This is a genomic window from Ancylobacter sonchi (assembly GCF_018390695.1).
Lineage (GTDB): Bacteria > Pseudomonadota > Alphaproteobacteria > Rhizobiales > Xanthobacteraceae > Ancylobacter > Ancylobacter sonchi.
Genome location: NZ_JAHBGF010000046.1, coordinates 504,340 through 559,372 on the forward strand (window position 1 = coordinate 504,340; position 55,033 = coordinate 559,372).

At 70.7% G+C, this 55,033-nt stretch carries 55 protein-coding genes (2 of these 55 running past the window's edge); 39 read left to right on the forward strand and 16 right to left on the reverse strand.

All coding sequences use genetic code 11. The annotated features are described in order from the left end of the window. A protein-coding gene (locus KHC28_RS26535) for an L-lactate permease (protein WP_214011365.1) crosses the window boundary here: on the reverse strand, nucleotides 1–558 show its 5' portion. Its footprint begins 1,125 nt before the window's first position; the window shows 558 of its 1,683 coding nt (coding positions 1–558); its start codon is at nucleotides 556–558; its stop codon lies beyond the left edge, outside the window. Nucleotides 559–793: 235 nt separating this feature from the next. Between KHC28_RS26535 and KHC28_RS26540 the strand changes: the two genes are divergently transcribed. Both KHC28_RS26540 and KHC28_RS26545 read left to right on the forward strand, forming a co-directional pair. Next, a complete protein-coding gene (locus tag KHC28_RS26540; RefSeq protein ID WP_214011366.1) occupies nucleotides 794–1,561 on the forward strand; it encodes a FadR/GntR family transcriptional regulator in 768 nt (255 codons plus the stop codon). Between the two features lie 126 nt (nucleotides 1,562–1,687). Next, nucleotides 1,688–2,434 carry a hypothetical protein gene (locus tag KHC28_RS26545; RefSeq protein WP_214011367.1) on the forward strand — a complete coding sequence of 249 codons (747 nt, stop codon included), beginning with the start codon at nucleotides 1,688–1,690 and terminating at the stop codon, nucleotides 2,432–2,434. A gap of 141 nt (nucleotides 2,435–2,575) precedes the next feature. Here the strand turns inward: KHC28_RS26545 and dcd are convergent, their stop codons facing one another. Next, nucleotides 2,576–3,133: a dCTP deaminase gene (dcd, locus tag KHC28_RS26550; protein WP_214011368.1), complete on the reverse strand. Its 558-nt coding sequence runs from the start codon at nucleotides 3,131–3,133 to the stop codon at nucleotides 2,576–2,578. Nucleotides 3,134–3,312: 179 nt separating this feature from the next. Here dcd and KHC28_RS26555 point away from each other — a divergent pair, with 179 nt between their 5' ends. Both KHC28_RS26555 and KHC28_RS26560 read left to right on the forward strand, forming a co-directional pair. After that, nucleotides 3,313–3,885 (forward strand): NADPH-dependent FMN reductase, encoded by a 573-nt coding sequence (locus KHC28_RS26555; RefSeq protein WP_214011369.1) that lies wholly within the window; start codon nucleotides 3,313–3,315, stop codon nucleotides 3,883–3,885. 37 nt (nucleotides 3,886–3,922) lie between these two features. Then, nucleotides 3,923–4,585 (forward strand): TetR/AcrR family transcriptional regulator, encoded by a 663-nt coding sequence (locus KHC28_RS26560; RefSeq protein WP_214011370.1) that lies wholly within the window; start codon nucleotides 3,923–3,925, stop codon nucleotides 4,583–4,585. 271 nt (nucleotides 4,586–4,856) lie between these two features. On the opposite strand, the gene KHC28_RS26565 is transcribed toward KHC28_RS26560, so the two are convergent. The 4 genes from KHC28_RS26565 to KHC28_RS26580 all read right to left on the reverse strand — a co-directional run bounded on the left by KHC28_RS26565 (nucleotide 4,857) and on the right by KHC28_RS26580 (nucleotide 7,028). Then, entirely contained in the window at nucleotides 4,857–5,561 is a 705-nt protein-coding gene (locus KHC28_RS26565; RefSeq protein WP_214011371.1) for an isochorismatase family protein, read from the reverse strand. A 186-nt stretch (nucleotides 5,562–5,747) separates the two neighbouring features. Continuing rightward, nucleotides 5,748–6,254, reverse strand: a complete 507-nt coding sequence (locus tag KHC28_RS26570) for an SAM-dependent methyltransferase (protein ID WP_214011372.1) — start codon at nucleotides 6,252–6,254, stop codon at nucleotides 5,748–5,750. 25 nt (nucleotides 6,255–6,279) lie between these two features. After that, nucleotides 6,280–6,489, reverse strand: a complete 210-nt coding sequence (locus KHC28_RS26575) for a TOBE domain-containing protein (protein WP_214011373.1) — start codon at nucleotides 6,487–6,489, stop codon at nucleotides 6,280–6,282. After that, nucleotides 6,486–7,028, reverse strand: a complete 543-nt coding sequence (locus KHC28_RS26580; RefSeq protein ID WP_214011374.1) for a molybdopterin-dependent oxidoreductase — start codon at nucleotides 7,026–7,028, stop codon at nucleotides 6,486–6,488. The genes KHC28_RS26575 and KHC28_RS26580 overlap by 4 nt, the downstream gene beginning before the upstream one ends. Nucleotides 7,029–7,280: 252 nt before the next feature. On the opposite strand from KHC28_RS26580, the gene KHC28_RS26585 reads away from it, so the two are divergent. The 7 genes from KHC28_RS26585 (at nucleotide 7,281) to KHC28_RS26615 (ending at nucleotide 12,918) form a co-directional block, all read left to right on the forward strand. After that, a complete protein-coding gene (locus KHC28_RS26585) occupies nucleotides 7,281–7,829 on the forward strand; it encodes a hypothetical protein (RefSeq protein WP_214011375.1) in 549 nt (182 codons plus the stop codon). Further along, nucleotides 7,762–9,117, forward strand: a complete 1,356-nt coding sequence (locus KHC28_RS26590; RefSeq protein WP_214011376.1) for a DNA-packaging protein — start codon at nucleotides 7,762–7,764, stop codon at nucleotides 9,115–9,117. Before KHC28_RS26585 ends, KHC28_RS26590 begins: the two co-directional genes overlap by 68 nt. A gap of 162 nt (nucleotides 9,118–9,279) precedes the next feature. Then, nucleotides 9,280–10,443: a phage portal protein gene (locus KHC28_RS26595; RefSeq protein WP_214011377.1), complete on the forward strand. Its 1,164-nt coding sequence runs from the start codon at nucleotides 9,280–9,282 to the stop codon at nucleotides 10,441–10,443. Between the two features lie 173 nt (nucleotides 10,444–10,616). Beyond that, nucleotides 10,617–10,817, forward strand: coding sequence for a hypothetical protein (locus tag KHC28_RS26600; protein WP_214011378.1), 201 nt, complete (start codon nucleotides 10,617–10,619; stop codon nucleotides 10,815–10,817). Further along, entirely contained in the window at nucleotides 10,814–11,002 is a 189-nt protein-coding gene (locus tag KHC28_RS26605; protein WP_214011379.1) for a hypothetical protein, read from the forward strand. Before KHC28_RS26600 ends, KHC28_RS26605 begins: the two co-directional genes overlap by 4 nt. Next, entirely contained in the window at nucleotides 11,002–11,634 is a 633-nt protein-coding gene (locus KHC28_RS26610) for an HK97 family phage prohead protease (RefSeq protein WP_214011380.1), read from the forward strand. Before KHC28_RS26605 ends, KHC28_RS26610 begins: the two co-directional genes overlap by 1 nt. 6 nt (nucleotides 11,635–11,640) lie before the next feature. After that, nucleotides 11,641–12,918 carry a phage major capsid protein gene (locus KHC28_RS26615; RefSeq protein WP_376772803.1) on the forward strand — a complete coding sequence of 426 codons (1,278 nt, stop codon included), beginning with the start codon at nucleotides 11,641–11,643 and terminating at the stop codon, nucleotides 12,916–12,918. Nucleotides 12,919–12,930: 12 nt separating this feature from the next. On the opposite strand, the gene KHC28_RS26620 is transcribed toward KHC28_RS26615, so the two are convergent. After that, nucleotides 12,931–13,671: a S1 family peptidase gene (locus KHC28_RS26620; RefSeq protein WP_214011381.1), complete on the reverse strand. Its 741-nt coding sequence runs from the start codon at nucleotides 13,669–13,671 to the stop codon at nucleotides 12,931–12,933. Between the two features lie 108 nt (nucleotides 13,672–13,779). On the opposite strand from KHC28_RS26620, the gene KHC28_RS26625 reads away from it, so the two are divergent. From KHC28_RS26625 to KHC28_RS26745, 25 genes are all read left to right on the forward strand, one after another. Then, nucleotides 13,780–14,346 (forward strand): head-tail connector protein, encoded by a 567-nt coding sequence (locus tag KHC28_RS26625; RefSeq protein WP_214011382.1) that lies wholly within the window; start codon nucleotides 13,780–13,782, stop codon nucleotides 14,344–14,346. Continuing rightward, nucleotides 14,343–14,663 carry a head-tail adaptor protein gene (locus KHC28_RS26630; protein WP_214011383.1) on the forward strand — a complete coding sequence of 107 codons (321 nt, stop codon included), beginning with the start codon at nucleotides 14,343–14,345 and terminating at the stop codon, nucleotides 14,661–14,663. Before KHC28_RS26625 ends, KHC28_RS26630 begins: the two co-directional genes overlap by 4 nt. A 115-nt stretch (nucleotides 14,664–14,778) precedes the next feature. Next, on the forward strand, nucleotides 14,779–15,183 hold the full coding sequence (locus tag KHC28_RS26635) for a DUF3168 domain-containing protein (protein ID WP_214011384.1): 405 nt from the start codon (nucleotides 14,779–14,781) through the stop codon (nucleotides 15,181–15,183). 217 nt (nucleotides 15,184–15,400) lie between these two features. Then, nucleotides 15,401–15,808 carry a phage major tail protein, TP901-1 family gene (locus tag KHC28_RS26640; RefSeq protein ID WP_214011385.1) on the forward strand — a complete coding sequence of 136 codons (408 nt, stop codon included), beginning with the start codon at nucleotides 15,401–15,403 and terminating at the stop codon, nucleotides 15,806–15,808. 11 nt (nucleotides 15,809–15,819) lie between these two features. Then, nucleotides 15,820–16,233, forward strand: coding sequence for a gene transfer agent family protein (locus KHC28_RS26645; protein WP_214011386.1), 414 nt, complete (start codon nucleotides 15,820–15,822; stop codon nucleotides 16,231–16,233). Then, nucleotides 16,230–16,448, forward strand: a complete 219-nt coding sequence (locus KHC28_RS26650) for a rcc01693 family protein (protein ID WP_281419190.1) — start codon at nucleotides 16,230–16,232, stop codon at nucleotides 16,446–16,448. Before KHC28_RS26645 ends, KHC28_RS26650 begins: the two co-directional genes overlap by 4 nt. A 30-nt stretch (nucleotides 16,449–16,478) precedes the next feature. Next, on the forward strand, nucleotides 16,479–17,075 hold the full coding sequence (locus tag KHC28_RS26655) for a phage tail tape measure protein (RefSeq protein WP_214011388.1): 597 nt from the start codon (nucleotides 16,479–16,481) through the stop codon (nucleotides 17,073–17,075). Nucleotides 17,076–17,139: 64 nt separating this feature from the next. Next, nucleotides 17,140–17,781, forward strand: coding sequence for a DUF2460 domain-containing protein (locus KHC28_RS26660; protein ID WP_214011389.1), 642 nt, complete (start codon nucleotides 17,140–17,142; stop codon nucleotides 17,779–17,781). Continuing rightward, the gene (locus KHC28_RS26665; RefSeq protein ID WP_214011390.1) at nucleotides 17,778–18,644 is read left to right on the forward strand and encodes a phage/gene transfer agent baseplate hub protein; all 867 of its coding nucleotides are present in this window, start codon (nucleotides 17,778–17,780) and stop codon (nucleotides 18,642–18,644) included. The genes KHC28_RS26660 and KHC28_RS26665 overlap by 4 nt, the downstream gene beginning before the upstream one ends. A gap of 1 nt (nucleotide 18,645) precedes the next feature. Beyond that, on the forward strand, nucleotides 18,646–19,083 hold the full coding sequence (locus tag KHC28_RS26670) for an NlpC/P60 family protein (RefSeq protein WP_214011391.1): 438 nt from the start codon (nucleotides 18,646–18,648) through the stop codon (nucleotides 19,081–19,083). A gap of 36 nt (nucleotides 19,084–19,119) precedes the next feature. Beyond that, nucleotides 19,120–23,034: a baseplate multidomain protein megatron gene (locus tag KHC28_RS26675; RefSeq protein WP_214011392.1), complete on the forward strand. Its 3,915-nt coding sequence runs from the start codon at nucleotides 19,120–19,122 to the stop codon at nucleotides 23,032–23,034. A 39-nt stretch (nucleotides 23,035–23,073) separates the two neighbouring features. Next, nucleotides 23,074–23,898 (forward strand): DUF2793 domain-containing protein, encoded by an 825-nt coding sequence (locus tag KHC28_RS26680; RefSeq protein ID WP_214011393.1) that lies wholly within the window; start codon nucleotides 23,074–23,076, stop codon nucleotides 23,896–23,898. Continuing rightward, nucleotides 23,898–25,316, forward strand: coding sequence for an SGNH/GDSL hydrolase family protein (locus KHC28_RS26685; protein WP_214011394.1), 1,419 nt, complete (start codon nucleotides 23,898–23,900; stop codon nucleotides 25,314–25,316). Before KHC28_RS26680 ends, KHC28_RS26685 begins: the two co-directional genes overlap by 1 nt. Before the next feature lie 71 nt (nucleotides 25,317–25,387). Then, nucleotides 25,388–26,089, forward strand: coding sequence for a lysozyme (locus tag KHC28_RS26690; protein ID WP_214011395.1), 702 nt, complete (start codon nucleotides 25,388–25,390; stop codon nucleotides 26,087–26,089). 103 nt (nucleotides 26,090–26,192) lie between these two features. Beyond that, entirely contained in the window at nucleotides 26,193–26,864 is a 672-nt protein-coding gene (locus tag KHC28_RS26695) for a response regulator transcription factor (protein ID WP_214011396.1), read from the forward strand. Then, nucleotides 26,864–28,249 (forward strand): ATP-binding protein, encoded by a 1,386-nt coding sequence (locus KHC28_RS26700; protein WP_214011397.1) that lies wholly within the window; start codon nucleotides 26,864–26,866, stop codon nucleotides 28,247–28,249. Before KHC28_RS26695 ends, KHC28_RS26700 begins: the two co-directional genes overlap by 1 nt. An 84-nt stretch (nucleotides 28,250–28,333) precedes the next feature. Next, nucleotides 28,334–28,801, forward strand: a complete 468-nt coding sequence (locus KHC28_RS26705) for an RT0821/Lpp0805 family surface protein (RefSeq protein ID WP_214011398.1) — start codon at nucleotides 28,334–28,336, stop codon at nucleotides 28,799–28,801. Between the two features lie 208 nt (nucleotides 28,802–29,009). Next, nucleotides 29,010–30,119 (forward strand): c-type cytochrome biogenesis protein CcmI, encoded by a 1,110-nt coding sequence (gene ccmI, locus KHC28_RS26710; RefSeq protein ID WP_214011399.1) that lies wholly within the window; start codon nucleotides 29,010–29,012, stop codon nucleotides 30,117–30,119. Nucleotides 30,120–30,123: 4 nt separating this feature from the next. Continuing rightward, nucleotides 30,124–30,603, forward strand: a complete 480-nt coding sequence (gene ccmE / locus KHC28_RS26715; protein WP_214011400.1) for a cytochrome c maturation protein CcmE — start codon at nucleotides 30,124–30,126, stop codon at nucleotides 30,601–30,603. Continuing rightward, entirely contained in the window at nucleotides 30,600–32,591 is a 1,992-nt protein-coding gene (locus KHC28_RS26720) for a heme lyase CcmF/NrfE family subunit (RefSeq protein ID WP_214011401.1), read from the forward strand. Before ccmE ends, KHC28_RS26720 begins: the two co-directional genes overlap by 4 nt. Then, on the forward strand, nucleotides 32,588–33,079 hold the full coding sequence (locus KHC28_RS26725) for a cytochrome c-type biogenesis protein (protein WP_214011402.1): 492 nt from the start codon (nucleotides 32,588–32,590) through the stop codon (nucleotides 33,077–33,079). The genes KHC28_RS26720 and KHC28_RS26725 overlap by 4 nt, the downstream gene beginning before the upstream one ends. 94 nt (nucleotides 33,080–33,173) lie before the next feature. Next, a complete protein-coding gene (locus tag KHC28_RS26730) occupies nucleotides 33,174–34,727 on the forward strand; it encodes a Do family serine endopeptidase (RefSeq protein WP_214011403.1) in 1,554 nt (517 codons plus the stop codon). Nucleotides 34,728–35,020: 293 nt separating this feature from the next. After that, nucleotides 35,021–35,701: a response regulator transcription factor gene (locus tag KHC28_RS26735; RefSeq protein ID WP_214011518.1), complete on the forward strand. Its 681-nt coding sequence runs from the start codon at nucleotides 35,021–35,023 to the stop codon at nucleotides 35,699–35,701. Further along, complete coding sequence (locus tag KHC28_RS26740) at nucleotides 35,685–37,118, forward strand: sensor histidine kinase (RefSeq protein ID WP_214011404.1); 1,434 nt, start codon at nucleotides 35,685–35,687, stop codon at nucleotides 37,116–37,118. The genes KHC28_RS26735 and KHC28_RS26740 overlap by 17 nt, the downstream gene beginning before the upstream one ends. A gap of 49 nt (nucleotides 37,119–37,167) precedes the next feature. Next, a complete protein-coding gene (locus KHC28_RS26745; protein WP_214011405.1) occupies nucleotides 37,168–40,146 on the forward strand; it encodes a bifunctional [glutamine synthetase] adenylyltransferase/[glutamine synthetase]-adenylyl-L-tyrosine phosphorylase in 2,979 nt (992 codons plus the stop codon). Nucleotides 40,147–40,149: 3 nt separating this feature from the next. Here the strand turns inward: KHC28_RS26745 and KHC28_RS26750 are convergent, their stop codons facing one another. Together KHC28_RS26750 and KHC28_RS26755 are read right to left on the reverse strand one after the other, a co-directional pair. After that, nucleotides 40,150–41,277 (reverse strand): NAD(P)/FAD-dependent oxidoreductase, encoded by a 1,128-nt coding sequence (locus KHC28_RS26750; protein WP_214011406.1) that lies wholly within the window; start codon nucleotides 41,275–41,277, stop codon nucleotides 40,150–40,152. A gap of 60 nt (nucleotides 41,278–41,337) precedes the next feature. Then, nucleotides 41,338–43,686 (reverse strand): PAS domain-containing sensor histidine kinase, encoded by a 2,349-nt coding sequence (locus KHC28_RS26755; RefSeq protein ID WP_214011407.1) that lies wholly within the window; start codon nucleotides 43,684–43,686, stop codon nucleotides 41,338–41,340. A 271-nt stretch (nucleotides 43,687–43,957) separates the two neighbouring features. On the opposite strand from KHC28_RS26755, the gene KHC28_RS26760 reads away from it, so the two are divergent. After that, nucleotides 43,958–44,497: a formaldehyde-activating enzyme gene (locus KHC28_RS26760; protein ID WP_214011408.1), complete on the forward strand. Its 540-nt coding sequence runs from the start codon at nucleotides 43,958–43,960 to the stop codon at nucleotides 44,495–44,497. A gap of 21 nt (nucleotides 44,498–44,518) precedes the next feature. Here the strand turns inward: KHC28_RS26760 and KHC28_RS26765 are convergent, their stop codons facing one another. Both KHC28_RS26765 and pepN read right to left on the reverse strand, forming a co-directional pair. Continuing rightward, nucleotides 44,519–45,922, reverse strand: a complete 1,404-nt coding sequence (locus KHC28_RS26765; protein ID WP_214011409.1) for a sensor domain-containing diguanylate cyclase — start codon at nucleotides 45,920–45,922, stop codon at nucleotides 44,519–44,521. Nucleotides 45,923–46,026: 104 nt separating this feature from the next. After that, nucleotides 46,027–48,675 (reverse strand): aminopeptidase N, encoded by a 2,649-nt coding sequence (pepN, locus tag KHC28_RS26770; protein ID WP_214011410.1) that lies wholly within the window; start codon nucleotides 48,673–48,675, stop codon nucleotides 46,027–46,029. Nucleotides 48,676–48,881: 206 nt separating this feature from the next. Here pepN and KHC28_RS26775 point away from each other — a divergent pair, with 206 nt between their 5' ends. After that, a complete protein-coding gene (locus KHC28_RS26775) occupies nucleotides 48,882–50,108 on the forward strand; it encodes an acyltransferase family protein (protein ID WP_281419191.1) in 1,227 nt (408 codons plus the stop codon). Nucleotides 50,109–50,113: 5 nt separating this feature from the next. Here KHC28_RS26775 and folB read toward each other — a convergent pair whose 3' ends face one another. The 3 genes from folB to KHC28_RS26790 are packed head-to-tail and all read right to left on the reverse strand — an operon-like array spanning nucleotide 50,114 to nucleotide 52,508. Then, the gene (folB, locus tag KHC28_RS26780) at nucleotides 50,114–50,479 is read right to left on the reverse strand and encodes a dihydroneopterin aldolase (RefSeq protein WP_214011412.1); all 366 of its coding nucleotides are present in this window, start codon (nucleotides 50,477–50,479) and stop codon (nucleotides 50,114–50,116) included. Nucleotides 50,480–50,505: 26 nt separating this feature from the next. After that, on the reverse strand, nucleotides 50,506–51,549 hold the full coding sequence (locus KHC28_RS26785; RefSeq protein WP_214011413.1) for a hydantoinase/oxoprolinase family protein: 1,044 nt from the start codon (nucleotides 51,547–51,549) through the stop codon (nucleotides 50,506–50,508). Continuing rightward, on the reverse strand, nucleotides 51,546–52,508 hold the full coding sequence (locus KHC28_RS26790; RefSeq protein ID WP_214011414.1) for an ATP-grasp domain-containing protein: 963 nt from the start codon (nucleotides 52,506–52,508) through the stop codon (nucleotides 51,546–51,548). Before KHC28_RS26790 ends, KHC28_RS26785 begins: the two co-directional genes overlap by 4 nt. A gap of 28 nt (nucleotides 52,509–52,536) precedes the next feature. On the opposite strand from KHC28_RS26790, the gene KHC28_RS26795 reads away from it, so the two are divergent. Continuing rightward, nucleotides 52,537–53,208: a HisA/HisF-related TIM barrel protein gene (locus KHC28_RS26795; protein ID WP_214011415.1), complete on the forward strand. Its 672-nt coding sequence runs from the start codon at nucleotides 52,537–52,539 to the stop codon at nucleotides 53,206–53,208. On the opposite strand, the gene KHC28_RS26800 is transcribed toward KHC28_RS26795, so the two are convergent. Both KHC28_RS26800 and KHC28_RS26805 read right to left on the reverse strand, forming a co-directional pair. Next, nucleotides 53,198–54,019: a triphosphoribosyl-dephospho-CoA synthase gene (locus KHC28_RS26800; RefSeq protein WP_214011416.1), complete on the reverse strand. Its 822-nt coding sequence runs from the start codon at nucleotides 54,017–54,019 to the stop codon at nucleotides 53,198–53,200. The two genes, KHC28_RS26795 and KHC28_RS26800, sit on opposite strands and share 11 nt — an antisense overlap. Beyond that, nucleotides 54,016–55,033: the 3' portion of an ATP-grasp domain-containing protein gene (locus KHC28_RS26805; RefSeq protein ID WP_214011417.1), read on the reverse strand. It continues 107 nt past the right edge of the window; the window shows 1,018 of its 1,125 coding nt (coding positions 108–1,125); its start codon lies off the right edge, out of view; it ends in the stop codon at nucleotides 54,016–54,018. Before KHC28_RS26805 ends, KHC28_RS26800 begins: the two co-directional genes overlap by 4 nt.

Genomic DNA, 55,033 nt, shown 5'->3' on the forward strand with positions numbered 1-55,033 from the left:
ATCGAGGCCGGTGACGGCGGCGAGCGCGATCACCGGCGTGCCGAGCGCGCCATAGGCGACCGGGGCGGTGTTGGCGATCAGCGACAGGCCGGAGGCGGCGAGCGGCGAGAAGCCGAGGCCGATCAGCAGCGCCGCCGTGACGGCGACCGGGGTGCCGAAGCCGGCCGCGCCTTCGAAGAAGGCGCCGAACGAGAAGGCGATGAGCAGGAGCTGGAGCCGGCGGTCGCCGGTGATGCCGGCGATGGAACGCTGCAGGGTGGTGAACGAGCCGTTCGCCTCGGTCATCTGGTGCAGGAAGATGATGTTGAGCACGATCCAGCCGATCGGCATCAGCCCGTACATGGCACCGTAGCCGGCGGCGATGCCGGCCTTCTCCGACGGCATGCCGAACACGAACACCGCGATCACGAAGGCGGCGACGAGGCCGGCGAACGCCGCGACATGCGCCTTCATGTGCAGGAAGCCGAGGCCGACGAGCATTACCACCACGGGTACGGCCGCGAACAGCGTCGACAGCGCAAGGCTGCCGAACGGGTCGTAAATCTGGTTCCAGGTCAAGTCCGTTTCCTCCAAGTGAACAGCGGACTTGGCGTCCGTTTTTGCGCGTTCGCGATTGGGTGCCGGCCGGCGGCACCTTATCCCCGACCCGTTAGGGAAGGTGGTAACAGGAGTCTCGTTTGGTAAAATTGTCTTACCAAGGGAGTCAACTGGTTAGCCGCTTAGCTCTTGGTTGTAGACGCGCGGGCCGGAAAGTGAAAAAAGCAGCGGGAAATCAGTTCGGAGCTCGAAGCAGATGACCGCGCGCCTGCGCACGCCCAAACTGGCCGAGGCGATCGCCGAACATATCGAGCGGCTGATCCTCGAAGGCGTGCTGCGCCCCGGCGAGCGGCTGGCGAGCGAGCGCGACCTCTCCGAGCAGCTGGAGGTCTCGCGCCCCTCGCTGCGCGACGCGTTGCAGATCCTCGAAGAACGCGGGCTGCTGGCGATCGGCCGCGACGGCACGCGGGTGACGCAGTTCCTCGCCCCGCTCACCGAGCCGCTGGCGGGGCTGCTGCATTCCAACGAGCAGGTGACGGCCGACTATTTCGAGTATCGCGAGGCGGTGGAGCGCAAGGCGACCGGCCTCGCCGCCGTGCGGGCCAGCGACCCGGAGCGGCAGGCGATCCGCGAGTGCCTCGGCGAGATGCAGGCGGCCTACGACGCCAACGAGCCCGACCGCGAGGCGGAGGCGGACATCGTGCTGCACCGGCTGATCTACGGCGCCTCGCACAACCTCGTCATCCTGCACGTCATGCGCGCCTTCAGCGAGATGCTGCGGCGGGACATCTTCTTCAACCGCACGCAGCTGTTCGCCATCGACGAATTCCGAGAGGAATTGCTAAGCCAGCACAAGGCGATAGGCGAGGCGGTGGTGGCTGGTGACGCCGAGGTGGCGGAGGCGGCGGCGCTGCGCCACCTGATCTATACCGGCCAGAGCGTCGAGCGTTTCCGCCGCGACGAGGCGCGCACCAGCCTCGCTCTGCGGCGGCTCAACCGCTCCACGCTGATCGCCGGCAGCTAGGCCCGGTTTACCGGAGCCCAGTTTACCGGGGCCTAGTTTGCCGGGGCCGGGTTTCCGGCGGAGAATGCCGTCGTTGCAGGGTATCCAAGGCGGTTTCCGTTGGCCGCCGGCCCTCGGGAGGCGCGCGTGACCAGCAGTCCCAAGGACATCAGCGAAGTCGTCAAGAACGTCATCTCCTCCATCGCCGTTGTCGTTTCGGGATTCTGGATTTTATATCAATGGGATACTATCTTTCCCAAGACGCAGGCCGACGTTCATTTGGCGGCAGCCACCGTGCGGACGGATGTCTCGGGGACCTTAACCGTCACTATCGGCATGGAAGGCAGCGAGATTAGCTTCGTTGATCCGCGGGCATCCGACGAGCCGCGCGGCGTGCAGGACTATTGCACCGAGAATTCCTCGCAGGTTCTGCTCTACCGGACGCCGATCTCCGGCCAGATCACCCTCAAGAGCGCCAGCGCCATTCCGGTGCGGGCGCGCATCGAGCGTATTCGGATCTTGGTCGCACCGATTTCCGAAGAACGGATGGCGGTGGAGGCGTCCCCGTCCCCGCGCATGACGCCGCTGAAAATGGAGGAAGTCGGGGACCTCAGTGACGACCAGATATTTCTCGGCGGCTTGCGTGAAAACCGGGTGGAGCGCGGTCAGGAAATAAAGGCGTCGTTCCTTTTCGACGCGCAGGTTCCCGTGCGCTGCGACCAGCTGGAACGCCTGATGCTGTTCCAGACGGATATTCGGCTGGTGGCGATCAATCCCACCACTGGGCTCGAATTCGGCGAGGCGGTGCCGAAGGTTCTGGTCACCGCGTGCCAGCTAAATCCCAGGGGAGGGCCGGCCTGCAATGTCGAAGGGATCGCCGGCTATGGTCAGTGAGCCCTGATCGATGGTCGATGAAGGTCAAACGGAAGCTTGCCACGCGCCGGAGCTTGCCGGCCGGGGCCGGATCTACCGTCGTCAGCCCTGGTATCTTGCCGGAAATACCGCGAGGCCGCACCGAATGCGGTGGCCTGACGACTATCCGGCGGCGCGCTGGCCGGCGAACTGGCCGCGATAGCCGACCTCGGGGATTCCCAGCGTCTGCTCGAGGATCAGCTGGCACACCTTCATGCCGGTCCGCAGGCGGATGGGGCGCGGACCCAGATTGATGATCTCCAGCTGGATGCGCCCGGTCGAGCCGGCATGGATGGTCGGCGCGGTGAGGTGGACGATGAGGCCGATGCGGGCCAGCGAGCTCTTGCCCTCCACCCGCGCGGCGAGGCGGGCGCCGGGCATCAGGTCGACCTTCTCGCAGGTCCAGCCCAGCACCAGCCGGCCGGGATCGAGCACGAAGCCGTCCTCGCCGATCTCGATGTCGCCGGCCATGGCGAGGATCGCCTCGCGGAAGCTGTAGCCGGGGCCGGCCGGGTCGATGACCGGGTCCTCGCCTTCCGCCGGCGGGCGATAGAGGGTGAGCCGCGCGTCGAGCCGCAGGTCGACGCCGTTCGGCGCGTAGAACTCGGCCGGCGGCGGCGGATCGATGCGGAGCAGGCCGGCGGCCAGCGAGTCGCGAATGTCGCGATCGGTCAGGATCAAGGGCAGGCACCCCGTTTACGCGAGACAAGCCCATGATCGGTAACATGAATGCTGGGGCGGCGCGAGAGCTGCGTTGCAGCGGAACCATGTTGCAATCGCGAGACGGCCCTTGCGCGGGCAATATTACATATGAAATGATACCAGCCAGTATCATTCATACCCAGGAGACGTTCTTCCCCATGTCCGCTCGTTTGAAGCTTCTCGGCATTTCCGGCAGCCTGCGCGCTGCCTCCTATTCTACCGCCGTCCTCGAGGCCATCAAGGCGGCGGTCGCCGACAAGGCGGACCTCACCGTGTATCGCCTGAACGATGTGCCGCTCTACAATCAGGACGAGGACACCGTGACCCCGCCGGCCGGGGCGGCGGCGCTGCGCGCGGCCATCGCCGAGGCGGACGGCGTGATCTTCGCGTCGCCGGAATATAATTTCGGTACCTCCGGCGCGATGAAGAACGCCATCGACTGGGGTTCGCGTCCCTATTCCAAGGGTGCGCTGCTCGGCAAGCCGGTGCTGGTCGTCACCTCCTCGCCCGGCTCGACCGGCGGCATCCGCGCCCAGGCGCAGCTGCGTGAATCGCTGACCGCCGCCGGTGCCCGCGTGGCGGTGGTGCCGCATGTGGCGGTGCCCAGCGTCGGCGAGAAGGTGAAGGACGGCGCGTTCACCGACGACAAGACCAAGAACTTCGTGGTCAGCGGCGTCGACGCGCTCATCACCGAGATCCGCTTCGTCGAGCATGTGAAGAAGGGGGCCTGACACGGGCGCGGACGACCATAGCGGCGCCGGACTGCCGGTGCCGCCGGTCGCGCCGGAGGGGGCGGCGCGGTCCACCGCCCGTCGCCCCTCCGACCGCCGCACCGGCCGGGGGCAGGCGACCTGCGAGCGGCTGCGCCGCGTCGCCGCCTGCCTGTTCGTCGCCCGTGGCTATGACGGCGTGAGCCTCGACGAGATCGTGCAGGCCGCCGGCGGCTCCAAGACCAACATCTACGCGTTCTATGGCGGCAAGGAAGGCCTGTTCGTCGCTGCCATAGAGGATGCCCTCGGTGAGGTGCTGCGCCCGCTCACCGGCGCCGATACGCGCGGGCTCGCGCTGGAGGAGGGGCTGACCCGGCTCGGGCGAGCCCTGCTCGACGCGCTGCTGACCCCCGAGGCGCTCGCCCTGCACCGCATGTTGATCGGCGAGACCGGGCGCTTCCCCCGGCTCGGCGCTGCCTGGTACGCGGCCGGGCCGGCGACATCGCAGGCCGCCTTCGCCGGCTTCCTTGCCCGCGCGCTGGCCGGACGGCCGGAGGCGGCGGAGATCGGGCTGCTGGCGCGGCTGTTCCACGACATGGTGGCCGGCGACCTGCAGCACCGGGCGCTGTTCGAGCCCGTGCCGGCCGGCGAAGCCGAGCGGGCGGCGTCGGTGGCGGCCGCGGTGCGCGCGGTGAAGGCGCTGACGGCGCGGGGCGGGTAGGGGCGACAGCCCCGCAGGCGCCCCTTCGGAGAGATGAGGCGGCTTCGCCAGAGCCTCCCCTGGGGCCCGGATCGCCGCTGTGCGGTGTGCGGCTGGTCCGGGGAGCCGAGCGGTGCGGAACGACATGCGCGGCGGCGGAACCACCGGGCGCCGCGCTCCCGGTGTCCTGCCGGAATTGCAGGTTGCGGCCGGAGTACCGAGTTTCCGAGCTTCCAAGCTCCCGTCGATCGGCGGATCGCCCGATCGAAGGAGACCGGTTCGGGGGTCGCCTTCAGGTTCCGGCCGGGGAGGCCGGTTCCGGTTGCAGAAGGCCGGTGACGTCGTCGGTGGTGACCACGTCGGCGAAGGTCAGCATCATGTTGTTGAGCGTGATGTTGTGCTCGTAATCGGTGTGCGTCGCGGTTCCATCGGAAACGAACAGCACCTTGTAGTTGAGCATCATCGCGTCGCGGGCGGTCGATTCACAGCAGATATTGGTCGCGCAGCCGGTGATGATGACGGTGTCGATGCCGAGAGCCTGCAGGCGCCCGTGAAGATCCGACGACCCGTCGACGAAGGTGCCGAACCGGAACTTGTTGATGTGCATGTCGCCCTCCTCGACCTTGATGTCGGGGTGGAGCGCATGGCCGGGCTTCCCGACCATGAAGGTGGCGTACATGCCCTCCCGCTTGTCGGGCGTCCAGAATGAGCCGAACCAGTTGGACCAGCTGTGCTTGCTCTCCTCGCTGATCGAGTTCTGCACGAACACGTTGAGGGCGCCGGCCTCGCGGCAGGCCGCGCTGATGCGGTTGATGTTGGGAATGATGGTGGCGGCCGGCGCGATCTCCGCCGGCGCGCCCGGCGTCATGAAGCCGACCTGCATGTCGATCACCAGATGCGCCGTCCGCTTCGGATCGATGGCCTCGAACAGGCGCAGGCGGCCGCGCCTCTGCAGCGCGATCTGCACGATATCGTCTTCGAGCTTTACCAAGTGCATGGGCGTCTCCCGCAGCATTGGCGGCTGTCCGCCCGGCTTCCTAGCAGGTTTGTCGCGGGTCTGGCTTTGCCGCCCGCCAAAAAGGCGCCCCCCGGAACAGCGACTTGATGAGCCGGCGAAGAAGACGGTCGCATTGGCCGTGCCCGGAACGCGATCCTGCCCGGAGCACCGCCCTGCCGGAAGCACTCAGCCGGTCTGACGGTCGCCAGTCTGACGGTCGCCTGGCTGCTCGGGCGCGATGGGGGTGAACAGGCCGCGGTCGGGCTTGAGGTCGAGCAGCGGCGTGCCGTCGATGCAGTCAAGCCCGCGCACGATCAGCCGGTCCGGTTCGACCCGCACCAGCGTCGCGATGGTGGTGCCGATGGGATTGGGTCGCGCCGGCGAGCGCAGCGCGAAGGTGCCGTACCCCCGGCCGTCATTGGCCGGGCTCTGGATGACGAGGTCGCGCCGCGACAGGTGCATCCAGAACAGCACCTCGATGCGCGCATAGGCCTCGATGCCGGCGAGCGCCGGGCGCCACGGCTCGAAGATCTCGATGATGCATTCCGGCCCGTCCGGCCGGCCGAGGCGCGGGGTTTCCAGCCGCGACACCCAGGGCGTGCGGATGCGGCCGATGAAGGCGAGGCCGGCATCCTTGCCGGCCGGCGGTGTCGCGAGGACCTCGCCGGCCCGGATTTCGTCGAGGCGGACCATCGTCGCCTTTCCGCGGGCGGGCCGCTCAGTCGACGGCGACCAGCACGTCGGAGGCCTTGATCACCGCATAGGCCGGCCCGCCGACGGTGAGGCCGAGCTCGTCCACCGCCTCGTTGGTGATGGAGGAGGTGAGCACCTGGCCGCCAGCGATCTCGATGCGGACATGGGCGGTGGTGGCGCCCTTCTGGATGGCCACGACCTTGCCGGGGATAACGTTGCGGGCGCTGAGCTTCATTTCCGGGACTCCGGTTTGAGAATGTCGACACGGTCGACGGAGAACACCGCCCGCGAACCGCGCCGGTCGCCCGGTATCACGAGACGGGGCAGCTTGTCGTCGGGAAGGGCGGCGCCGTCGCGCTCATAGGCGATCAGCACCTGCTTTCCCTCCAGCTCCGGCGCGATCTCGCCGAGGCCGAGCACGGCGGCATAGCCGTCGCGGGCGGTGACCAGCACCGCGCTGCGGGCGATGCCGTGATGATCCTTGGGGTCGACGAGGCCCGCGGCGGCGAGCACGTCCCACAGGAGGGCGCCGGTGAAGCGCCCGGTCTCCTCGCCGCGCGAGGTGAGGAAGCTGACCTCGACGGTGGTCGCCGGCAGCTTGCGCAACGCCTCGGGCGCCAAGGCCTGCGCCGGGATGCCCGGGGCGGTGAGGGCGAGGTCGCGCGCCTGCGCCGGTATCGCCGCCGCGCCCGCCGCGAGCAGGACCGCCGGCGGCAGGGCGAGCGCCGCCAAGAGGCAGCCGGCGCGGGCGAGACGGTGGGGAAGCGGGGACATGCGGCACCTCGAAGCTATGTGCAGGTGAATATAGCAGAGCCCTGCCACCGGCAATGCAGGCGGTGGTTGCAATAAAATCCAGGCGTGTAGGAATAAATGCCTTGACAGCGTGACGCTGCTCCGGTAGGTTCTTGCCATGCTCCACAATTGCGTCCGGGGCCGGCGAGGCCGGTCGGGCGTCGTGATCGTCAGCCGGCCGTCAAGGCCGGCTTTTTTATTGGCGCGGGGGAGATTTCAAGGGAACCACGGACCATGACGATACCCAAGCGCGACGTTCCGCCCGAGGCCATCGAGGAGGCGCGCCGCCTTTACGAACATACCAGCGTGCCGAACCAGCACATTGCCGACCTGCTCGGCATCAGCCGCTCGACGCTGACCGTGCGTGTCCGCCACTGGGGCTGGAAGCCGCGCAAGGATCGGCTCGCGGCGGCCATGCCGGATCCGGCGACGGCGCCTGTGGCCGTTGCCCCTGATGCCGGAACGGAGGCGGACGGGCCGGTGTCGCGCCGGCTGCTCGTCGCCCGGCTGGTGGCGCGGGTGGAGAGCGAGATCGCCGCCGTCGAGCGGCTGGTGGCGCGCGCCGGGCTGAACGCCAACCGCAGCGGCGCCGACGCCGAGCGGGCGGCGCGCACGCTCGCCGTGCTGGTGCGTTCGCTGCGCGAGCTCGCCGCCATCGCCCGCGACGAGGACCAGCAAGCCGGGGACGACCGCGCCGATGACGACATGTTCCGCGATGCCGACGCCTACCGACGCGAGCTTGCGGCAACTCTTGAGCGCGTGCTGGCGGAACGGGCGGCTTGACGAGGCGGTCGCCGGGCTCTCGCCCGGCGGCGCGCACTGGCTGCTGCATTGCTGGAGCCTGCTCGCCCGGCCGGCGCAGATGCCGCCGGAGCGGGCGCAGGGCGGCGGCGACTGGATCACCTGGCTGGTGATGGGCGGACGCGGCGCCGGCAAGACCCGCGCCGGCGCCGAATGGGTGCGCGGGCTGGCGCTGGGGACGCCGGGATTTGCCGGCCGGCCGGCCGGGCGCATCGCGCTGGTGGCCGAGACGTTCAGCGATGTGCGCGAGGTGATGGTGGAAGGGGTTTCCGGCCTGTTGGCGGTGCATCCGCGCCATGAGCGCCCGCGCTGGGAGCCGACGCGGCGGCGCCTCGAATGGCCGAACGGCGCCATCGCGCAGGGCTTTTCCGCCGATGACCCCGAGAGCCTGCGCGGTCCGCAATTCGACGCCGCCTGGTGCGACGAGCTCGCCAAATGGCGCTATGCCGAGGCGGCCTTCGACATGCTGCAATTCGGCCTGCGCCTCGGCGAGCGGCCGCGCCAGATGGTGACGACGACGCCGCGCGCGACCCAGCTGATGCGGCGCCTCATCGCCGACCCGACGACGGCGATCACCCGGATGGGCACGGCGGAGAATGCCGCGCATCTGGCGCCGACCTTCCTGGAGACGGTGGTCTCCCGCTATGCCGGCACCCGGCTCGGCCGGCAGGAGCTGGAGGGCGAACTGATCGAGGACCGCGCCGACGCGCTGTGGAGCCGGTGCGGGATCGAGGCGGCGCGCGAGGAGGCGGCGCCGGCGCTCGCCCGCATCGTGGTCGCGGTCGACCCGCCGGCCTCCTCGCGCAAGGGGGCGGATGCCTGCGGCATCGTCGCCGCCGGGCTCGACGGCGAGGGGATCGCGCATGTGCTGGCCGACGAGAGCGGCCACGGCCTGACGCCGGCCGCCTGGGGGGCGCGCGTGGTGGCGCTGTTCCACAAGCTCGCCGCCGACCGGGTGGTGGTGGAGGTGAACCAGGGCGGCGAGATGGTGCGTACCATTCTCGCCGGCATCGATCCGGGGCTTCCCGTGGCCGAAGTACGGGCGACGCGCGGCAAATGGCTGCGCGCCGAGCCGGTGGCGGCACTCTATGAGCGCGGCCGGGTGCGCCATGCCGGCGCCTTCCCGGCGCTGGAGGACGAGCTCTGCGATTTCGGCCCGGACGGGCTGTCCGGTGGGCGCTCGCCCGACCGGCTCGACGCGCTGGTCTGGGCGATCACCGCGCTGGCGCTCGGGCCGAAGGAGACCGCGCCGCGAGTGCGGCGCGTCTAGCGGCGTCTCGGCGCCAGGCAAGGGCGTGCTGCATGGGCACCACGTGTCAGCGCCACGTGTGGGCGCGGCGCGCCTATCCGCAAATTTCAGATGGCCCGTCGACGTCGCGGGAGGGTTCCCGCGGCGCGCGCGGTGCCGACGGCTCACGACAGGATCGGTTCCATGAAGCTGCCCTTCTTCTTCCGTTCTTCGGCGCCGCCGGAGGCGAAGGCGTCCCGCGCGGCGCCGCTGGTCGCGCTGCTCGCCGGCGGGCGGCCGCGCTGGACGCCGCGCGACTATGCGGCGCTGGCCGGTGAGGGCTATCTGCGCAACGCGGTGGCGCATCGCTGCGTGCGGATGATCGCCGAGGGCGCGGCGCAGGTGCGCTTCAGCCTGATGGAGGGCGCGCAGGAACATGCCGAGCATCCCCTCCTCGACCTGCTGGTCCGCCCCAATGCGCGGCTGGCGGGCAGCGGACTTATCGAGGCGGTGGCCGGGCATCTGCTGCTCGCCGGCAATGCCTATGTCGAGGCGGTGAGCCTCGACGGAAGGGTGCGCGAGCTGCACGTGCTGCGGCCCGACCGCATGAAGGTGGTGCCCGGCGCCGATGGCTGGGCGGAGGCCTATGACTACACGGTGGGCGGGCGCACGCTGCGCTTCCTGCAGGACGGGCACGGCGAGGCTTTTGTGCCGCCGATCCTGCATCTCGCTCTGTTCAACCCGCTCGACGACCATTACGGCACCCCGCCCTTGGAGGCGGCGCAGACCGCGCTCGACCTGCACAATGCCGCCGGCGCCTGGAACAAGGCGCTGTTGGACAACGCGGCTCGGCCCTCGGGCGCGCTGGTCTATGGCGGGGCGGGCAACCTCTCCGACGAGCAGTTCGATCGGCTGAAGGACGAGCTGGAGGCGAACTTCTCCGGTACCGCCAATGCCGGGCGGCCGCTGCTGCTGGAGGGCGGGCTCGACTGGCGGCCGCTGTCGCTGAGCCCCAAGGACATGGACTTCCTCGAGGCGCGCAATGCGGCGGCGCGGGAGATCGCGCTCGCCTTCGGCGTGCCGCCGATGCTGCTCGGCATTCCCGGCGACGCCACCTACGCCAATTACACCGAGGCCAACCGGGTGTTCTGGCGCCAGGCGGTGCTGCCGATGGCGCGGCGCATCGGCGAGGGGCTGGCGCGCTGGCTGGCGCCCGGTTTTGGCGAGGCGCCGCTCGAGCTGGTGCCGGATCTCGACGCCATCGAGGCGCTGTCCGCCGAGCGCGAGGCGCTGTGGGCGCGCGTGGGGGCGGCGGGGTTCCTGAGCGACGCCGAGAAACGCGCGGCCGTGGGGTATGGCGAGGGGTAGGGGCGGCGGGAACGGTGGAAGGGGGGCTCCCTTGCCTTGTGGGGCGAGGGATAGGGGATCTTTGCGACCCCTGGAGCTTTCCGCTGCCTGCCGTCTCGCGTGCCGGAGCGTCTCTCCGCGTGGGGCACTCCGGCTGCCCCTGCCGTGCCGGCCACCCCTTCGAGAGACCACGCATGGACAAGTTCATTGACGCCTTCGTGGCGCGGGGGGATCTCGCGCATCTGGCGCTGCTCGCCTGGGCGCTCGGCGCTTCCTCCTTCGCCTATGTGCTGTTCCGCGAGCTCGCCGCCGGCGTGCGGCGCTTCGACGACTTCGTGCGCGAGATCGCGCGCTTCAACGCCAAAATCAACGCCACGTTCGGAGACGAGGAATGAAGGTCACACCCCGCATCCGGGCCTTCCTGCCCGGACGGCCGCGGCTGCCGGCGCCGACCCGCGCCGGCGATGCGCCGAAAGTCTTTCGCGATTTCGGCCGCACCCTCGGCAAGCTCGACCGCGCCGCCCACACGGCGAAGCCCAGCCGCAAGGGCGGGAAGAGCGGGCAGGGAGGTGCGAGCTGATGATCCCGACCCGCGTTCCGCCGGCCGGGCCGCTCGCCGGGCCCGCCGTCGAGGTAAAGGCCGGCCCGGCGCTGGCGCAGATCGAGGCCGACGGCTCCTTCGAGGGCTATGCCGCGCTGTTCGGCCGCGTCGATCTCGGCCGTGACCTGATCGTGCACGGCGCCTTCGCCCGCTCGCTCGGCGAGCGCGGCGCGGGCGGGGTGCGCATGCTGTTCCAGCACGACCCCGCCGAGCCGATCGGCGTGTGGACCGAACTGCGCGAGGATTCGACCGGCCTGTTCGTGCGCGGCCGGCTGACCCCCGAGGTGGCACGCGCCCGCGAGGTGCTGGCGCTGATGCGCGCCGGGGCGATCGACGGGCTGTCCATCGGCTTTCGCGCCGTGGAGGGCCGCACCGATCCGCGCTCGCGCGTGCGCCGGCTCACCCGCATCGATTTGTGGGAGGTGTCGGTCGTCACCTTCCCGATGCAGCCCGATGCCCGCATCGACGCGGTGAAGCGGGCGGGGGCCGAGGCTCGGTCCCCCGCCGGCGGGCGCTCGCCGCTCGCCGCCGCCATACGTCGTGGCGCCCGCCGGCTGCGTGCCCTCGGCGCCCTGTCGCCGGTCGGCTCCCTCTCTCCCCTGAAAGGATGATCCCTGATGCAGAACAGCCATGAGATGACGTCCGGCTTCGAGACCAAATCGGGCCTGGAGATGAAGTCCGGCGGCCCGGAGGTGAGCGCCGCCTTCGAGGAATTCATGGGCGCCTTCGAGGCGTTCAAGGACGCCAACGACCAGCGCCTGGGCGAGCTGGAGCGGCGCGGCATCGACGCGGTGACCCATGACAAGGTGGAGCGCATCAATGCCGCGCTCGACACCCAGAAGGCGCTGATCGACGAGCTGGTGCTGAAGGCGCGCCGGCCGGGGCTCGGCGGCCGTGCCGACCTCGTCGCCGACCTCGCCGCGCGCGAGCACAAGGCGGCGTTCGACGCCTATGTGCGCCATGGCGAGGCGGCCGGCCTGAAGCGCATCGAGATGAAGGCGATGTCGGCCGGCGTCGCGGCGGATGGCGGCTACGTGGTGCCGAACGAGACCGAGCGCGAGATCGGCAAGCGCCTTGCCGCGCTCTCGCCGATCCGCGCCATCTCGGATGTGCGCACCATCTCGGCCGGCACCTACAAGAAGCCGTTCATGACCTCCGGTCCGGCGGTCGGCTGGGTCGCCGAGACGGCGGCCCGCGCGCAGACCGCGAGCCCGGTGCTGGACGAGCTGAGCTTCCCGGCGATGGAGCTCTACGCCATGCCGGCGGCGACGCAGACCCTGCTCGACGACGCGGCGGTGAACATCGACGAATGGCTCGCCATCGAGGTGGAGGCCGCCTTCGCGGCCCAGGAGGGCACCGCCTTCGTCACCGGCGACGGCACCGGCAAGCCGAAGGGCTTCCTCGCCTATGCGGCGGTGGCGGAGAGTGCCTGGAGCTGGGGCAATCTCGGCTATGTGGCGACCGGCGCGGCGGGCGACTTTCCCGCCACCAACCCGTCCGACCCGCTGGTCGACCTCGTCTATGCGCTGAAGGCCGGTTATCGCCAGAACGGCAGCTTCGTGATGAGCCGCCGTACCCAGGGCGCCGTGCGCAAGCTGAAGGACGAGAACGGCCAGTATCTGTGGGCGGCGCCCACGGCGCCCGGCCAGCCGCCGAGCCTGCTGGGCTTCCCCGTCCACGAGGCGGAGGAGATGCCGGGCATCGGTGCGGGCAGCCTCTCGGTGGCGTTCGGCGATTTCCGCCGCGGCTATCTGGTGGTCGACCGCGCCGGGGTGCGGGTGCTGCGCGACCCGTATTCCGCCAAGCCCTATGTGCTGTTCTACACCACCAAGCGCGTCGGCGGCGGCGTGCAGGACTTCGACGCGATCAAGCTGCTGAAGTTCGCGGCGTCGTGAGGCGAGGGGCGCCTACTGCGCGCCCATCGACCGGGCGGTGGCGTCGATCCAGGCGCGCTGGGGGCCGACCAGCGTCGCTCCGGTGACGCCGCCGCAGCCGCGCGCGCCGCCGGCCGCCGTCGACCAGCCGATGATGCCGGCCACCTCGCCGTCGAGGAACACCGGCCCGCCGCTGTCGCCGGTGCAGCCACCGGCGGCCGGGCCATCGGACAGGCGGATCATGATGCCGCCGGTGGTGCCGATGCTCGGCAGCTCGACCGTGCGCAACGTGCCGGCGGACTTGCCGTCGCCGTCCTTCACCACGCCGTAGCCGGCGAGGGTGAAGGCGGTGCGGCGCGCCGGCAGCGCCGGTTCGCTCGACAGCTGCGCCGGACGCGCGCCCGGCAGCGGCGCCGAGAGCCGCACCAGAGCGAGATCCGGCGTCGGGCGTCGCGTGGCGAAGGAGTTCGGGTCGAATTGCGGGTGCAGCGCCACCCGGCTCGCCTCGATGATGCGCGGGCCGGACGCCTCGAACGCCACCGCCGCGTAGTTCGCCGCCGGCTGCACGCAATGCGCCGCCGTCAGCACCACCTGCGGGGCGAGCACCACGCCGGTGCAGGAGGCGCCGCGCGTCGAGACGATCAGCGCGGTCTGCGCCCGCGTCGCCTCGTCGGCCGGGCGACCGCCGACGATGGCGGCGGCCGGGGCGGCGGCACAGAGCAGGGCGGCGGCGACGCCGATCCGGGACAGGCGGACGAAGGACGGGATCGGCATCGGGCTTCCTCGCGGAGGGATGGCCCGGTTCTGCCGGCCCATGCCTGCGGCGTCAAGCGACGGCGGCGAGGCCGCTCTTAGCGTTTCAGCACATCAGGGGAGGGGCCGATGCCCGCTTTGCTGCTCGCGGGACCCGCGAGCGAACCGCTCACGCTCGCCGAGGCGAAGGCGTATCTGCGCGTCGACCACGATGCCGAGGACGCGCTGATCACCTCGATGATCACCGCCGCGCGGGCGAGCGTGGAGACGCTGACCCGCCGGGCGCTGATCGACCAGACGTGGCGGATCGTCCGCAACGCCTGGCCGGCGAGCGGGCTGATCCCGGTGCCGGTGTCGCCGCTGCGCACGCTCGACAGGGCGGTGCGGCTCGATGCGACCGGCGCCGAGACCGAGCTGCCGCTCGACGCCTTCGCCCTCGACACCGCTCGGCTGCCGGGGCTGATCCGCGTCGAGCGCGGCAGGGTGCCGTCGCCGGAGCGGCCGCTCGCCGGCCTCGCGCTCGACATCACCGCCGGGCACGGACCGGCCGCCACCGACGTGCCGGCGCCGCTGATCGAGGCGGTGCGGCTGGTGCTGGCGCATTTCTATGAGCACCGCGACGAGACCGGGGCGTCGAGTGCCTTCCCCGCGACGCTCGGCGCGCTGGTCGCGCCCTATCGGGTGACGCGGCTGTGAGCCGGGCGGGCGAGCTGCGCCACCGGCTGACCCATGAGACCCAGGTGGGCACTCCCGACGGGCTCGGCGGGACGACGCTCAGCTATCAGGCGGTGGGCGACGTGTGGGGTGCGATCCGTACCGACGCTGCCCCCGCCGAGATCGCCGACCGGCCCGGCGCGGTCCTGACGCATCGGGTGACGCTGCGCGCGCCGGCGGAGGTGAAGCCGGGCGACCGGCTGCGGCTCGGCGCACGGGTGCTGCTCGTCGAGGCGGTGAGCGATGCCGAGGGACGCGGGCGGCGGCTGACCTGCCGCTGCCGGGAGGAGACGCCATGAGATTTTCATCGAGATTTTCATCCCGCCTGAAGGCCGGCGCGCTGGCCCGGCTGATCGCCGCGCTGCGCCGGCGGTCGAGTGTGCGTGGGCAGACAGCTTGGCGTGGGGTTCCTCGATGAGCGCGGCGACGGCCTTGCGGGCCGCGCTCCACCAGGCGCTCGTCGCCGACGCGCCGCTGATCGCCGCGCTGGGCGGCGCGCGCATCCACGACCTGCCGCCATCCTCGCCGGACTTTCCCTATGTCACGCTCGGCGAGGCGCAGGTGCTCGACTGGTCGACCGCTACCGAGCGCGGCGAGGAGCACCGGCTGACCCTCAATGTGTGGTCGCGCCAGGGCGGCCATGGCGAGGCGCTGAACCTCGCCGCGCTGGTGCAGGAGGCGCTGCACGATGCGGCGCTGCCGCTCGCCGAGGGACGGCTGGTCAATCTGCGCGCCACCGGGGCGGAAATCCGTCGCGAGGCGGGCGGTCGCACCTATCGCGCCGTGCTGCGCTTTCGCGCCGTGACGGAATCGAATTGAAGAAACGGCCGACGCTTCAGGAAAGCCAGCCAAGAGTCCGCAATGACTCAGGAAGATAGCTTCATCCTGAATCGGAAGATGAAGTCACTTGGCGCCGTTTTCTGACGTTGATTCAGAAGATGAAGGCGCCGCTCGCGGCGGTCATGCGCCGCCGATCCTGACTCAAGGTTACCGCATCGCGGTTAACGGTTCCTCACTACCGCAACGGGAGACGGCCATGGCCGCGCAGAAGGGCAAGGACCTGCTTTTGAAGATCCATGATGGCTCGGCCTATGTGACGGTCGCCGGACTGCGCTCGCGGCAGATCGCCTTCAACACCGAGACCGTCGACGTCACCCATGCCGAGAGCGCCGGGCGCTGGCGCGAATTGCTGGCCGGGGCGGGGGTGAAGCGCGCCGCGATCTCCGGCTCCGGGGTGTTCAAGGACGCCGCCTCGGACGCGCTGATCCGCCAGAGCTTCTTCGACGGCGCGGTGCAGAACGCCCAGCTGCTCGTACCGGATTTCGGCACGCTGACCGGGCCGTTCCAGATCTCCTCGCTGGAGATCGCCGCCGAGCACGACCGCGAGGTGACGTTCGACATCGCGCTGGAAAGCGCGGGCGAACTCACCTTCGCGGCGCTGTGAGGGGCCGGCCGATGGGCAGCTTCGCGGTCAACCGGCATCGCGGCGAGATCGCCGCCGAACTCGATGGCCGCCCGCGCCGGCTGGTGCTCACCCTCGGCGCGCTCGCCGAGCTGGAGAGCGCCTTCGGTGCCGGCGACCTGGTGGCGTTGGCCGAGCGCTTCGGCGCCGGGCGGCTGTCGGCCGGCGATGCCATGCGCGTCATCGCCGCCGGGCTGAACGGCGCCGGCGAGGCGGTCGGCGTCGAGGATGTGGCGCGGATGACCACGCCGGGCGGGGCGACCGGCTTTGCCCGCATCGTCGGTGAGCTGATCGCCGCCAACTTCGGCCAGATACCGGAAGCCGGGCGGCCCGAGGAACGACCGGCGGCGTGCGCGACCGGCGCGGCGGAGACGGCGCCGGACCCTCGCGTGCCGCGGCGGGACTGAACGCTCCCGACCCGTCGCGGCCTGTCGCGGCCTTCCCCTGGGCGGAGGCGATGGCGTTCGGCTTCGGCCGGCTGCGCCTTGCCGCCCGCGACTTCTGGGCGCTGACCCCGCGCGAGCTTGCCGCCGCCATGCGCGCCTTCATCGGGCCGGAGCGCGCGCCGCTCGACCGCGCCGGCCTCGCCACGCTGATGGCGCGGTTTCCCGACCGTAGCTGATCCGAACCCGACCGATCCCACGGAGCCGACATGACCGAGGATGACAGCCTGGCGGTGGAAAGCCTCACCGTCGAGATATCGGCCGACACCAGCTCCTTCCGCCGCGAATTGTCCGACGCCGAGCGGCTCGCGCGCGGCTTCGGTCGGTCGGTGGGCGATGCGCTGACCGGCGCGGTGGTGAAGGGCAAGGAGGCCGACGACGTGATCCGCGCCCTCGGGCTGCGGCTCTCCTCGCTGGCGCTCGACATGGCGCTGAAGCCGGTGGAGCAGAGCTTCGCCAGCCTGGTGCAGGGCCTGTTCGGCGGCGCGCTGGGCTTCGCGAAAGGCGGCGCCTTCGAGGGCGGCCGGGTGGTGCCTTTCGCCTCAGGCGGCGTGGTGGCGAGCCCGAGCTATTTCCCGCTCGCCGGCGGCCGCACCGGGCTGATGGGCGAGGCGGGCGCCGAGGCGATCCTGCCGCTGCGGCGCGGCGCCGACGGACGGCTCGGCGTCGCCGCCGGCGGCGGCGGGCGGGCGGTGAACGTGACCGTCAACGTCTCGACGCCGGATACCGGCTCGTTCCGCCGCTCGGAAGCCTATCTCGCCGGGCTGGTGAGCCGGGCGGTCGCGCGCGGCGAGCGCAGCGGGTGAGGTTTTGTCCGCCGGTCCCCGGCCTGTCCAATGCGCATGAACGGCTGATCCGAAAGGGTGCTGCATGGCTGCCTTCCACGAAGTGCTGTTCCCGCTCGACATCGCGCTCGGCGCGGCGGGCGGGCCGGAGCGGGCGACGGAGATCGTTACCACGCTGACCGGCCGCGAGGAGCGCAACACCCGTCTCGCCCATTCGCGCCGGCGCTGGGATGCCGGCTACGGCGTCACCTCGCTGCTCCAGCTGGCGCATGTGGTCGCCTTCTTCGAGGAGCGGCGCGGCCGGCTTTACGGCTTTCGCTGGCGCGACCGGCTCGACCACTCCTCCGCCGCGCCGGGCGCCGTGCCGGGGCCGCTCGATCAGGCGATCGGCGCCGGGACGGGCGCGCAGGCGCAGTTCCAGCTCGCCAAGACCTATGGCGGCGTGCATGCGCCCTATGAGCGGCCGATCGCCAAGCCGGTCGCCGGCACGGTGCGGGTGGCGGTGGACGGCGCCGAGCGGGCCGAGGGGGTGCACTACGCGCTCGACGCCACGCTCGGCACGATCACCTTCTTCGCCGGCGAGGTGCCGGGGCCGGGGGCGACGGTGACGGCGGGCTTCCTGTTCGACGTGCCGGTGCGCTTCGACACCGACTTCCTGGAGGTGAACCTCACCGCCTTCGAGGCCGGGCAGATCCCGCGCATTCCGCTGTTGGAGATCCGGCCATGAGGACGCTGCCTGCCGATTTCGCCGCCGCGCTGGCCTCCGGCGCCACCACGCTGGCACGCTGCTGGCGGATCACCCGTCGCGACGGCGCGGTGCTGGGGCTCACCGAGCACGACCGCGACCTTGCCGTCGACGGCACGACGTTCCATGCCGCCGCCGGCGTGGCGGGCAGCGAGACGCCGGCGGCGCTCGGCTTCGCCGCCAATGCCGGCGAGCTCAACGGCGCGCTCGCCGCCGACCAGCTCGACGAGCGCGACCTCGCCGCCGGGCTCTATGACGGGGCCGACGTGGAGTTGCTGTTGGTCGACTGGTCGAACCCGGCGAGCTCCATACGCTTGCGGCGCGCGCGCCTCGGCGAGGTGCGGCGCGAGGGCGGGGTATTCGTCGCCGAGCTGCGGGCGCTGGCCGATGCGCTCGGCCAGGTGCGCGGGCGGCTGTTCACCCGTGGCTGCGACGCCGATCTCGGCGATGCGCGTTGCCGGGTCGACCTCGCCGCGCCGGCGTTTCGCGGCAGCGGGACGGTGCTGACGGTGGCGGGCGCCGGGCTGTTCGTCGCCGGCGGACTCGACGGCTTCGCTGCCGGCTGGTTCACGCAGGGGCGGCTCGTCTTCACCGGCGGCGCCAATGCGGGCTTCGCCACCGAGGTGAAGGCGCATGACGCCCTCGCCGGCACGGTGCGCCTCGATCTGTGGCAGCGCCCGCCGGAGCCGCTCGGCGTCGGCGACGCCTTCACGGTCACCGCCGGCTGCGACAAGCGCTTCGCCACCTGCGGCGCCCGCTTCGCCAATACGGCGAATTTCCGCGGCATGCCGCACATGCCGGGCAATGACGCGGTGCTGCGCATTGCCCGGCCGGGGGCGAGCTGAGATGGGCGGCGAGGCTTTACGAGAGCGGATCGTCGCGGAGGCGCGCGCGTGGATCGGCACGCCCTATCTGCACCGCGCCTCGCTGAAGGGCGAGGGCGCCGACTGCCTCGGGCTGGTGCGCGGGGTGTGGCGGGCGACGATCGGCGCCGAGCCGGAAAGGCTGCCGGCCTACACGCCGGACTGGGCGGAGGCGACGCTGGCCGAGCAACTGGCCGGCGCCGGCATCCGGCATCTGGTGCCGGTGGCTCCGGAGGCGGCGCGGCCGGGCGACGTGCTGCTGTTCCGCTGGCGGGCGCATCTGCCGGCCAAGCATGCGGCGATCCTCGTCGCGCCCGAGCGCATGGTGCACGCCCATGACGGGGCGGCGGTGGCGGAGGTCGCCTTCGCGCCCTGGTGGCGGCGGCGCCACGCCTATGCCTTCGCCTTTCCGGGGGCGTGAACCCTTTCCGATCATCCGCGAAACGGATTCCCATCCATGGCCACTCTTCTTCTCGGCGGCGCCGGCGCGGCGCTGGGCGGCTCGCTGTTCGGGCCGCTCGGCGCCATTGCGGGGCGGGCCGTCGGCGCGCTCGGCGGGGCGGTGATCGACCGCGCGCTGCTCACCTCCGGCAAGAGCGTCGAGGGGCCGCGCCTCGCCGATCTCGACGTCATGACCTCGGTGGACGGGGCGCCGATGCCGCGGCTCTATGGCCGCGCGCGGCTCTCCGCCCAGCTGATCTGGGCGAGCGAGGTCGAGGAGGTGGTGTCGACCGAGACCAGCTCGGCCGGCGGCAAGGGTGCCTCGCTGAGCGGCGGCACGACGACCACCACGACCTATTCCTACTATGCAAGCTTCGCGGTCGGCCTGTGCGAGGGGCCGGCGACGTGGATCGGCCGCATCTGGGCCGACGGGCGCGAGCTGGACCTGCAGGGGCTGAACCTGCGCAGCTATCTCGGCGGCGAGGGGCAGACGCCCGACCCGCTGATCGCCGCGCTGGAGGGCGAGGGCGCGCCGGCCTATCGCGGGCTGACCTATCTGGTCTTCGAGCGGCTGCCGCTCGCCGATTTCGGCAACCGGCTGCCGCAGCTCTCCGTCGAGGTGGAGCGGGCGGTGGGCGCGCTGGAGCCGCGCCTCAAGGCGGTGACGATGATCCCCGCCGCCACCGAGTTCGGCTACGACACCACCGAGCTCAAGCGGGTCGAGAGCGCCGGCTCCTATGCGGCGGAGAACCGCCATGTGAGCGTGGCCGACACCGATTTCGAGGCCTCGCTCGACCGGCTGCTGGCCTGCTGCCCGAATCTCGAACGGGTGGCGCTGGTGGTGTCGTGGTTCGGCACCGACCTGCGCGCCGGGCAATGCGAGGTGCATCCCGGCGTCGAGCGGCGCGAGAAGACGGTGAAGGCCGGCAATGCCGCCGAGGCCTGGGGCGTCGCCGGTCGCACGCGGGCGAACGCGCATCTGGTGAGCCAGCATGACGGGCGCCCGGCCTATGGCGGCACCCCTTCCGACCGCAGCGTGGCGCGCGCCATCCAGGCGTTGAAGGCGCGCGGGCTGAAGGTGACGCTCTACCCGTTCATCATGATGGACGTGCCGTCCGGCAGCGGCCTGCCCGACCCGTGGAGCGGCGCGACGAGCCAGCCGCCCTATCCCTGGCGCGGGCGCATCACCTGCGATCCTGCTCCGGGCCAGCCGGGCTCGCCCGACGCGACGCCGACCGCCGGTGCGCAGGTGGCGGCGCTTTTCGGCACCGCCACGGCGGCGCAATTCGCCGTCTCCGGCGGGCAGGTGGTGTATTCCGGCCCGGCGGAGTGGGGCCTCCGGCGCATGGCGTTGCACTATGCCCGGCTGAGCGTGCTGGCCGGCGGCGTCGAGGCGATCCTGATCGGCTCGGAAATGGCGGCGCTGACGCGGGTGCGCTCGGCTTCCGGCGTCTACCCGGCGGCGAACGCCTATGCCGCGCTCGCCGCCGAGGTGAAGGCGACGGTGGGCGCGGGCACTCTGGTCTCCTATGCCGCCGACTGGACGGAATATGGCGCGCATGCGCTCGATGGCGGTGCGGAACTGCGCTTTCCGCTCGATCCGCTCTGGGCCTCGCCGGCGATCGACTTCATCGGCATCGACTGGTACGCGCCGCTCGCCGACTGGCGCGACGGCGACGCCCATCTCGACGCCGCGCAGTTCGAGAGCGGCTACGACACCGACTATCTCGCCGGCAATGTCGCCGGCGGCGAGGGCTTCGACTGGTACTATGCCGACGAGACGGCACGGGTCAGCCAGACCCGCCTGCCGATCACCGACGGCGCTTATGGCGAGCCCTGGGTGTTCCGCCAGAAGGACATCGCCGCCTGGTGGGGCAATGCGCATCACGAGCGGGCGGGCGGGGTGCGGTCCGCCGCTCCGACCGCCTATGTGCCGGGTGCCAAGCCGGTGCGGCTCACCGAGATCGGCTGCGCGGCGGTCGATAAGGGGGCGAACCGGCCGAGCGTGTTCCCGGATCCGAAATCAGTGGAGAACGGCCTGCCGCCCTTCTCCAGCGGCCGGCGCGACGACCTGATCCAGCGCCGGCATCTCGAAGGTTCGCTCGACGCGCTGGCGACCGATGCCGTCAATCCTCCGGCCGCCGGCCTGCCGGGTGGGCGGATGATCGACCCGGCTGGCGTTTACGCCTGGACCTGGGATGCGCGACCTTTTCCGGCGTTTCCGCTCGCCACCGACGTCTGGGCGGACGGAGCGAACTGGGCGACCGGCCACTGGCTGACCGGCCGTCTGGGCGCGGCACCACTGGCGGAGACCTGTGCCGCCATCGCCGCCGATGCCGGCGTGCCCGAACTCGACGCCTCGGGCTTGCGCGGCGTCGTCGACGGTTATGTCGTCGACCGGCCGATGAGCGTGCGCGCCGCGCTGGAGCCGCTCGGCCAGGCGTTCGGCTTCGACCTGATGGAGGCCGGCGAGGGGCTGGCGCTGCGCCCGCGCGGCGGGCGGGTGCGGGCCGAGCTCAGCGACGAGGATTTCCTTACCGGCGACGACGTGCCGGCACCGGATTTCACCCGCGGCTCGGAGGGCGACCTGCCGCTGTCGGTGACCATCGGCTTCGTCGACGCGCTGGCGGATTATCGCCGCTCCACCGGTGCCTCGCGGCGGCTCGCCGGCGCGGCGCGGGCGGAGACCAGCGTCGACCTCGCCATGGCGACGCATGACGGCCTCGCCGCCGGCCTCGCCGAGATGCGGCTGCAGGATGCCTGGGCCGGCCGCGAGAGCGTGCGCTTCGCGCTGGCGCCTTCGCGGCTGGCGCTGGAGCCCGGCGATGTGGTGGGCATGACCCGCGACGGCCGGCGCCGGCTGGTCGAGATCACCGAGATCAGCGACACCGAGGCGCGGGAGGTGAGCGGGCGCAGCATCGATCCCGGCGTGTTCGCGCTGGCGGTGCGCGAGCCGCGCGCGACGCGCATTTCCATGCCCCCGGCCGCCGGGCCTCCGGAAATGGCGGTACTGGCGCTGCCGATGCTGCCTGCCGCGCGCGAGACGGTGCCGACGCTGGCCTGGCTCGCCGGTTTCCAGGCGCCGTGGCCGGGCGCGCTGGCGGTGTGGCGCGGCATTGACGGGGCGAGCTTCGAGCGAGTGGCGACGCTGCCCGCGCCGTCGGTCATGGGGCTTCTGACGGAGCCGCTGGCGCCGGGAACGCCCTGGCTGTGGCAGCGCAGGGCGCGGCTGACGGTCGAGCTTCACGGGGGGCTGCTGGCGGCGGCGAGCGAGGAGGCGGTGCTGAACGGCGCCAATCTCGCCGCGCTGGTGGCGCCGGACGGCGCGGTCGAGGTGATCCAGTTTGCCGAGGCGGAGCTGGTCGGCACCAGGCTGTGGGCGCTCGGCGGCCTGCTGCGCGGCCAGGGCGGTACCGAAGCGCGGGCGGTGGCGGGTTGGCCGGCCGGCACGCTGTTCGTGCGGCTCGACCGCAACCTCGCCGGAGTGGCGGGTGGCACCGAGCTGATCGGCCGGGCGCTCACCCTGCGGGCGGGGCGGGCCGACCGCGACCATGGCGACCCGGCGGTGGCGGAAATTGGCACCAGCGTCTCCGGCCTGGCGCTCACGCCGCTCGCCCCGGTGCATGCGCGGGCGCGGCGCACCGCGGCCGGGGTCGAGATCGGCTGGATCCGTCGCACCCGACAGGAGGGCGACAACTGGGACGTGGTGGAGGTGCCGCTCGGCGAGGCCTCCGAAGCCTATCGGGTCGAGATCCTCGACGGCGCCGCCACGGTGCGGACGTTGGAGGTCGCGGCCCCGGCCTGCCTCTACGAGACGGCGGCCGAGATCGCCGATTTCGGCGCCGCCCGGAGCTTTCTCGACCTGCGCATCGCGCAGCTCTCCGCCAGCGTCGGGGCGGGCACGCCGCTCCTTGCGCGGCTCGCCACCTGACGCCCGCCGGCCCCATCGCCGCAACCGCACGAGACAATCATGAGCGAGACGACCCCGTCGCTCGCGCTGCCGCTGCTCGCGGCGGCGCAGGCGCAGAAGCACGTGACCCATAACGAGGCCCTGCTGCTGCTCGACGCCGCCGTGCAGCTGGCGGTGCTCGACCGCACGCGCACCATGCCGCCTTCCGCGCCGCTCGCCGGCGACCGACATATCGTCGCCGATGGCGCGGGCGGCGACTGGGCCGGGCAGTCCGGCGCGGTGGCGCTGCATGACGGCACCGGCTGGCGGTTCCTGTTCCCGCGGCCCGGCTGGCGGGCGCAGGTCGTCGCCGAGGGGCGCAGCGTCGGCTTCGACGGCACCGCCTGGCGCGACGCGCTGGCGACCTCGCTCTCCGGCGCCGGGGTGGGGTTGCGGGTGGAGGAGGTCGAGGTCGATCTCGTCGGCGCCTCGGTGACCACCGGACTGGCGATCCCCGACCGGGCGATCTGCCTCGCGGTGGCCAGCCGCACTCTGGTGGCCGTCACCGGCGCGAGCGCCTATCGCGTCGGCACCGCCGGCGAGCCGGGCAAATTCGGCGACGGGCTCGGGACGGCGGTGGGCGCGACCAATATCGGCGTGATCGGGCCGCAGGCCTTCTATGCCGACACCCCGGTGGTGGTGACCGCCATCGGCGGCGCCTTCACCGGCGGGCGGCTGCGCCTCGCCCTCACCACGCTCGCCTTCACCGTTCCGGACGGACCCTCCGGCGAAATCCCCGCCGGCCGCCTGCTGCTCGCCGGGCTCGACCCCGCGAGTGGGCGCGGCCCGCTTTCCGGCCGGCTGCCGGACGATTCCCATTCCCTCCTCTCAGGAAAGACCAGCTGATGTCGGGCGAAATCGAACTCGCGCCGCAGCGCGCGCTGACCCATCTCGTCGGCCATGACGGCGATGGCTATTACGGCCGCCATTCGCTTGCCGGCCTGCGCGCCCTGCTGGGCGTGGTGCCGGCCAATGTCGCCGATTTTCCGCTGCGCGGCGGCGGGGAGTATTACGGACAGGTCGGCACCAATTGCCGGATCTCTACCGCGCAGGCGACCGACGGCATCAGTACCTTCTCCAAATGCTGTCACACGCTGCGCGCCGATGTCAGCGAACTCGCGGTGCGCATGCCGAACTGGATGGCCGACCGCAACCGCGACAAATACGAGACGCCGCTGCAATCCCAGGCGACCTATTCGATGTCGCTGGAATATCCGAGCGGCACGCTGACCAACCTCACCTTCAATGGCGGCTCGCAGGGGCTCGCCGACATGGGCGGCGAGGTCTGCTCGGACTTCATCCCGGTCAGCCAGCTGACGGGCGGCGCCCTGACGGTGCTGCCGGCCGGGACGAGGATCTGGACCCGGATCGCGGTGTTCGCCGCCACGGGCTATCCGCACGCCATCTTCGGGCAGAATGCGCTGGCCTCGGAAGGCAACACCGCCTCGACCAGCCGGGTGACCGACCTGACCCGACGTTTCGGCAGCCCCGACCCCAGCCCGCGCACGGTCGGCGTCTGGCCCATCGGCATTATCGCCCGCACCACCCATGGCGGTGTGCTCGGCATCGGCGATTCCATCGTCCAGGGCACCGGCGACAGCTATGCGTCCCCGGACGGCGACACCGACGGCAACGGCTTTGGGCTGATCGGCCGCGCGGTGAGCACGACCCGCGCCTACATCAATTGCGGCATGGCGGGCGAGGCGCTGGAGACCATCATCAATTCCTACGACCGCCGGCTTTCTCTGGCGCGCTACGTGAAGAACATCATCTTCGAGCACGGGGTGAACGGAAGCTCGTTCGTCGATGAGGCGAACCGGGTCCGCACCCAGACCCAGATGATCGCGCTCTGGACACTCGGTGCCCGCTACAAGCGGCAGGGCGCCCGGCTATTCCAGACCACCATCACCCCCTCGACCACCAGCACCGACAGCTTCGCGACCACCGCGAACCAGGCGCTGCAAACCGGCTTCACCGCCGGCCAGCGGGAGATCCTGAACGACTGGCTGCGCGACGGGGCTCCGATCGTCGGCGCCGCGCCGGTCGCGACGGGCACGAGCGGCGCCCTGTATGCGGGCGACGGCTCGCACCCGCTTCACGCCGTGTTCGACGTCGCCGACGCTGCCGAGAGCAGCCGCAACAGCGGCAAGTGGAAGGTGAACGGCGCCGCCAACTGGTTCACCGCCGACGGACTTCACCCGACGCGGGCCGGCAACCTCGCCATCGCCGCGGCCGGCGCAATCAACACCGCTCAGTTCGCCTGACGCGCCCCGTCGCCGCATTGCCGTCGCCGCATCGGGGCGGCGTACCCAACATCGGAACAACGGAGAACGCCATGCCGCGCAGCGTGAACGAGGCCGGCCTCGCCCTCATCAAGCAGTGGGAGGGCCGCCGGCTGACGGCCTACAAGGACCCGGTGGGGGTCTGGACCATCGGCTACGGCCATACCGCCGCCGCCGGGCCGCCGGCGGTGAAGCGCGGCCAGAAGATCAGTGAGGCGCAGGCCGAGGCGCTGCTGCGCGCCGACCTCGCGCAATATGAGGCGGCCGTCGAGGCGGCGGTGACGGTGCCGCTGACCGACAACCAGTTCGCGGCGCTGGTCTCGTTCTGCTTCAATGTCGGGCCGGGGAATTTTCGCGGCTCGACGCTGCTGAAGAAGCTGAACGCCGGCGACCGCAGCGCCGTGCCGGGCGAGCTTGCCAAATGGAACAGGGCGGGTGGCAAGGTGCTGGCCGGCCTCGCCAATCGCCGCGCCGCTGAGGCCGGGCTGTGGGCGAAGGGCGAGTTCGTCGCCTCCAACTATGTCGAGCCGGTCGCCGGTATCGCGGCGGTCGCCGGGGCCGACGGCAAGGGCACGCTCGCGGCGGCGCTCGGTACGGTCGGTGCGGCGGCGGCGGAGGCGGCGCGGCAGCTCTCGCCCTTCGCCGAGGCGTCGCAAATCGCCCGGCAGGCCTTCGTCGCGCTGACCGTGCTCGGCGTCGCCCTCGCGCTGTACGGCGTGCTGCGGCGCGCCCGGAACGCGGCGGGGCTCGCCTGATCGCGCTCGCCTGACAAGCCGATGCCGCAATGGCATGCTCCCTGGCGAAGGCCGCGCGACCGGCAACGGCGCGCGGCGATTCGTCGTGTGAAAGGGCCTGCCCGTGCGTCTGCTCGTCGTCGAAGACGATCCCGATCTCAACCGCCAGCTCACCGAGGCGCTGACCGATGCCGGCTACGCCGTCGACCGCGCGCATGACGGCGAGGAAGGCCACTTTCTCGGCGACAGCGAGCCCTATGACGCGGTGGTGCTCGACATCGGCCTGCCGAAGCTGGACGGGCTGTCGGTGCTGGAGGCCTGGCGGCGCGACGGCAAGAAGATGCCGGTGCTGGTGCTCACCGCTCGCGACCGCTGGAGCGACAAGGTGCAGGGCTTCGACGCCGGCGCCGACGACTACGTGGCCAAGCCCTTCCACATGGAGGAGGTGCTCGCCCGCATCCGCGCGCTGCTGCGCCGTGCGGCCGGCCATGCCGCCAGCGAGCTGACCTGCGGCCCGGTGATGCTCGACACTCGCTCCGGCCGGGTGACGGTCGATGGGCGAGCGGTGAAGCTGACCTCGCACGAATACCGGCTGCTCGCCTATCTGATGCATCATGTCGGGCGGGTGGTCTCCCGCACCGAGCTGGTCGAGCATCTCTACGACCAGGATTTCGACCGCGATTCCAACACCATTGAGGTGTTCGTCGGCCGGCTGCGCAAGAAGCTCGGCATCGACGTCATCCAGACCGTGCGCGGGCTCGGCTACCTGCTCGCCATGCCGGACCCGCCGCGCTGATGCGCTCGCGCTCGCTGGCGCTCCGGCTGTTCGTCTCCGCCACGCTGGTGATCGTGGCGGTGCTGGCCGTGACCGGCTTCGTGCTGTCCACCGCCTACCGGCAGGCGGTGGAGCGCGCCTTCGACCGGCGGCTCGACGTCTATCTCAAGACCATCGTCGCCGACGTCGCCAATTCCACCGCCGGCCAGATGCCCGAGCCGACGACGCTGGGCGACCCGATATTCTCGTTCCCGCTCTCCGGCTGGTACTGGCAGATCGTGCGGCTCGACCGCACCGCCAAGGAGGTGAAGACCTCCCGCTCGCTGCCCGAGGGCACGCTGCCCATCCTCGTGGAGAAGGGCACGGACACCGACCTGACCGGCCTGCGCGAGGACTACGCCAAAGGGCCGGCCGACCAGCGGCTGCGGGTCGTCGAGCGGGTGGTCGATCTCGGCGAGGACGGGCGCTACGCCATCGCGGTTGCCGCCGACGCCAGCGAGATCGACGACGAGGTGGAGGGCTTCGACACCGCCCTGACCGTCACCCTCGCCGTGCTCGGCCTGGTGTTCCTGATGACGGTGGCGTTTCAGGTGCTGTTCGGGCTCAGGCCGCTGAAGCGCATGCTGGCCGCGCTCGCCGCCGTGCGCGAGGGGCGCGCCGAGCGGCTTGAGGGCGACTATCCCATCGAGGTCGCGCCGCTCGCCACCGAGGTCAATGCGCTCATCGACACCAATCGCGAGATCGTCGAGCGCGCGCGCACCCATGTCGGCAACCTCGCCCATGCGTTGAAGACGCCGATCTCGGTGCTGCAGAACGAGGCCGGCCGGGCGCTGGCCGGCACGACCGATTCGCCGCTCGCCGCCAAGGTGCAGGAGCAGGCCGAGGTGATGAAGGGGCAGGTGGCGCATCATCTCGAGCGCGCCCGCATCGCCGCCCGCGCCAAGGTCGTCACCACGGTGGAGGAGGTCGGGCCGGTGGTGGAGAAGCTCACCGCCTCGCTCGGCAAGGTCTATCGCGGCCGCGGCATCGACGTGGAGACCGAGATCGAAGGGGCGGCGCGCTTCCGCGGCGAGCGGCAGGATCTCGAGGAGATCGTCGGCAATCTCGTCGACAATGGCTGCAAATGGGCGCGCACCCTGGTCGAGGTGAACGTCCGGCCGGCGGCCGACACGCCGGGGCAGCGGGCGGCCTTCGAGATCACCATCGACGATGACGGGCCCGGCCTCACCGAGGCGCAGCGCGGCGAAGCGATGAAGCGTGGGCGCCGGCTCGACGAGACGACGCCGGGCTCGGGCCTCGGCCTGTCCATCGTCTCCGAGCTGGTCGGACTCTATGGTGGATCTCTCGCGCTCGACCGCTCCCCTTTCGGTGGGCTACGCTGCGTGGTGCGGTTGCCGGCCGCGTGAGGCACGAGCGTCGCGGTTTCGCCCGAATCCTCCCGCTTTCTGCGCCGCACCGTTAGGTCTGGGGTTATTCGGAAGGGATTCTTGATGCGCGCTACCCACTTCGTCGCTGTTGCGCTGATCGGCGTGACGCTTGCCGGCTGCACCGCCACGCAGGAAAATCCGAACATGGTCGGCGGCGCGGCGACGGGTGCGCTGGCCGGCGGCGTGATCGGCGCCATCGCCGGGCGCAATGTCGCAGGCGCGGCCATCGGCGCGCTGGCCGGCGGCCTGATCGGCGGTGCCATCGGCAGCGCGCTCGACGAGCAGGACCGCCAGCGCGCCCAGCAGGCCGAGATGCAGGCGCTGGAATATGGCAATCCGGGTGCTCCGGTGAGCTGGCGCGGCGACAACGGCAATTACGGCACCATCGTGCCCGGCCCGACCTATGCCCGTGGCGGTTCGCCGCGCTGCCGCGAATTCACCCACACCATCTATATCGACGGCCAGCCGCAGACCGCGCGCGGCACCGCCTGCCGCAATCCGGACGGCACCTGGTCGCCGGTGGCGGGCTGAGCCCTGTCGCTTCCGGGCAGCAAGCCTGTGCATCAAACCGCCCGCCGGCTTGTGCCGGCGGGCGGTTTTCGTTTGTCCGCAGCCTCACAGTCGCGTGAGAATGGGCCGATTTCTCGCGTGACTGTGAGGCTGCGGCGATCGGACCGAGGCTGTTACGGATTGGCGGCGACCGCCGCGTCGGCTACCTGAGCGCATTAGAGGAAGACTAATGTTGCTTTGGCTGGCCATATCCCTGATGACCGGCGCCGCTATCATGGCGGTGCTGTGGCCCTTGCGTCCGCGCGTCGGTGACGGCGTGTCCGACGGACAGGCCGATCTCGCCGTCTATCGCGACCAGCTCGCCGAGATCGATCGCGACCGTGACGCCGGGCTGATCGGCGCGTCCGAGAGCGAGGCGGCGCGCACCGAGGTCGCCCGGCGCATGCTGCGCGTGGCGCAGGCCGATGCCGCCAACAGGATAGCGACCAGCAGTGATCGGCGGCGGCGACTGGCCGCGGCGGTGGCGCTCGTCGGTGTGCCGCTGTTCGCCGGCGGGCTTTATTTTGCGCTCGGTTCGCCGGAGCAGGGCGGCCAGCCGCTGGCGGCGCGGCTCGACGCCCGGCCGGAGCAGGCGGACGTCGCCATTCTGGTGCGGCGGGTCGAGGACCACCTCAACGCCAACCCCGACGATGGCCGCGGCTATGAGGTGATCGCGCCGATCTATATGCGCATCGGCCGCTTCGAAGACGCGGCGCGGGCGTGGGAAAACGCGATAAGGCTGAACGGCTCCGATGCCCGGCGGCAGAACGGGCTCGGCGAGGCGCTGCTGGCGCAGTCCGGCGGCGTCGTCACCGCCGAGGCGAAGGCAGCCTTCCTGGCGGCGCAGGCCGACGATCCCAAAGATCCGAAGGCGCGCTATTTCCTCGGCCTCGCTGCCGAGCAGGACGGCCGGCCGCAGGAGGCGGCGTCGATCTGGTCGGCGCTCGCCGCCGACACCCCCGCCGACGCGCCGTGGCGGCCGATGCTGGACGCGGCGCTGGCACGGGTGGGAGCGCCGACGTCCGGGCCGAGCGCGGCCGATGTCGCCGCCGCCCAGCAGATGAGCGCCGAGGACCGCAACGCCATGGTGCGCGGCATGGTCGACCGGCTGTCGCAGCGCCTCGCCGAGAATGGTGACGATCTCGACGGCTGGCTGCGGCTGATGCGGGCCTGGAACGTGCTCGGCGAGGGCGGCAAGGCCCGTGACGCCGCCGCCAAGGCGCGGGTGCAGTTCGCCGCCGACACGCAGGCGCTCGGCCGCATCGACGCGCTCGCCCGCGAACTCGGGCTGGGGAGTTAACAACATGACCCGCAAGGGGCGCCGCCTCGTCCTCATCTCCTCCGCGCTGGGCGTGCTCGCCATTGCCGCCGGACTGGTGCTGTTCGCGCTCAATGACACTATCGTGTTCTTCCGCTCGCCGAGCGAGATCGCCACGGAGCACACCGCCCCCGGTACGCGGCTGCGCATCGGCGGGCTGGTGAAGGACGGCAGCGTGGTGAAGAGCGACAATGTGCATGTGCGCTTCGCCATCACCGATGGCGGCGCCGAGGTCGAGGTCGCCTATGTCGGCATCCTGCCCGACCTGTTCCGCGAGGGGCAGGGAGTGATCGCGGAAGGTCGGCTGACCGGCCCGATGAGCTTCACCGCCGACAGTGTGCTCGCCAAGCACGATGAGAAATACATGCCGCGCGAAGTGGTCGACGCGCTGAAGAAGCAGGGCGTCTGGCAGGAGGGCGCCAATGGCGCTCCCGGCAAGGCGAGCCAGGGGAGCAGCGTGCAATGAACCCGGAGATCGGCCATTACGCGCTGGTGCTGGCACTCGCCGTCGCCATCCTGCAGACCGTGTTGCCGATCTGGGGCGCGCGCACCAACGATGCCGCGCTGATGCGGGTCGGGCCGTCCCTGGCACTGGCCTTCTGCGGGTTCGTCGCGCTGTCCTTCGCGGTGCTGGTCACCGCCTATGTGAGCTCCGACTTCTCGGTGCTGAACGTCGTCGAGAATTCGCACTCGCTGAAGCCGCTGCTCTACCGGATCACCGGAACCTGGGGCAACCATGAGGGCTCGATGCTGCTCTGGGCGCTGGTGCTGGCGATCTTCGGAGCTACCGTGGCGCTGTTCGGCGGCAATCTGCCCGCGCGGCTGAAGGCGAACGTGTTGGGCGTGCAGGGCTCGATCGGCGTCGCCTTCACCGCCTTCCTGCTGCTGACCTCCAATCCCTTCACCCGGGTGATCCCGGCGCCGGCCGAGGGCCACGACCTCAACCCGGTGCTGCAGGATATCGGCCTCGCCATCCACCCGCCGCTGCTCTATCTCGGCTATGTCGGCTTCTCCGTGACGTTCGCCTTCGCGGTGGCGGCGCTGATCGACGGGCGGATCGACGCCGCCTGGGCGCGTTGGGTGCGCCCCTGGGCGCTGGGCGCCTGGGGGTTCCTCACCCTCGGCATCGCGATGGGCTCCTACTGGGCCTATTACGAGCTCGGCTGGGGCGGCTGGTGGTTCTGGGACCCGGTGGAGAACGCCTCGCTGATGCCCTGGCTTGCCGGCACGGCGCTGATCCACTCCGCCGTGGTGATGGAGAAGCGCGATGCGCTGAAAGTGTGGACGGTGCTGCTGGCCATCCTCGCCTTCTCGCTGTCGCTGCTCGGCACCTTCCTGGTGCGCTCCGGCGTGCTGACTTCGGTGCACGCCTTCGCCACCGACCCGACGCGCGGCGTGTTCATCCTCTGCATATTGGTGATCTTCATCGGCGGCTCGCTGACGCTGTTCGCTGCACGCGCCGGTAGCCTGCGGCAGGGCGGCATCTTCGCGCCGATCTCCCGCGAGGGCGCGCTGGTGCTGAACAACCTGCTGCTCACCGCGGCAGCGGCGGCGGTGTTCGTCGGCACGCTCTATCCGCTGGCGCTGGAGGCGGTGACAGGCGAGAAGATCACCGTCGGGCCGCCCTATTTCAATCTCACCGTCGGCGCGCTGATGTTGCCGGTGACGTTCGCCATGCCGTTCGGGCCGCTGCTGGCCTGGAAGCGCGGCGATCTCGCCGGTGCGGCGCAGCGGCTGATGCTCGCCTTTCTCCTCGGCCTGCTGGCCGCCGGCGTCGCCGCTTATGCGCAGGGCGGCGGGCCGGCGCTGACGCCGATCGGTATCGGCCTTGCCGCCTTCGTGGTGCTCGGCGCGGTGGTGGACATCGCCGAGCGCGCCGGCATCGGCCGGCTACCGGCGGCGACCGCCTTCGCCCGCTTCCGGGGTTTGCCACGTGCAGCGCATGGTGCGGCGCTCGCCCATGCCGGCGTCGGCATCTGCCTGCTCGGCATCGTTGCCGAGACCAGCTGGAACAGCGAGACCATCATCGGTGCCAAGGTCGGCGACCGCTTTCCGGTGGGCGGCTATGAGCTGACGCTCGCGCGCCTCGAGCCGCGCACCGGGCCGAACTACCGCGAACTGGTCGGGGTGTTCGACATCAGCCGCGGCGGGGCGAGCGTCGGCACCATCGAATCCTCCAAGCGCCTGTTCACCGCCCGCAATATGCCGACCACCGAGGCCGGCATCCGCACCTTTGGCTTCAGCCAGCTCTATGTCAGCCTCGGCGACGAACTGCCGGGCGGCGGGCTCGCCATCCGCGCCTATTGGAAGCCGCTGGTGACGCTGATCTGGATCGGCGCGATCATCATGGCGCTGGGCGGGGTGTTCTCGCTGAGTGACCGCCGGCTGCGCGTCGGTGCGCCGAAGCCGGCCCGCAAGGCGGTGCCCGCCGCAAAGCCGGTGGCCGCCGAATGAACCGGATGCGCAGCCTGTTCGTCGGACTGGCGCTGCTCGTCGCGGGGCTGACGCCTCTCCATGCCGTGCAGCCGGACGAGGTATTGTCCGACCCGGCGCAGGAGGCGCGGGCGCGCACGCTCTCGAAAGAGCTGCGTTGCATGGTCTGCCAGAACCAGTCCATCGACGATTCCGACGCGCCGCTTGCCAAGGATCTTCGTCTGCTCGTGCGTGAGCGCATCAGGGCCGGCGACGGCGATCAGGCCGTGCTCGACTTCCTCGTCGCCCGCTATGGCGAGTTCGTGCTGCTGCGACCGAGCTGGCACGGCGCGAACGTGGTGCTGTGGACCGCGCCCTTCCTGATCCTCATCGGCGGCGGGCTGGCGATCTGGCTGCGGGTGCGCCGGCGTGACGCCGCGCCGTCCACCGTTCCGGCGCTGTCAGCCGAAGAAAGGCGGAAGTTTGACGAGCTGATGAGCAAGTCGGACGACAGCATTACAAATGTTTAAGTTCGCCGCCAGTCTGCGTTAAGGCGACGCGCCCTAAGTTCTCGTTCAAGCCTCCTGCGGGAGGCAGCGAAGGTCGATGAACGAGGACTGACACATGTCGCGCAACGCGCTTCCCGAATCCAACAAGACCTCCACCCTGCGCAAGAGCCGCAGCCGGCTGCTCGCCGGTGTGTTCACCCTGGCGCTCGCCGGCGGTGCGGTCGGTGCCTTCGTCGTGCCGGAGGCGGTGACGCCGGCCTTCGCCCAGATCACCACCAACCAGCCGACCAACACTTTCTCCTTCGCCGACATCGTCGAGAAGGTCTCGCCCGCCGTGGTGAGCGTGAAGGTGAAGAAGGACGAGCCGGAGGAGATGGCCTCCAACGACGACGAGCCCGGCGCGCAGAACGTGCCGCCGCAGATCGAGCGCTTCATGCGCCGCTTCGGCTTCGGCCCCGGCGGCCAGGGTGGTCCCGGCCGTGGTCCCGGCCCGCAGGGTCATGGCCGCGTCGTCGGCCAGGGTTCCGGCTTCTTCATCTCCGGCGACGGCTATGTCGTGACCAACAATCACGTGGTCGACGGCGCTTCCGAGGTCGACGTGACCACCACCGACGGCAAGAGCTACACCGCCAAGGTGATCGGTACCGATCCACGCACCGACGTGGCGCTTCTCAAGGTCGACGGCAAGGACAACTTTCCGTGGGTGAAGCTCGCCGGTGCCCCGCCGCGCGTCGGTGACTGGGTGGTCGCTGTCGGCAACCCGTTCGGCCTCGGCGGCACCGTGACCGCCGGCATCGTCTCGGCCCGTGGCCGCGATATCGGCTCCGGCCCCTATGACGACTTCATCCAGATCGACGCACCCATCAACCGCGGCAATTCGGGCGGCCCGACCTTCGGCCTCAATGGCGAGGTCATCGGCGTCAACACCGCCATCGTCTCGCCCTCGGGCGGCAATGTCGGTATCGCCTTCGCGATCCCGTCGGAGACGGTGTCGGAAGTCGTCGACGCCCTCAAGAACGGTGGAACGGTGGCGCGCGGCTATGTCGGCGTCCAGATCCAGCCGGTGAGCGAGGACGTTGCCGAGGCGCTCGGCCTGAAGGAAGCTCAGGGCGCGCTGATCGCCCAGGTCCAGCCCGGCACGCCGGGCGAGAAGGCCGGCCTGAAGGCGGGTGACGTCGTCACCGCCATCGACGGCAAGGACATCAAGGACTCCCGCGAGATGTCGCGCGAGATCGCCAAGCTGAAGCCCGGTACCAGCGTGAAGCTGAGCGTGCTGCGCGACGGCAAGCCGATCACCGTGGCGGTGAATCTCGAGCAGCTGCCGACCGACGTCGCTTCCAACGACCAGAAGGGTGCTGACGAGGAGAAGGCGGACCGTAGCGCACCGCGTCTCGGCCTGTCGCTGGCTCCCGCCAAGGGCGTCGCCGGTGCCGGCGAGCAGGGCGTGGTGGTGACCGAGGTCGACCCGAACGGTCCGGCCGCCGAACGCGGCATCAAGGCGGGCGACGTCATCCTCGACGTCGGCGGCAAGCCGGTCTCCAGCCCGGCCGATGTGCGCGCCGGCCTCGCCGACGCCCGCAAGGACAACCGCAAGGCCGTGCTGATGCGGGTGAAGTCCGAGCAGGTCACGCGCTTCGTCGCCATCTCGCTCGGCAAGCAGAACGGCTGATCCCGGCCGTTTCCGCGAACCGACCGTTCGAAGTCGGTTCCGGCTGCGGTCCGTTCCGTCGCCCCTTGGGTTGCAGCCGGTCCGATGGCGCGGGGGTCCGAAAGGACTCCCGCGCTCTCTTTTGCGGGCAATGCGGGCACCGCTGCGGTGCCTCTGCGATAGGCGGGAGGCTGATTATGCCGTACATCATGTCGAAACCGACTTCCGTCGCCGATTCCCTTCGGCCGCCGGTGCGTCCCGCGGACGCCATCGACGTGTCGACGATCGGCTATCCCTCCGCTGAAGACTTCACCATGCGCCTGCTTATCGTCGAAGACGACCGCTCCGCCGCCGACTATCTGCGCAAGGCGTTCCGTGAAGCCGGGCACATCGTCGATATCGCCGGCGACGGCGAGGAGGGCCTCGCTTTGGCGCTCGACGGCGGCTACGACGTGTTGGTGGTCGACCGCATGTTGCCGCGCCGCGACGGGCTGTCGCTGATCACCGAACTGCGGGGGCGCAGCGACGCGACGCCGGTGCTGATCCTCTCCGCGCTCGGCCAGGTCGACGACCGTGTGACCGGCTTGCGCGCCGGTGGCGATGACTATCTGCCCAAGCCCTACGCCTTTACCGAATTGCTCGCGCGGGTCGAGGCTCTGGCTCGTCGCGGCGGGCCGCAGGCCGCAGACACGCTCTATCGCGTCGCGGATCTGGAGCTCGACCGGCTGGCGCACCGCGTCACCCGCGCCGGGCAGGAGATCGTGCTGCAGCCGCGCGAGTTCCGGCTGCTCGAATATCTCATGCGGCATGCCGGGCAGGTGGTGACCCGCACCATGCTGCTGGAGAATGTCTGGGACTACCACTTCGATCCGCAGACCAACGTGATCGACGTCCATGTCTCGCGGCTGCGCTCCAAGATCGACAAGGGGTTCGATCCGCCGCTTCTGCACACGGTGCGCGGGGCTGGATATGTCGTTCGTGACATCGCTCGGTAGGCTCGCCCGCACCACGGCGATCAAGCTGATCGCCGCCTATCTCCTGGTCTTCGCGGTGTTCGCCGGCTCGCTGATCGGCTATCTCGGCTGGCACACCCAGCGCCTCGTCACCCGGCAGGCGAGCGAGGCGATCCAGTCCGATACCGATTTCTTGAAGGGCCAGTTCGAGCGCGGCGGCCTTACCCGCCTGGTGCAGGTGGTGAACCGGCGCTCCCGCGCGCCCGATGCCGGGCTGCTGCTGCTGACCAGCTTCAATGGTGAGCCGCTGGCCGGCAACGTGCTGAACCTGCCGCTGAACTTCCTGTCGCAGGAAGGCTGGCAGGAAATCGACTATCTGCGCTCCGACGACGCCGTCCGGCCGCCGAGCCGGGCGCTGGTGCATGTCGTCTATCTCCCCGGCGAGTTCCGGCTTTTGGTCGGGCGCGACGTCGTCGAGCGCGAGGAACTGCGCAAGATCATTATTGGCCCGGTGGTCTGGGGACTGGCGCTGCTGGTGGTGCTCGGCGTCGCCGGCGGCATCTTCGTGACGCGCCGGGTGCTCAAGCGCATCGACCAGATGACCGCCACCTCCGAGAGCATCATGGCCGGAAACCTGTCCGGCCGGCTGTCGGTGGCCGGGACCGGCGACGAGTTCGACCGGCTGGCGCTGAGCCTCAACGCGATGCTGGAGCGCATCGAGGCGCTGATGGTCGGGCTCAAGCAGGTCTCCGACAACATCGCCCACGATCTGAAAACGCCGCTCACCCGGCTGCGCAATCGCGCCGAGGACGCGCTGCGCACCGCCCGCGACGACGAAGACTGGCGGGCGGCGACCGAGCAGACCATCGACGAATCCGACGGGCTGATCCGCACCTTCGACGCGCTCCTGATGATCGCACGGGTGGAAGCGGGGCAAGGCCGGTCGGCGATGCAGCCGGTCGACCTCGCCGAGACGACGACCGGTGTCGCCGAGCTTTACGAGCCGCTTGCCGACGAGCAGGGGCTGGATCTCGATGCCACGATCGACGGGCCGCTGATGGTGCTCGGCGTGCGCGAACTGCTCGGGCAGGCGCTGTCCAATCTCGTCGACAACGCGATCAAATACGGCGCGCCCGACGTTCCCGGCACACGCGGCCGCATCACCGTTTCGGCCAGCCGCGAGGGCGACATTGTGCGTCTGGTGGTCGCCGATGGTGGCGCCGGCATTCCGCCCGAGGAGCGCGCGCATGTGTTGCAGCGCTTCGTGCGCCTCGAGAAAAGCCGGACCCAGCCAGGATCGGGGCTCGGGCTTTCGCTGGTCGCTGCGGTGGTGCATCTGCATGGCGGCGCCATGCGCCTGGAGGACAACGCACCGGGCCTGCGCGTGGTGATCGAACTGCCAGCCGAGGTGGAACCCGCGGATACTGCCGCAACGTCGCCCGAGGATGCAGCACTTTGACAATTCTTTGCCTATAGACTGGGCGAAGGGCTGGAGATGCACGGGCGAGATGGTTGAACGGCAGGGCAGGCGAAAGACGGCGCGGAAGGAACAGAGCGGCCTGGCGGCGCGCATGCGCATGGCGGCGAGCGAGCCGGTCGCCTCGACGCCGCACCCGCTCGCGGCGCTGGTCGAGACGGCCGAGGAACGCGTCCGCCTTCAACTCGGCGAGGTGCTGGCAGCCTATCCGGCGGCGTCGGGCGTGCTGGCCAATATCGGCGCCCACTCGCCGTTCCTGTCTGAACTCATCCGCCGCGACCCGGAACGGCTGCTGCGCCTGCTGACGAGCGAGCCGGAGGCCGGGCTCGCCGAGGCGCGGGTCACCATGGCGACCGCGGTGCGGGCAGCGACGGACGAGGCCGTGGTGATGGCGGCGCTGCGGCAACTGCGTGCCGAGACGGCGCTCGCCGTCGCGCTCGCCGATATCGGCGAGGTGTTCGACCTTGCCACCGTCACCGCCGAACTCACCGCCACCGCCGACGCTGCCATCTCGGCGGCGGTCGACTATCTGCTGCGCGAGGCCGGCGGGTCTGGAAAGCTCCGGAAATTCACCCGCGACGCCAGCGGCTATGTGGTGCTCGCCATGGGCAAGCATGGCGCGCGCGAGCTCAATTATTCCAGCGATGTCGACCTCATCGTGCTCTACGACCCCGCGCGGGCGCCGCTGCGCAAGGATGTGGAGGCGCCGCCCTTCTTCGTGCGGCTGACGCGCCAACTGGTGCGGCTGGTGCAGGAGCGCACCCCCGACGGCTACGTGGCGCGCGTCGATTTGCGGCTGCGGCCGGACCCAGCCTCGACGCAGGCCGCGCTCTCGGTGGACAGCGCGCTCGACTATTACGAGCGCGAGGGCGCGACCTGGGAGCGGGCCGCTTATATCAAGGCGCGACCGATCGCCGGCGACCTGGCGCTCGGCGAAAGCTTCCTGAAGCAGATGGCGCCGTTCGTCTGGCGCCGGTCGCTGGACTATGCGGCGGTGGCCGACGTGCATGCGATGAAGCAGGAGATCCACGCCTTCCGCGGCCACGACGCCGTGGCGGTCGAGGGGCACAACGTCAAACTCGGGCGCGGCGGCATTCGCGAGATCGAGTTCTTCGCCCAGACGCAGCAGCTGATCGCCGGCGGCCGCGACGCAAGGCTGCGTACGCCGCGCACGCTGGAAGCGCTGGAGCGGCTCGCCGAGGATGGCTGGATCGGCAAGGCGGCGCGCGAGGAGCTGAGCGAGGCCTATGTCTATCTGCGCCGGGTCGAGCATCGGCTGCAGATGGTGGCCGACGAGCAGACCCATACGCTGCCCGACGAGCCGGAGGGCGTGGCGGCCTTCGCCGTCTTCATGGGATATCCTTCGCGCGAGGCGTTCGCCACGGAGCTGACCCGGCGGCTTTCCCGCGTGCAGCGCCACTATGCGCGGCTTTTCGAGGACGCTCCGCCGCGCGCGGCGGTGGAAGGACGGCTGGAATTTCCCGCCAAGGCGGATGATCGCGAGACGCTGGCGACGCTGCATCGGCTCGGCTACCAGCAGCCGCAGCAGGCCAGCGCCACGGTGCGGGCTTGGCTGTCCGGCGAGCCGCGCGCCCTGCGCAATGCGACCGCGCGCGAGCGGCTGGCCGCCATCGTGCCGCTGCTGCTCGATGCGTTGGCACGCGGCGGCGAGCCGGATCTGGCACTGATCGCCGCTGACCGCTTCTTCGGCCAGCTCACCACCGGGCTGCGGCTGGTCTCGGTACTGGCTCGCAATCCCGACCTGGTGCGCCTGCTCGCCACCATCCTCTCGACCGCGCCGCGACTCGGGGAAATCCTCGCTCGCCGACCGGTACTGTTCGACGCGCTACTCGATCCAGCCTTCTTCGGCGCAGTACCGGACGAGGTCACGCTGGAGGCGCGGCTGCGCGCCCAGCTGGCGGAGGCGACCGACGAGGAGGACCTGCTCGACCGCGCCCGCCACTTCCGCCAGGAACAGCACGTGCTGATGGGCGTGCGCGTGCTGTCGGGCACGCTGCCGGCGGCGCAGGCGGGAGACGCCTTCGCCCGGCTCGCCGATGTGGTGATCCGGGTGCTGGGCGAGCAGGTGATCGCCCGCTTCCACGAGGCGCATGGCGTGCTCGCCGGCGGCGAGGTGGCGGTATTGGCCATGGGCAAGCTCGGTGGGCGCGAGATGACGGCGGGCTCCGATCTCGACCTGATCGTGCTCTACGACTTCGATGACGACGCGCCGGAATCGAACGGGGCACGGCCGCTGCACGGCACGCAATATTATGCCCGCCTCACGCAGCGGCTGGTGAGCGCGCTCACCACGCCTACCAATGCCGGCCGCCTCTACGAGGTCGACCTGCGGCTGCGCCCTTCCGGCCGCGCCGGTCCGATCGCCACGCGGCTACCGGCCTTCGAGGTCTATCAGGCGGAGGAGGCCTGGACCTGGGAGCACATGGCTCTGACGCGGGCGCGGGTGGTGCTGGCCTCGCCGGCCTTCCGCGGCCGGGTCGAGGAGGCGATCGCGACGGTGCTGCGCCGCAAGCGCGACCCGGAGCGGCTGGCGGCGGACATCCTCGACATGCGCATGGCCATCGCCGAGGAAAAGGGCGACGGACGGCCCTGGGACCTGAAATACAGCCAGGGCGGGCTGGTCGACCTCGAATTCCTGGCGCAGTTCCTCGTTCTCGCCCACGGCGCGTCGCATCCCGAGATGGTGCAGACTTCCACGGTGCGGGTGCTCGCCGCTGCCGGGCGTGTCGGGGTGGTCGAGCCCGCCGATGCGCAACTGCTCACCCGCGCCTGTTCGCTGCTGCACGACCTGACGCAGGTTCTGCGGCTCGCCGTTACCGGCGCCTTCGACCCGGCACAGGCGAGCCCGGCCTTGCGCCGGTTGCTGGCCCGTGCCGGCACGATGCCGGATTTCGCCACCCTCGACGCGCATCTACGCGAGACGCAGGAAGAGGTGAGGGGCGTCTTCCTGCGGCTGCTGTCCGGCGTTGGAGCAAGCCGGCGGCGCTGAGTCTCAGCGGGCGAGCTTTTCCACGACCAGATCACCGATGGCGAGACTGGCGGTGAGGCCGGGGGATTCGATGCCGAACAGGTTCACCAGCCGCGGCACGCCGTGCTCCGCCGGCCCGTCGATGCGGAAATCGGCGGCGGGCGCTCCCGGGGGGGTGATCTTCGGCCGGATGCCGGCATAGGCGGGGATGAGCGCACCGTCCGGTAGCGCCGGCCAATAGTGCCGGATCGCGCCATAGAAGCGCTCGGCGCGGGCGGGATCGACATCGTAGTCGACCGTCTCGACCCATTCGGTGTCCGGCCCGAAGCGCGCCTGCCCGCCGAGGTCGAGCGTGAGGTGGACGCCCAGCCCGGCCGCCTCCGGCACCGGATAGACCAGCCGCGAGAAGGGCGCGCGACCGGGCAGGGAATAGTAGGAGCCCTTGCAGAGATAGGCGGGCGGCACGTGGCTTGGATCGAACCCCTCGATGGCGTTGGCTAGCGGGACGGCCCCGTGCCCGGCCGAATTGACGAAGGTCGCGGCGAGGAGCGTCATCGGTTCGGCGCCGCCGACGTCGAGGAGAATGCCGTCGTCCGCCACCGCGCCACCGAGGATCGGGGCGTTGAAGGCGATGGCGCCGCCGCGATCCTCGATGTCGCCTTGCAGTGCGAGCATCAGGCCGTGGCTGTCGATGATGCCGGTTGAGGGCGACAGCAGCGCCGCGTCGGCGGCAAGTGCCGGTTCCATCTCGCGAATCGCCTGACGGTCCAGCGGCGCGAGATCGGTGACGCCGCAGGCGCCCGCCTGGGCGCGGATGCCTTCGAGCTTCGCGATCTCCGCCTCGCCGCTGGCGACGATCAGCTTGCCGCACCGCCTGTGGCCGATGCCGCGCTCGGCGCAATAGGCATAGAGTGCGTCGCGGCCGGCGACGCAGAGCCGGGCCTTCAGCGATCCCGGCTTGTAGTAGATGCCGGCATGGATCACCTCGCTGTTGCGGGCCGAGGTCTCCGAGCCGATCAGGCCATGGGCCTCCAGCACCAGCACCTCGCGGCCGGCGAGGGCCAAGGCCCGCGCGATCGCCAGCCCGACCACCCCGGCTCCCGCGACCACGCAATCGACGGGGACGGCTTCGGCGATGGAGAGTGCGGGCATGAAGGACGATCCGGTGGACGATGAGGCCAAAACTGGGAGGCCAGCGCTAGAAGGCCGAAACTAGCCTGCCTCGGTCCCATCCGACAATTCGCCGGCGGCGTTGCGATAGTGAAGGCCGGGGCGGCCGTTCAGCGGCAGGCGGATGATCACCGTGGTGCCGACGCCCTCGGAGGAGCGGATGCGCATGGTGCCGCCATGCAGCTCGACCAGCGACTTGGCGATGGCGAGGCCGAGGCCGGATCCCTTGTGCGTCTTGGTGAACTGGCTCTCGACCTGCTCGAAGGGCCTGCCGATCTTGGCGAGGGCGCTTTTCGGGATACCGATGCCGGTATCCTCGATCACCAGCAGCGCCGACTGGGTGGTGCGGCGGGTGCGCAGCGTGATGCGGCCATGTTCGGGGGTGAATTTGATGGCGTTGGAGATCAGGTTCAGCGCGATCTGCTTCAGCGCCCGCCGGTCGGCCTCGACCACCAGCTCCGGGTCGGCCTCGGAGACGACGGCGAGGTGCTTCTCGTCGGCCCGTACCGACATGACGCGGATGGCGTCGGTGACGATCTCGTCGAGCTTGGTCGGCTGCAGGCTGAGCTGCATGCGGCCGGCCTCGATGCGCGACATGTCGAGGATGTCGTTGATCACGTCGAGAAGGTAGCGGCCGGAATCGCGGATGTCGCGGCAGTACTCGTTGTATTTCGCGCTGCCGAGCGGACCGAACAGGCCGCTTTCCATCAGCTCGGAGAAGCCGATGATGGCGTTGAGCGGCGTGCGCAGCTCATGGCTCATATTGGCGAGGAATTCGGACTTGGCGCGGTTGGCGTCCTCGGCCTTGGTCTTCTCGTCGGCGTAGTTCTGCGCGAGTTCGGCGAGCTGCAGTGCTTGCATCTCCAGCGTCTGCTGCGATTTGCGCAGATCGGCGACCAGCGCCATCAGCCGCTTCTCGCTGTCCATCAGCCGTTCTTCGTGGCGTTTCAGCGCGGTGATGTCGGTGCCGACCGAGACATAGCCGCCATCCTTGGTGCGGCGCTCGGCGATCTTAAGCCAGCGTCCGCCCTCGATCTGCGCCTCGAAGGAGCGCGCGCCTTCCTCCGGCCGGTCCTCGGAGCGCAGAGGGATGCGCACTACCGGCTGCCGCAGCTGGGTGGCGATGGTGTCGAATGGCGTGCCGGGGGCCAGCGTGGTGTCGACGAAGCCGTGCAGCGTCTGGAACTTGGAGTTGCAGAGCACCAGCCGGTTGGAGCTGTCCCACAGCACGAAGGATTCGGAGATGCTCTCGATGGCGTCGCGCAGCCGCATGTCCGCGGTGGCGGTGCGCTCGGCGAGGCGGCGCTCCTCGGTGACGTCGACGGCGATGCCGACCAGATGCGGCGGCTCGCCATTCTCCTGCGCGACGACTTCCGCTCGCGCGCGCAGCCACACCCAGTGGCCGTCGGCATGGCGCATGCGGAACACGCGCTCGATGATGCGCCCCGGCTTGTCGGCGATCTCCTTGGCGACGTCGTAGAGATCGACGTCGTCGGGATGCACGAGGCCGGAGACGTCGCCGAAGGAGACGAGCTCGTCGCGCGGCGCGAGGCCCAGCATCTCGAACATCGATTCCGACCAGAACATGCGTCCGCGGCCCATGTCCCAGTCCCACAGGCCGCAACGGCCGCGCGAGAGAGCGGTGTCGATGCGGGCGCGCACCGTGTCGTAGATGCCGTCGGCCTCGCGGGCCCGCGTCGCCTGCCAGTGGAAGGCGAAGCCGAGGATCAGCAGCACGCCGCCGGTGGTCGACAGCAGGGTGACGGTGAGGATGGTGTCGGACTGCCAGGTCGACAGCGCGCCGGCGAGCGGCTGGATCGCGATCAGCTGGAACGGCTGGCCGGGAATGTTGCGCACGGTGGCGAGGCCGTCGCGGCCATCGCTCAGCGTGACGTCGAGCACGCCCGCGCTCTCGGCGAAAATGGTGAGCGCCTGGACATTGGCGAGGACGAAGCGGATGTCGTCGACGACGGTGGGGTCGTCATTGCTGGCGGCGCGCACATTGCCGCTGGCATCGGCGATGGCGTAGCGTCGGCGGGCTTCGGCGGCCCGGACCGGCAGGCTGGCCTTCAGCGTCGCGGTGAGGGTGACGGCATCGACGCTTCCGGCGCCTTGGCCCTGATGCTGGCGCAGCTCGCTGGCGACGGCGAGGGTGAACAGCGCCAGCTCGTCCTTGGCGTCGGTGATGGAATCGGTGCGATAGGCGCGGATCTGCACCACGGCGGCGACCGCGACGATGGCGATGAAGGCGACGATGAGCGCCGGCACCGCCCGACGCATGAAGGGTTCGGCATCGACAAGCCGCTGATAGGCGGGTCGAGCGACCGAGCGTGCCAGGCCGCGCATGGCCTGAACGCGCACAGACGCGCCCGCAGCGTTGGCGCGTGCCATCGCCGGCCTCCCCCTAACACACTTGCCCTGATCCAGTGCCCGGCGGCCCATCCCTGCCCGCCGAATCACCCCTGATTTGAATCGAAACGGCCCCTTCCTGTCCAGAGTCCCTGAGAGTCAAGTTAACGATTCAGCAACTTTAAGGGGTGTCCCCGGCATCAAGTCGAGTCGTCCCAGACAGTTACGCCGGGATGGCGCATCGGACGCATGGACGGTGGTCCGACGGGGATGCTATGGCCGCAGGATACAGGCCCCCGAAGGGAGAAAAATCATGACCGATATCTGGTTCCGCACCGGCGAGGCGACGGTGCTCGCGGCCGAAGGCCAGTTCACCGACGCGATGCCGGAGATCCTCATCGGCTCGGTTCGCGGCCCTGCCGGACAGGCCTTCGCCTCCATGATGGGGCAGGTCGCCGGCCATACCCGCATGTTCGTCATCCGCGACCTCAACCAGATGGTGCGGCCGGCGACCATGATGACCTCCAAGGTCACCATCCCCTCCGCCGCCTATGTCGAGCTGCTGGGCGGCGTGGTGCAGGCGGCGATCGGCGACGCCATCGTCGACTGCCTCGCCGAGGGCATCCTGCCGAAGGACCAGGCCGACGAGCTGTGCATGATCGTCATGGTCTGGCTCGACCCCCGCTGCCCGGAGGATCCGAACCTCGACCTCAAGGATCTCTACCGCACCAACCACGAGGCGATGAAGATCGCCATCGAGCGGGCGCTGACCGGCAAGCCGACGGCGGACGAGCTGATCGCCAACCGCAAGAGCGTCAAGCACTACGCGCTGGACGGCGTGGTCGAGTACTGAGTGGTCGAGTACTGACCGGCCTCAGTCGGCGGGCGCGGCCTCGGTGTCGCGCCCGACGATGCGGGTCTCGACGCGGCCTTCCTCCAGCCGGGTGGCGACCGCGATGCGATCGCGCCCGGCTTCCTTGGCGGCGTAGAGCGCCCGGTCGGCGGCCTGCACGAGCTGGTCTGGCGTGCGCAGGCGGCGCTGCTGGCCGAAGCGGAACAGGGTGAGGCCGATGCAGATCGTCACCCGGCCGAACGGGCTGCCGCTATGGGGGATCGCCAGCCGCTCCACCGCCTCGGCCATGCGCCGGGCGACGGCAATGGCCTCGTCCAGGTCGATGTCGACCAGGATGGCGGCGAACTCCTCGCCGCCATAGCGGGTGACGATGTCGCGCGTCGGCCGCCCGACCTGCTGCAAGGCCTCGGCCACGGCGCGCAGGCAGTCATCGCCGGCCTGATGGCCGTAGAGGTCGTTGAACGACTTGAAATAATCGACGTCGAGCATCGACAGCACGAGGCTCGGCCGCTCGCGCCGCGTGCGCCGGAATTCGCGCTCAAGGCACTTGTCGAACTTGCGGCGGTTGGGCAGCTCGGTGAGGCTGTCGATCTCCGCCAAGAGCTGCAGCCGGCGATTGGCGGAGATGAGGTCATGCTCCAGCTGCCGGCGCTGGCGGATGGTCGCCTCCAGCTCGCGCTCGACCTCCTTCTGCGGGGTGATGTCGACGCTGGTGGCCAGCATGCGGGCCGGGCGGCCGTCCGGCGTATGAGCGATCACCTTGCCGCGGCTGAGGATGAAGCGCCAGCCGCCATCCTTGTGGCGCAGCCGATAGGTGGCCTCGAAATCGCGGCGCGTGCCGGCGAGGATCGGTGCCATGGCTGCCTGCGCGATCTTGCGGTCGGAAGGGTGCACGATGCGCCAGGGCTCGTCCTGGTCGGCGAGTTCGTCGGGCGCGTAGCCCAGCGCGCGCTTCCACTGCTGCGAGCGCCAGACGCGGTTCTCGACGATGTCATAGTCCCAGACCCACTGGCCGGCGCTTTCCAGCGCGAAGCTCGACCGTTCGACGGCCTGGCGGAGCGTCTCCTGCTCGTCGAGCGCGGCGGTGACGTCGGAGAGGGCGAGCGACAGCCCGGCCTCGAGCCGGGTGGCGCTGAGGCGCAGCACACGCGGCTCGCCGGGGCGCCCGACGGCGAGATCGGCCTCGCCCGATGTGCCGGCCGCCAGGCGGTCGAACAGGGTGCCGGCGCCGGGCAGCCAGTCGGCGAGCGGGCCGCCGGCGAGGTCGGCGTCGGTCGCGCCGATCAGCTCGCGGAAGCGGCGATTGCAGGAGAGGATCCGGCGGTGGCCGTCCAGCGTGCACAGGCCGACCGGCGCGTGTTCGTAGGCCGACCCGCCTGTGGGCGCGGAACCAGGATCGAACGCACCGATTTGCCTCTCGCCCATGGCGACCGACGGTCTTCCTTGCTGCGCTGCACTACGACGACACTAGCACGGCTGCATTCTCACGCACGGTGGAAGTTAGGCCCGGCGCGCGGCCGGCGATTGCCTCACGCCAGCGAGCGGCTGACGATGTCGGTGACGTCCGGCGACAGGCCCGGCTTGCCGGCGACGCGGCGCAGCGCCGCCTCCGCCCTGGCCCGCCGGCCGGCCTCCAGCAGGCGCCAGCTCTTGAACGCGCCGAGCAGCCGCGCCGCCAGCTGCGGGTTCGAGCCGTCGAGCCCGAGCACGGTGTCGGCCAGGAATTCGTAGCCGGCGCCGTCCGCGCGGTTGAACTGCGTCGGGTTGCTGGCGGCGAAGCTGCCGATCAGCGCCCGCACCCGGTTGGGGTTGCGCAGCGAGAAGGCGGGATGCCCGGTCAGCTCGCGGATGCGGTCCAGCGTGCCCGGCTCGGCGATCTGCGCCTGCAGCGCGAACCATTTGTCGATCACCAGCGGGTCGTCGCGGAAGCGCTCGTAGAAGTCGGCCAGCACCTCGTCGCGATGCTGGGGCGCGTAATGCGCCAGCGTCGTCAGCGCCTGCAACCGGTCGGTCATGTTGTCGGCGGCGCGGTAGAGGCCGAGCGCGCGGGCGACGCCCTCGCCGGTCCCCGCCTCGGCGAGCAGGCTGAGGCAGGCATTGCGCAGCGCCCGCCGCCCGGCGGAGGCGGCGTCCGGCGAATAGGGACCGGGAGCGGCGAAGCGCTCGAAGGCATGCGCCAGCGGGTCGGCGAGCGCGGTGCCGATGGCGCGGCGCAGCGTGCCGCGTGCCGCGTTGACGGCGTCCGGGTCGACGTCCTGGCCGATCTCGCGGGCGATGTCGCTTTCCGAGGGGACGAGGATCACCTGGCTGATGAAGGCGGGATCGAGCGCGGGATCGGCGAGGCTGGCGCCCATCGCGGCGATCAGCGCCTCCGGCCCCGGCAGGTTGCGGCCGGAGCGCGCCGCCTGCGTCGCCTCGATCAGATAGGCGAAGGCGATGGTCTGCACCGCCTCGAAGCGGTTGAACGGGTCGTGGTCGTGGCGGGCGAGGAAGACGAGATCCTCGGTCGACAGGTTGCTGACCAGCCGCACCGGCGCCGAGAAGCCGCGATTGAGCGAGGCGACCGGCCGCTCGGCGACGTCGCGGAACACGAAGCTGGCGCGGGCAGTGTCGACGGTGAGCACGCCGCCGGCCGGCGAGGAGCCGTCGGTGAGGGTGAGCGGCAGGTCCTCGCCCGAAGGCGCGACGAGGCCGATGGCGAGCGGGATCACCAGCGGCTGCTTGTCCGGCTGGCCGGGCGTCGGCGGGACCGACTGCTCGACGTCGAGCCGGTAGCTCTTCTCCGCCGGGTTCCACTCGCCGGTGACGGTGAGCTGCGGCGTGCCGGCCTGCGCGTACCACAGGGCGAAATGGCCGAGATCGGTGCCGGTGGCGTCGGCGAAGCAGGCGAGGAAATCCTCGATGGTCGCCGCCTCGCCGTCATGGCGCTCGAAATAGAGGTCCATGCCGTTGCGGAATCCGTCCGGCCCCAGAAGGGTCTTCAGCATCCGCACCACCTCGGCGCCCTTCTCGTAGACGGTAGCGGTGTAGAAGTTGTTGATCTCGCGATAGGTGCTCGGCCGCACCGGGTGGGCGAGCGGGCCGGCATCCTCGCTGAACTGGAAGGCCTTCAGCAGCCGCACATCCATGATGCGCTTCACCGGGCGAGAGCGTTCGTCGGAGGTGAATTCCTGGTCGCGGAAGACGGTGAGGCCTTCCTTCAGGCACAGCTGGAACCAGTCGCGGCAGGTGATGCGGTTGCCGGTCCAGTTGTGGAAATATTCGTGGGCGATGATGCCCTCGATGCTGGAATAGTCGGAATCCGTCGCGGTCTCCGGGCTCGCCAGCACGTATTTGTCGTTGAAGATGTTGAGGCCCTTGTTCTCCATCGCGCCCATGTTGAAATCGGCGACGGCGACGATGTTGAACACGTCGAGATCGTATTCGCAGCCGAACACTTCCTCGTCCCAGCGCATGGAGCGCTTGAGCGCGTCCATGGCGTAGCCGGCGCGCGCCGACTTGCCGGCCTCGACATAGATGCCGAGATCGACCTCGCGGCCGGTGGCGGTGACGAAATGGTCGCCGACGCGATCGAGCCGGCCGCCGACCAGCGCGAACAGGTAGCAGGGCTTCGGCCACGGATCGTGCCACACCGCGAAATGCCGCGAGGTGCCGGGGATCTCTCCCTCTTCGACCTTGTTGCCGTTGCCGAGCAGCACCGGCGCCTCGGCCCGGTCGGCCTCGATGCGGGTGGTGTAGACCGCGAGAACGTCCGGCCGGTCCGGGAAATAGGTGATGCGGCGGAAGCCCTCGGCCTCGCACTGGGTGCAGTAGGTGCCGCTGGAGCGGTAGAGGCCCATCAGCTTGGTGTTGGCGGAGGGATCGAGCTGGGTCTCGATCTCCAGCACCAGCGGCTGCTGCGGCGGCGCCAGCAAGGTGAGCGAGGACGGGGTGACGCTGTAGGCGTTGCCCGCCAGCGCCGCGCCATCGAGCGCCAGCGACTTCAGCACCAGCTCGTCGCCGTCGAGCACGATGGGCGAGCCCTCCCGGCCGAGCGGGTTCGGCCGCATGGCGAGCCGGGCGCGGATCGTCGTCGCGGTGGGGTGGAGGCTGATGTCGAGATCGACGGTATCGACCAGCCAGTCCGGCGGCCGGTAATCCGCGAGACGGACAGGCTTCGGATCGGCATCACGCATCATCGCTCACTCCCGCATGCACGAGGATCAAGCTGTAGAACGTCGGCGCGACGACCGGAAGTCCCCCCGGCGTCGCGGACGGCGAATTGAAAACGGAACTCTCGCCACATTGTTTCGTTAGCGCTCGGGGTGAGTGCCGCCAGTCTTATGGCTGATGATTCGGGCGGCAGGATGGTACCTGAGAGGTATGAGGCATGAATTCTGCCGCGATGGGCGAAAGATTCGAGGTTCTCGACTCCTGGCGCGGCATATGTGCCGTCATGGTCGTCGTTTATCACTTCATATTTATCGTCAATACGCCGTTCTTGCAGAATGAATTTGTTTTGAATTCATATCTTTTCGTCGACTTCTTCTTTGTCCTGTCGGGCTTTGTCGTCTGCCACGCCTATCGCGACCGCATCGGCGACCGGCGGCAGTTCGTAGGGTTTCTGCTGCGCCGCATCGGCCGGCTGTGGCCGCTGCATCTGGCGGTGCTGTTCGCGATGATGCTGGCGGTGATGGCGATCAACGTCGTCGGCCATCATCCCGACAGGCTGCTGATCGATGCCGGCAGCGGCAATTATTCGCTGCGGGCGCTGCTGCTCAATGCCTTCCTGCTCAATTCCATGGGGCTGTACGGCTCCGCCTGGAACGGCCCGGCCTGGAGCATTGGCGCGGAATTCTACACCTACATACTGTTCGCGCTGGTGGTGCTCGTCGCACGGCGCAAGCTGCTGCTGGTGGCGTCCGCGCTGGCGGTGGCGGCGGGGCTGGTCATCGTGATGTTCGCGCCGGCCTATATGAATTCCACTGCCGATTTCGGCCTCCTGCGCTGCATCGCCGGCTTCTTCACCGGTGTCGGCGCCTATCACCTGCACGCGGCGCTGCGCGGCCGGCAACTGCCCTTCGCCACCTTCTGCGAGGTGGCGTCGCTGGCGCTGGCGGCGACGTTCATCGTCGCCGCCGGCCGGGGGCCGGACAAGGCGCATGCACTGAGCGTGCTGGCGCCGCTGGCCTTCGCCGTGCCGATCCTGGTGTTTGCGCGCGAGGGTGGGCTGGCCTCGCGGCTGATGCGGCTTTCCCCGTTGCAGGCGCTCGGGCGCTGGTCGTTCTCGATCTACCTCATCCACATGCCGGTGCTGGTGCTGGTGGTGAGCTACGGCCTGTGGGCCTATGGCGAGCTCGCCGGCGTCGCCCTGCGGCAGGAAGTGGCGGTCGACGGCGTCGCCAAGCAGCTCTATGCCATCGGCCCGGCCGGCGCCGCCACGCTGATGGCGCTGGTGGTGACGCTGGTGGTGACGCTGGCGGCGCTGACGTTCCGGCTGGTCGAGGTGCCCTGGCGCGACCGCTTCGCGCGGCTGGCGCGGGCGCAGGAACAGCCGAGGAGCCTGCTGCCCGCGGCGCGCGGGGCGACGCGCTATGGCGAGCCGGTGCCTGTGCGCGTCCGCCGTCGCTGACCCGTTCAGCCGCGCTGGCGGACGATCTCGACCCCGACGTCGCGCAGCACGCCGGGGATCGGCGCGTTCGGCTTGTGCACCTCGACCCGTACCCGCTCGACGCGGCCATAGCGGCGCAGGATCTCGGCGGCGATCGCCTCGGCGAAAGCCTCGATGATGTGGAAGCGGTGCCCGGAGGAGATGGCGTGCACCGTCTCGAACACCTTCTCGTAGCCGACGGTCTCGGCGTAATCGTCATGGGCGGCGGCGGAATGGGCGTCGAGCCACCAGTCGACGTCGATCACGAAGCGCTGGCCGAGCCGCGCCTCTTCCTCATAGAGGCCGTGATAGGCGTGCAGCTCGATGCCGCGCAGGAAGATACGGTCGGACATGAAGGCGCTCCCGATTGTTTTTGTGGTTAGCCCGGCGCCAGAGCGGCGGACAAGAGGCCGACCGCCACCGCCGGCGCGCAGTCGGCAGCCGGGCCGGCAAGCGCCGGGTCGTCGGTGAGGACGTCGGCAAGGTCGAGATAGGCAGCGCCGCGCCGTTCGGCGAGCTGGCGCGACAGGAAGCGGCCGATGCCGGCGCCGACCACCAGTCCGACATCCTCCTCCCGCGCCGAGGCGACCACATCGAGCGCGCCGGCAAGGCGATGCAGCTGCTGCTGGCTCAGATGATAGGCGAGGCGCCGCGCGCGCGACTGGTTCGCCACGGTGAGATCCTCGCCGACCATGCGCAGCAGCCGGCGGGCGCTGGCCCCTGCGCTCTTCTCGCCGCCATCGGCGGTGGGGTGCAGGTCGGCATCGTCGGGCAACACGTCGAGCACGCGGTAGATGTCGGCGGTGGTGGCGTAGAGCTCGGCCATCAGCGGCACCAGGCGCCCGGCGAAGGGCACGCGTTCGGCGAGCGCCATTACCGGGGTGCGCACGATGCCGGTATAGAGCAGTTCGCCATTGGCGAGCCGCTCGGCATCCGAGAAGCCGCGTGCCTCGACCCGGCCCTCGCCGAAGGCGATGAGGTCGGCGGTGGTGGAGCCGATATCGACCAGCACGCCGGCCGGCAGCAGATGCGTCAGCACGGCGGCGGTGGCGTACCAGTTGGCCGAGCCGATGGTGGCGGAATAGGTTGCGGCCTGGTCGGCCGGCACGAAGCCCTCCGGTCCGGCGAACAGCGCCAGCGGCGCGCCGGCGAGTTCCTCGATCAGCACGGCGGCGGTGCCGACCACGCCGGCATGGCGGTCCGGCCAGAGATCGGCGCCCTCGGCGGTCATGGTGACGGCGGAGGGAATGCCGGCCGGGAACTCGGCGCGCAGCTTGCGCAGCGCCTCGGCAAGATGGTGCGCGCCCTTCCAGACCGGGCAGGGGGCGATGCGCACGGCGGCGAGCCGGCCATCCTCGCCGAAGGCGGCGAGCTTCACATGGGCGCCGCCGACATCCCAGCCCAAACGCGTAATCGTCGTCACACAAGCACCTCAACCGGAACAGGCGGGGGAAGACGCGGCAGCGCCGGTACCGCCCCGTCGCGCATGAGATCGGCGACGAAGGCGAGAACGTTGACGCCGAGCGCCCGCCGCAGGCCGGCATAGGAGGTGGTCAGCCGTGGATTGACCTCCACCACCACCGGCCCTGCGGGCGTCGCCAGATAATCGACGCCGACGAGGCCATGCAAGCCCGGAAGCGCATCGAGGATCGCCTGCGCCAGCCCGGCCTCGACTACGCCGGGCGGGCGGATGCCGACGGTGACGCCGTGGAAGCCGAGCCGCCCGCCCGCGCATTCCACATGCTGGCGGTTGACGCTCAGCACCTGCGCGCGGCCGGACTGGCAGAGCAGGGTGAGGCTTTCGGCCGCGCCGGCGACATAGGGCTGGACGACAACATCGGCGCCGGCGGCGACGGCCTCCTCGCGCGGGCACAGTCGGATGTCGAGGCTGCCGGCGCCGTCGTCGGGCTTCACCACCAGAACGCCGGCAGCCTCCGGCGGCACCTCGGCGGGGCGCCAGCTCGGCACCACCGCGATGCCGGCGGCGGCGAGGTGGGCGGCGGTGGCGTATTTGCCGGCGCACAGGCGCAGCGTCTCGGTATCCGGCGCGAGGACGCGGCGGCTGTGGCGGCGCAGGCGCGCGGCGACCGCCTCCATCACGCCGCCGGTCTCCGGAGCGATCGGCCAGACGAGGTCCGCGCCGACGGCGAGCTCGGCCCAGACCGCCACCGCGTCATCGCCGGCGGCGAGCGGCCGGCTATTGCCGCGCGGGGGCGGCGGCAGGCGATCATCGTGCGTGGTAATGACGCGGATGCCGGGCAGATCCTCGAGATCGCCGACCAGCGTGTCGCGCATCAGCGCACCCTCGGCGGCGAGCGAGGGCGAAAGCGCTTCGCCCCGGAGCCCGCCTCCGGTTACAAACTCGCACACCAGAACCTGCATGGAACCCTTCGCGGCGGAGCGTATCGGCGTGGAACTTATACCGGTGATCGACCTGATGGGAGGCGCCGTCGTGCATGCGCGGCGCGGCGACCGTGCGAATTATCGTCCCATCGTCTCCGGCCTCTGCGCGGGTTCGGCGCCGGCGGACATCGCCCGGGCGCTGCGTACGCTTGCGCCGTTCCGCACGCTCTATGTCGCCGACCTCGACGCCATCGCCGGGCGGGAGCCGCACCGGTCCGAGCTGGCGCAACTGGCAGACCTGTTCGGGCGATTGTGGATCGATGCCGGCGCGGCGCGGCTGGAAGGGGAGCGGCTGCACCGGGTGCTCGGCACCGAATCGATGGTGGATGCGGCAAGCGGCCTCGCGGCGCTGCGCGAGGGACCGACCGTGCTGTCGCTCGACCATGACACCGCCGGTCGGCGCGGGCCGGCGGAGCTGCATGAGCGCGCCGAGCTGTGGCCGGACGAGGTGATCGTGATGACGCTCGCCCGCGTCGGCGGCGATGCCGGCCCCGATTACGACCGGCTGCGGGACGTGCTGGGGCGGGCGGGAGAGCGCCGCGTCTATGCCGCCGGCGGGGTGCGCGACGCCGAGGATCTCCGCCGGCTGCGGGATATCGGCGTCGCCGGGGTACTGGTGGCGAGCGCGCTGCATGACGGCCGGCTCGGCGCCGCCGACATTGCCGGCTTCATGAGCTGAGCGCGGCGGCGAACAGGCTGGCAACCGTCAGGTCGGCGCTGGTACCGGGGTTGAGCCCGCGCGCCTTCAGGCGGGCGTCGAAGGCAGCGAGCGGCGGGTGGCGCCGCGCCGCCGGGGCCAGCCAGTCGATGCCGGCGGCCACCGCCTGCGCATCCGCCTGCACCTCCTCGGCGATGGCGCGGCCGAACTTGCGGCCGATATGGCTGTCGGGGAAGGCGGCGAGGAAGGCGAGATAGGCAGCTTCCGTGCGCGCCTCCGGCTCGGCACCGGGAAGGGCGCGCAGGCGGTCGACGCCGATATCGAACACATCCGCGAAGCCGCCGACATATTGCGCGGCGATACGATCCTCGCCGGCGGCGAGCCGCATCGCCTCGACGAGGCCGATCGTGGCGGGGGCGCCGACATCGTGATCGGTGCGCCGGCCGAGCCCGCCGGGACTGGCGGCGGCGATGGCGCGGAACACGGCGGCACTATCCGCAAGGTCAAGCGTCGCCAGCACCTCGCCGAGCGCCTGCCGCAGCGGCGCCGGTCGTTCGGCCGCCGCCGCCAGCGGCGCGCAGAGCAGCAGGATGCCGAGATTGGTGTTGAGCCCGGCGACCGCCAGCGAGGCGGCCACCGCCGCCTCGACCCGCGCGCCGACCCGCTCGCCCGGCCGGGCGATGCACGGCGCGGCGGCGCGGGCGGCGGCCTCGAAATGAGCGACCTCCATGCCATGGCCGGCCGCGAAGCGATGCACATTGCCGGGCTTCAGCGCATCGAGCTCGGCGAGGCAGGCGCGCCCGAAGGCGGCTTCGATGTCGACCATGGTCATGGCCGCGCCCCGCTTGCCGCGCGCCGCATGGCGTCCCACAGCGCGTCCATGCGCAACAGCATCACGCCGCGCGCCTCCTCGGCATCGCGGCCCTCGCCGAACACGGTGCAGACCGGCTCGCCGGGATGCAGCCGGGTGCCGAGGGCGGGCCGGTCGGCGGTGTAGGTCGGCAGCGGCGCGAGCCGCATCTCGAAGCTCATCGGCGCGTAGAGGATGCCGGCCGCCCGGGCGCCGGCCTGCGGGTCGGGATGCAGGGGGGAAAGGTCCGGCAGGCGGCCGGCGCAGGCGTCGAGATGCAGGCGCAGCAGCGGCGGCAGGGGCGGGCGGTCGAAAATGTCCAGCGTCGCCCCCGGACGCGGGTTGATCTCGATGAGGCTCCAGCCCTCGTGCGACAGGATGAGGTCGGCGCTGGCGAGGCCGATCAGCCCGGTCGAGCCGGCGAGATGAGCGAGCGCTTGCGCCACCTCCCACTCGACATGGGGCGGCACCGCGATGGGGCCGGCGGCGCCGCCATAGCGATAGGGCGAGGCGGCGTCCGGCGCGCACCATTGCTCGGAGAAGGCGAGCAGGCGGGCGTCGCGGCCATCGGCGAGGAACAGCGCCGAGACGGAGCGTCCCTCGATGTGCTCCTGCAGGTAATGACCGGGACCGTGCACCCGCTGCGCCGGGTGGATATGGCCGCCGCCGGAGGCGCCGATGGCCTTTTCCAGCGTGTCCACGCCGGTCGGCGCCACGTCGGCGAAGACACGCGGATGCGGAATGCCGAGGCTGGTGAGCAACCCGCTCAGCGCGAACGGGTCCTTGAGCCGCCGCAGCACCGCGCCGCCATTGCCGGCGAGGTTGCCGCGCGCCGCCAGCCGGTCGACGAGATCCGGCGTCGCCTCGAAGCCGGAACCGAGCACGAGGGGGGCGGCGGAGGCGGCGTGCAGGTCCAGCTGCGCGAGCAGGTCGTCGGCATCGATGGCAAGGCCGTCGCGGCGGCGCAGTGCCACCATCTGCGCCGCGAGTTCGCGC

Excerpts from the sequence above, each read along its gene's own strand:
- KHC28_RS26540 (WP_214011366.1), top strand. The coding sequence starts at position 794 with ATGACCGCGCGCCTGCGCACGCCCAAACTGGCCGAGGCGATCGCCGAA.
- KHC28_RS26555 (WP_214011369.1), top strand. The coding sequence starts at position 3,313 with ATGTCCGCTCGTTTGAAGCTTCTCGGCATTTCCGGCAGCCTGCGCGCT.
- KHC28_RS26565 (WP_214011371.1), bottom strand. The coding sequence starts at position 5,561 with ATGCACTTGGTAAAGCTCGAAGACGATATCGTGCAGATCGCGCTGCAG.
- KHC28_RS26570 (WP_214011372.1), bottom strand. The coding sequence starts at position 6,254 with ATGGTCCGCCTCGACGAAATCCGGGCCGGCGAGGTCCTCGCGACACCG.
- KHC28_RS26575 (WP_214011373.1), bottom strand. The coding sequence starts at position 6,489 with ATGAAGCTCAGCGCCCGCAACGTTATCCCCGGCAAGGTCGTGGCCATC.
- KHC28_RS26580 (WP_214011374.1), bottom strand. The coding sequence starts at position 7,028 with ATGTCCCCGCTTCCCCACCGTCTCGCCCGCGCCGGCTGCCTCTTGGCG.
- KHC28_RS26585 (WP_214011375.1), top strand. The coding sequence starts at position 7,281 with ATGACGATACCCAAGCGCGACGTTCCGCCCGAGGCCATCGAGGAGGCG.
- KHC28_RS26590 (WP_214011376.1), top strand. The coding sequence starts at position 7,762 with ATGCCGACGCCTACCGACGCGAGCTTGCGGCAACTCTTGAGCGCGTGC.
- KHC28_RS26595 (WP_214011377.1), top strand. The coding sequence starts at position 9,280 with ATGAAGCTGCCCTTCTTCTTCCGTTCTTCGGCGCCGCCGGAGGCGAAG.
- KHC28_RS26600 (WP_214011378.1), top strand. The coding sequence starts at position 10,617 with ATGGACAAGTTCATTGACGCCTTCGTGGCGCGGGGGGATCTCGCGCAT.
- KHC28_RS26605 (WP_214011379.1), top strand. The coding sequence starts at position 10,814 with ATGAAGGTCACACCCCGCATCCGGGCCTTCCTGCCCGGACGGCCGCGG.
- KHC28_RS26610 (WP_214011380.1), top strand. The coding sequence starts at position 11,002 with ATGATCCCGACCCGCGTTCCGCCGGCCGGGCCGCTCGCCGGGCCCGCC.
- KHC28_RS26615 (WP_376772803.1), top strand. The coding sequence starts at position 11,641 with ATGCAGAACAGCCATGAGATGACGTCCGGCTTCGAGACCAAATCGGGC.
- KHC28_RS26620 (WP_214011381.1), bottom strand. The coding sequence starts at position 13,671 with ATGCCGATCCCGTCCTTCGTCCGCCTGTCCCGGATCGGCGTCGCCGCC.
- KHC28_RS26625 (WP_214011382.1), top strand. The coding sequence starts at position 13,780 with ATGCCCGCTTTGCTGCTCGCGGGACCCGCGAGCGAACCGCTCACGCTC.
- KHC28_RS26635 (WP_214011384.1), top strand. The coding sequence starts at position 14,779 with ATGAGCGCGGCGACGGCCTTGCGGGCCGCGCTCCACCAGGCGCTCGTC.
- KHC28_RS26640 (WP_214011385.1), top strand. The coding sequence starts at position 15,401 with ATGGCCGCGCAGAAGGGCAAGGACCTGCTTTTGAAGATCCATGATGGC.
- KHC28_RS26645 (WP_214011386.1), top strand. The coding sequence starts at position 15,820 with ATGGGCAGCTTCGCGGTCAACCGGCATCGCGGCGAGATCGCCGCCGAA.
- KHC28_RS26655 (WP_214011388.1), top strand. The coding sequence starts at position 16,479 with ATGACCGAGGATGACAGCCTGGCGGTGGAAAGCCTCACCGTCGAGATA.
- KHC28_RS26660 (WP_214011389.1), top strand. The coding sequence starts at position 17,140 with ATGGCTGCCTTCCACGAAGTGCTGTTCCCGCTCGACATCGCGCTCGGC.
- KHC28_RS26665 (WP_214011390.1), top strand. The coding sequence starts at position 17,778 with ATGAGGACGCTGCCTGCCGATTTCGCCGCCGCGCTGGCCTCCGGCGCC.
- KHC28_RS26670 (WP_214011391.1), top strand. The coding sequence starts at position 18,646 with ATGGGCGGCGAGGCTTTACGAGAGCGGATCGTCGCGGAGGCGCGCGCG.
- KHC28_RS26675 (WP_214011392.1), top strand. The coding sequence starts at position 19,120 with ATGGCCACTCTTCTTCTCGGCGGCGCCGGCGCGGCGCTGGGCGGCTCG.
- KHC28_RS26680 (WP_214011393.1), top strand. The coding sequence starts at position 23,074 with ATGAGCGAGACGACCCCGTCGCTCGCGCTGCCGCTGCTCGCGGCGGCG.
- KHC28_RS26685 (WP_214011394.1), top strand. The coding sequence starts at position 23,898 with ATGTCGGGCGAAATCGAACTCGCGCCGCAGCGCGCGCTGACCCATCTC.
- KHC28_RS26690 (WP_214011395.1), top strand. The coding sequence starts at position 25,388 with ATGCCGCGCAGCGTGAACGAGGCCGGCCTCGCCCTCATCAAGCAGTGG.
- KHC28_RS26700 (WP_214011397.1), top strand. The coding sequence starts at position 26,864 with ATGCGCTCGCGCTCGCTGGCGCTCCGGCTGTTCGTCTCCGCCACGCTG.
- KHC28_RS26705 (WP_214011398.1), top strand. The coding sequence starts at position 28,334 with ATGCGCGCTACCCACTTCGTCGCTGTTGCGCTGATCGGCGTGACGCTT.
- ccmI (WP_214011399.1), top strand. The coding sequence starts at position 29,010 with ATGTTGCTTTGGCTGGCCATATCCCTGATGACCGGCGCCGCTATCATG.
- ccmE (WP_214011400.1), top strand. The coding sequence starts at position 30,124 with ATGACCCGCAAGGGGCGCCGCCTCGTCCTCATCTCCTCCGCGCTGGGC.
- KHC28_RS26720 (WP_214011401.1), top strand. The coding sequence starts at position 30,600 with ATGAACCCGGAGATCGGCCATTACGCGCTGGTGCTGGCACTCGCCGTC.
- KHC28_RS26725 (WP_214011402.1), top strand. The coding sequence starts at position 32,588 with ATGAACCGGATGCGCAGCCTGTTCGTCGGACTGGCGCTGCTCGTCGCG.
- KHC28_RS26730 (WP_214011403.1), top strand. The coding sequence starts at position 33,174 with ATGTCGCGCAACGCGCTTCCCGAATCCAACAAGACCTCCACCCTGCGC.
- KHC28_RS26735 (WP_214011518.1), top strand. The coding sequence starts at position 35,021 with ATGCGCCTGCTTATCGTCGAAGACGACCGCTCCGCCGCCGACTATCTG.
- KHC28_RS26745 (WP_214011405.1), top strand. The coding sequence starts at position 37,168 with ATGGTTGAACGGCAGGGCAGGCGAAAGACGGCGCGGAAGGAACAGAGC.
- KHC28_RS26750 (WP_214011406.1), bottom strand. The coding sequence starts at position 41,277 with ATGCCCGCACTCTCCATCGCCGAAGCCGTCCCCGTCGATTGCGTGGTC.
- KHC28_RS26755 (WP_214011407.1), bottom strand. The coding sequence starts at position 43,686 with ATGGCACGCGCCAACGCTGCGGGCGCGTCTGTGCGCGTTCAGGCCATG.
- KHC28_RS26760 (WP_214011408.1), top strand. The coding sequence starts at position 43,958 with ATGACCGATATCTGGTTCCGCACCGGCGAGGCGACGGTGCTCGCGGCC.
- KHC28_RS26765 (WP_214011409.1), bottom strand. The coding sequence starts at position 45,922 with ATGGGCGAGAGGCAAATCGGTGCGTTCGATCCTGGTTCCGCGCCCACA.
- pepN (WP_214011410.1), bottom strand. The coding sequence starts at position 48,675 with ATGATGCGTGATGCCGATCCGAAGCCTGTCCGTCTCGCGGATTACCGG.
- KHC28_RS26775 (WP_281419191.1), top strand. The coding sequence starts at position 48,882 with ATGGGCGAAAGATTCGAGGTTCTCGACTCCTGGCGCGGCATATGTGCC.
- folB (WP_214011412.1), bottom strand. The coding sequence starts at position 50,479 with ATGTCCGACCGTATCTTCCTGCGCGGCATCGAGCTGCACGCCTATCAC.
- KHC28_RS26790 (WP_214011414.1), bottom strand. The coding sequence starts at position 52,508 with ATGCAGGTTCTGGTGTGCGAGTTTGTAACCGGAGGCGGGCTCCGGGGC.
- KHC28_RS26800 (WP_214011416.1), bottom strand. The coding sequence starts at position 54,019 with ATGACCATGGTCGACATCGAAGCCGCCTTCGGGCGCGCCTGCCTCGCC.